The 56,903-nt window shown below is 63.0% G+C and carries 52 protein-coding genes and 1 riboswitch; of the genes, 21 read left to right on the top strand and 31 right to left on the bottom strand.

The window, feature by feature from the left end; genetic code table 11:
* Positions 1–232 precede the first annotated feature (232 nt).
* From purE to H6B31_RS02180, 13 genes are all read left to right on the top strand, one after another.
* Positions 233–721, top strand: coding sequence for a 5-(carboxyamino)imidazole ribonucleotide mutase (gene purE / locus H6B31_RS02240; RefSeq protein ID WP_191345360.1), 489 nt, complete (start codon positions 233–235; stop codon positions 719–721).
* 134 nt (positions 722–855) lie between these two features.
* Positions 856–1,566 carry a phosphoribosylaminoimidazolesuccinocarboxamide synthase gene (gene purC, locus H6B31_RS02235; RefSeq protein WP_204897009.1) on the top strand — a complete coding sequence of 237 codons (711 nt, stop codon included), beginning with the start codon at positions 856–858 and terminating at the stop codon, positions 1,564–1,566.
* 80 nt (positions 1,567–1,646) lie between these two features.
* Complete coding sequence (locus tag H6B31_RS02230; protein ID WP_204897008.1) at positions 1,647–3,071, top strand: amidophosphoribosyltransferase; 1,425 nt, start codon at positions 1,647–1,649, stop codon at positions 3,069–3,071.
* A gap of 218 nt (positions 3,072–3,289) precedes the next feature.
* Positions 3,290–4,333: a phosphoribosylformylglycinamidine cyclo-ligase gene (gene purM, locus H6B31_RS02225; RefSeq protein ID WP_204897007.1), complete on the top strand. Its 1,044-nt coding sequence runs from the start codon at positions 3,290–3,292 to the stop codon at positions 4,331–4,333.
* A 97-nt stretch (positions 4,334–4,430) separates the two neighbouring features.
* Complete coding sequence (gene purN, locus H6B31_RS02220; protein WP_204897006.1) at positions 4,431–5,087, top strand: phosphoribosylglycinamide formyltransferase; 657 nt, start codon at positions 4,431–4,433, stop codon at positions 5,085–5,087.
* A 32-nt stretch (positions 5,088–5,119) separates the two neighbouring features.
* A riboswitch (ZMP/ZTP riboswitch) is annotated at positions 5,120–5,199 on the top strand.
* Positions 5,200–5,257: 58 nt separating this feature from the next.
* A complete protein-coding gene (locus tag H6B31_RS02215; protein WP_204897005.1) occupies positions 5,258–5,482 on the top strand; it encodes a hypothetical protein in 225 nt (74 codons plus the stop codon).
* 4 nt (positions 5,483–5,486) lie between these two features.
* A complete protein-coding gene (locus tag H6B31_RS02210; protein WP_204897004.1) occupies positions 5,487–6,197 on the top strand; it encodes an IMP cyclohydrolase in 711 nt (236 codons plus the stop codon).
* Positions 6,198–6,245: 48 nt separating this feature from the next.
* Entirely contained in the window at positions 6,246–7,340 is a 1,095-nt protein-coding gene (locus tag H6B31_RS02205) for an immunity protein Imm33 domain-containing protein (RefSeq protein WP_204897003.1), read from the top strand.
* A gap of 125 nt (positions 7,341–7,465) precedes the next feature.
* The gene (locus H6B31_RS02200) at positions 7,466–8,638 is read left to right on the top strand and encodes a phosphoribosylaminoimidazolecarboxamide formyltransferase (protein ID WP_204897002.1); all 1,173 of its coding nucleotides are present in this window, start codon (positions 7,466–7,468) and stop codon (positions 8,636–8,638) included.
* A 190-nt stretch (positions 8,639–8,828) separates the two neighbouring features.
* Positions 8,829–10,085 (top strand): phosphoribosylamine--glycine ligase, encoded by a 1,257-nt coding sequence (gene purD / locus H6B31_RS02195; protein ID WP_204897001.1) that lies wholly within the window; start codon positions 8,829–8,831, stop codon positions 10,083–10,085.
* Positions 10,082–10,753 (top strand): HAD family hydrolase, encoded by a 672-nt coding sequence (locus H6B31_RS02190; RefSeq protein ID WP_204897000.1) that lies wholly within the window; start codon positions 10,082–10,084, stop codon positions 10,751–10,753. The genes purD and H6B31_RS02190 overlap by 4 nt, the downstream gene beginning before the upstream one ends.
* 354 nt (positions 10,754–11,107) lie before the next feature.
* A complete protein-coding gene (locus tag H6B31_RS02185) occupies positions 11,108–13,732 on the top strand; it encodes a cation-translocating P-type ATPase (protein ID WP_204896999.1) in 2,625 nt (874 codons plus the stop codon).
* A 179-nt stretch (positions 13,733–13,911) separates the two neighbouring features.
* On the top strand, positions 13,912–14,679 hold the full coding sequence (locus H6B31_RS02180; RefSeq protein ID WP_204896998.1) for a helix-turn-helix domain-containing protein: 768 nt from the start codon (positions 13,912–13,914) through the stop codon (positions 14,677–14,679).
* Between the two features lie 183 nt (positions 14,680–14,862).
* Here H6B31_RS02180 and H6B31_RS02175 read toward each other — a convergent pair whose 3' ends face one another.
* The 7 genes from H6B31_RS02175 to argC all read right to left on the bottom strand — a co-directional run bounded on the left by H6B31_RS02175 (position 14,863) and on the right by argC (position 22,893).
* Positions 14,863–15,366 (bottom strand): GreA/GreB family elongation factor, encoded by a 504-nt coding sequence (locus H6B31_RS02175; protein ID WP_087291671.1) that lies wholly within the window; start codon positions 15,364–15,366, stop codon positions 14,863–14,865.
* Positions 15,367–15,423: 57 nt separating this feature from the next.
* Complete coding sequence (locus tag H6B31_RS02170; RefSeq protein ID WP_204896997.1) at positions 15,424–16,527, bottom strand: alanine racemase; 1,104 nt, start codon at positions 16,525–16,527, stop codon at positions 15,424–15,426.
* 27 nt (positions 16,528–16,554) lie between these two features.
* Positions 16,555–18,009, bottom strand: a complete 1,455-nt coding sequence (gene nhaC / locus H6B31_RS02165) for a Na+/H+ antiporter NhaC (protein ID WP_243418803.1) — start codon at positions 18,007–18,009, stop codon at positions 16,555–16,557.
* A 342-nt stretch (positions 18,010–18,351) separates the two neighbouring features.
* On the bottom strand, positions 18,352–19,575 hold the full coding sequence (locus H6B31_RS02160) for an aspartate aminotransferase family protein (protein ID WP_087291666.1): 1,224 nt from the start codon (positions 19,573–19,575) through the stop codon (positions 18,352–18,354).
* 90 nt (positions 19,576–19,665) lie between these two features.
* On the bottom strand, positions 19,666–20,544 hold the full coding sequence (gene argB / locus H6B31_RS02155; protein ID WP_346014024.1) for an acetylglutamate kinase: 879 nt from the start codon (positions 20,542–20,544) through the stop codon (positions 19,666–19,668).
* Between the two features lie 15 nt (positions 20,545–20,559).
* The gene (argJ, locus tag H6B31_RS02150) at positions 20,560–21,783 is read right to left on the bottom strand and encodes a bifunctional glutamate N-acetyltransferase/amino-acid acetyltransferase ArgJ (protein ID WP_087291662.1); all 1,224 of its coding nucleotides are present in this window, start codon (positions 21,781–21,783) and stop codon (positions 20,560–20,562) included.
* Positions 21,784–21,819: 36 nt separating this feature from the next.
* A complete protein-coding gene (gene argC, locus H6B31_RS02145) occupies positions 21,820–22,893 on the bottom strand; it encodes an N-acetyl-gamma-glutamyl-phosphate reductase (protein ID WP_204896995.1) in 1,074 nt (357 codons plus the stop codon).
* A gap of 239 nt (positions 22,894–23,132) precedes the next feature.
* Here argC and H6B31_RS02140 point away from each other — a divergent pair, with 239 nt between their 5' ends.
* A complete protein-coding gene (locus H6B31_RS02140) occupies positions 23,133–24,023 on the top strand; it encodes a LysR family transcriptional regulator (RefSeq protein WP_204896994.1) in 891 nt (296 codons plus the stop codon).
* Between the two features lie 372 nt (positions 24,024–24,395).
* Here the strand turns inward: H6B31_RS02140 and H6B31_RS02135 are convergent, their stop codons facing one another.
* The 7 genes from H6B31_RS02135 to H6B31_RS02105 all read right to left on the bottom strand — a co-directional run bounded on the left by H6B31_RS02135 (position 24,396) and on the right by H6B31_RS02105 (position 29,105).
* Positions 24,396–24,743, bottom strand: coding sequence for an arsenate reductase family protein (locus H6B31_RS02135; protein ID WP_204896993.1), 348 nt, complete (start codon positions 24,741–24,743; stop codon positions 24,396–24,398).
* 91 nt (positions 24,744–24,834) lie between these two features.
* Positions 24,835–25,869 (bottom strand): rod shape-determining protein, encoded by a 1,035-nt coding sequence (locus H6B31_RS02130; protein ID WP_087291655.1) that lies wholly within the window; start codon positions 25,867–25,869, stop codon positions 24,835–24,837.
* A gap of 152 nt (positions 25,870–26,021) precedes the next feature.
* A complete protein-coding gene (locus tag H6B31_RS02125; protein ID WP_204896992.1) occupies positions 26,022–26,678 on the bottom strand; it encodes a ComF family protein in 657 nt (218 codons plus the stop codon).
* Complete coding sequence (locus H6B31_RS02120) at positions 26,675–26,860, bottom strand: type II toxin-antitoxin system antitoxin (protein ID WP_204896991.1); 186 nt, start codon at positions 26,858–26,860, stop codon at positions 26,675–26,677. Before H6B31_RS02120 ends, H6B31_RS02125 begins: the two co-directional genes overlap by 4 nt.
* A gap of 480 nt (positions 26,861–27,340) precedes the next feature.
* Complete coding sequence (locus H6B31_RS02115) at positions 27,341–27,661, bottom strand: hypothetical protein (RefSeq protein ID WP_204896990.1); 321 nt, start codon at positions 27,659–27,661, stop codon at positions 27,341–27,343.
* Positions 27,658–28,836 carry a polysaccharide deacetylase family protein gene (locus tag H6B31_RS02110; RefSeq protein ID WP_204896989.1) on the bottom strand — a complete coding sequence of 393 codons (1,179 nt, stop codon included), beginning with the start codon at positions 28,834–28,836 and terminating at the stop codon, positions 27,658–27,660. The genes H6B31_RS02115 and H6B31_RS02110 overlap by 4 nt, the downstream gene beginning before the upstream one ends.
* A gap of 38 nt (positions 28,837–28,874) precedes the next feature.
* Complete coding sequence (locus tag H6B31_RS02105) at positions 28,875–29,105, bottom strand: helix-turn-helix domain-containing protein (protein WP_204896988.1); 231 nt, start codon at positions 29,103–29,105, stop codon at positions 28,875–28,877.
* Positions 29,106–29,193: 88 nt separating this feature from the next.
* Between H6B31_RS02105 and H6B31_RS02100 the strand changes: the two genes are divergently transcribed.
* Positions 29,194–29,460: a hypothetical protein gene (locus H6B31_RS02100; protein ID WP_204896987.1), complete on the top strand. Its 267-nt coding sequence runs from the start codon at positions 29,194–29,196 to the stop codon at positions 29,458–29,460.
* A gap of 888 nt (positions 29,461–30,348) precedes the next feature.
* On the opposite strand, the gene H6B31_RS02095 is transcribed toward H6B31_RS02100, so the two are convergent.
* The 4 genes from H6B31_RS02095 to H6B31_RS02080 all read right to left on the bottom strand — a co-directional run bounded on the left by H6B31_RS02095 (position 30,349) and on the right by H6B31_RS02080 (position 35,135).
* A complete protein-coding gene (locus tag H6B31_RS02095) occupies positions 30,349–31,323 on the bottom strand; it encodes a PhoH family protein (protein WP_204896986.1) in 975 nt (324 codons plus the stop codon).
* A gap of 14 nt (positions 31,324–31,337) precedes the next feature.
* On the bottom strand, positions 31,338–32,567 hold the full coding sequence (locus tag H6B31_RS02090) for a sporulation protein YqfD (protein WP_204896985.1): 1,230 nt from the start codon (positions 32,565–32,567) through the stop codon (positions 31,338–31,340).
* A gap of 10 nt (positions 32,568–32,577) precedes the next feature.
* Positions 32,578–32,859, bottom strand: coding sequence for a YabP/YqfC family sporulation protein (locus tag H6B31_RS02085; RefSeq protein WP_204896984.1), 282 nt, complete (start codon positions 32,857–32,859; stop codon positions 32,578–32,580).
* 98 nt (positions 32,860–32,957) lie between these two features.
* On the bottom strand, positions 32,958–35,135 hold the full coding sequence (locus H6B31_RS02080; protein ID WP_243418802.1) for a DUF4261 domain-containing protein: 2,178 nt from the start codon (positions 35,133–35,135) through the stop codon (positions 32,958–32,960).
* A 212-nt stretch (positions 35,136–35,347) separates the two neighbouring features.
* Here H6B31_RS02080 and H6B31_RS02070 point away from each other — a divergent pair, with 212 nt between their 5' ends.
* Both H6B31_RS02070 and H6B31_RS02065 read left to right on the top strand, forming a co-directional pair.
* On the top strand, positions 35,348–36,499 hold the full coding sequence (locus H6B31_RS02070) for an alanyl-tRNA editing protein (RefSeq protein ID WP_204896983.1): 1,152 nt from the start codon (positions 35,348–35,350) through the stop codon (positions 36,497–36,499).
* A gap of 73 nt (positions 36,500–36,572) precedes the next feature.
* Positions 36,573–37,892: a putative ABC transporter permease gene (locus H6B31_RS02065; RefSeq protein ID WP_204896982.1), complete on the top strand. Its 1,320-nt coding sequence runs from the start codon at positions 36,573–36,575 to the stop codon at positions 37,890–37,892.
* 125 nt (positions 37,893–38,017) lie between these two features.
* On the opposite strand, the gene H6B31_RS02060 is transcribed toward H6B31_RS02065, so the two are convergent.
* Positions 38,018–38,449 (bottom strand): hypothetical protein, encoded by a 432-nt coding sequence (locus H6B31_RS02060; RefSeq protein WP_204896981.1) that lies wholly within the window; start codon positions 38,447–38,449, stop codon positions 38,018–38,020.
* 203 nt (positions 38,450–38,652) lie between these two features.
* Between H6B31_RS02060 and purF the strand changes: the two genes are divergently transcribed.
* A complete protein-coding gene (gene purF, locus H6B31_RS02055) occupies positions 38,653–40,029 on the top strand; it encodes an amidophosphoribosyltransferase (protein ID WP_204896980.1) in 1,377 nt (458 codons plus the stop codon).
* 304 nt (positions 40,030–40,333) lie between these two features.
* Here purF and H6B31_RS02050 read toward each other — a convergent pair whose 3' ends face one another.
* The gene (locus H6B31_RS02050) at positions 40,334–40,588 is read right to left on the bottom strand and encodes an AbrB/MazE/SpoVT family DNA-binding domain-containing protein (RefSeq protein WP_204896979.1); all 255 of its coding nucleotides are present in this window, start codon (positions 40,586–40,588) and stop codon (positions 40,334–40,336) included.
* A 268-nt stretch (positions 40,589–40,856) separates the two neighbouring features.
* On the opposite strand from H6B31_RS02050, the gene H6B31_RS02045 reads away from it, so the two are divergent.
* The gene (locus tag H6B31_RS02045) at positions 40,857–41,435 is read left to right on the top strand and encodes a nucleoside recognition domain-containing protein (RefSeq protein WP_204896978.1); all 579 of its coding nucleotides are present in this window, start codon (positions 40,857–40,859) and stop codon (positions 41,433–41,435) included.
* 2 nt (positions 41,436–41,437) lie between these two features.
* Positions 41,438–41,965 carry a spore maturation protein gene (locus H6B31_RS02040; protein ID WP_243418801.1) on the top strand — a complete coding sequence of 176 codons (528 nt, stop codon included), beginning with the start codon at positions 41,438–41,440 and terminating at the stop codon, positions 41,963–41,965.
* A 375-nt stretch (positions 41,966–42,340) separates the two neighbouring features.
* Here the strand turns inward: H6B31_RS02040 and H6B31_RS02035 are convergent, their stop codons facing one another.
* The 11 genes from H6B31_RS02035 to H6B31_RS01985 form a co-directional block, all read right to left on the bottom strand.
* Positions 42,341–42,961 (bottom strand): hypothetical protein, encoded by a 621-nt coding sequence (locus H6B31_RS02035; RefSeq protein WP_204896977.1) that lies wholly within the window; start codon positions 42,959–42,961, stop codon positions 42,341–42,343.
* A gap of 227 nt (positions 42,962–43,188) precedes the next feature.
* Positions 43,189–44,124: a transketolase family protein gene (locus tag H6B31_RS02030; RefSeq protein WP_204896976.1), complete on the bottom strand. Its 936-nt coding sequence runs from the start codon at positions 44,122–44,124 to the stop codon at positions 43,189–43,191.
* A gap of 1 nt (position 44,125) precedes the next feature.
* On the bottom strand, positions 44,126–44,971 hold the full coding sequence (locus H6B31_RS02025) for a transketolase (protein ID WP_204896975.1): 846 nt from the start codon (positions 44,969–44,971) through the stop codon (positions 44,126–44,128).
* 23 nt (positions 44,972–44,994) lie between these two features.
* Positions 44,995–46,041, bottom strand: coding sequence for an aldose epimerase family protein (locus H6B31_RS02020; RefSeq protein WP_204896974.1), 1,047 nt, complete (start codon positions 46,039–46,041; stop codon positions 44,995–44,997).
* An 18-nt stretch (positions 46,042–46,059) separates the two neighbouring features.
* Complete coding sequence (araD, locus tag H6B31_RS02015; RefSeq protein ID WP_275959831.1) at positions 46,060–46,758, bottom strand: L-ribulose-5-phosphate 4-epimerase; 699 nt, start codon at positions 46,756–46,758, stop codon at positions 46,060–46,062.
* 81 nt (positions 46,759–46,839) lie between these two features.
* Positions 46,840–48,321: an L-arabinose isomerase gene (araA, locus tag H6B31_RS02010; protein WP_204896973.1), complete on the bottom strand. Its 1,482-nt coding sequence runs from the start codon at positions 48,319–48,321 to the stop codon at positions 46,840–46,842.
* A 341-nt stretch (positions 48,322–48,662) separates the two neighbouring features.
* Complete coding sequence (locus tag H6B31_RS02005) at positions 48,663–50,252, bottom strand: xylulokinase (RefSeq protein ID WP_204896972.1); 1,590 nt, start codon at positions 50,250–50,252, stop codon at positions 48,663–48,665.
* A 14-nt stretch (positions 50,253–50,266) separates the two neighbouring features.
* Positions 50,267–51,313: an ABC transporter permease subunit gene (locus tag H6B31_RS02000; protein ID WP_204896971.1), complete on the bottom strand. Its 1,047-nt coding sequence runs from the start codon at positions 51,311–51,313 to the stop codon at positions 50,267–50,269.
* Complete coding sequence (locus H6B31_RS01995) at positions 51,310–52,392, bottom strand: ABC transporter permease (RefSeq protein WP_430691858.1); 1,083 nt, start codon at positions 52,390–52,392, stop codon at positions 51,310–51,312. The genes H6B31_RS02000 and H6B31_RS01995 overlap by 4 nt, the downstream gene beginning before the upstream one ends.
* A complete protein-coding gene (locus tag H6B31_RS01990; RefSeq protein ID WP_204896969.1) occupies positions 52,379–53,908 on the bottom strand; it encodes a sugar ABC transporter ATP-binding protein in 1,530 nt (509 codons plus the stop codon). The genes H6B31_RS01995 and H6B31_RS01990 overlap by 14 nt, the downstream gene beginning before the upstream one ends.
* 121 nt (positions 53,909–54,029) lie before the next feature.
* Entirely contained in the window at positions 54,030–55,118 is a 1,089-nt protein-coding gene (locus tag H6B31_RS01985; RefSeq protein WP_204896968.1) for an ABC transporter substrate-binding protein, read from the bottom strand.
* Positions 55,119–55,668: 550 nt separating this feature from the next.
* Between H6B31_RS01985 and H6B31_RS01980 the strand changes: the two genes are divergently transcribed.
* Positions 55,669–56,739, top strand: a complete 1,071-nt coding sequence (locus H6B31_RS01980) for a GntR family transcriptional regulator (protein ID WP_204896967.1) — start codon at positions 55,669–55,671, stop codon at positions 56,737–56,739.
* Positions 56,740–56,903: the final 164 nt, after the last annotated feature.

Here is a 56,903-nt window from a genome sequence, read left to right as displayed (position 1 = left end):
CGTGTTGGGGGGTAATTCCATGGTCCTGGAGGGACTGTGCGGCTTTTCCCGGGCAGGATGGTCTGCCCTGCGCCCCGGCGCGCCCAAATTTGAGAAGTAACCTACCCTCAGGCTGTCTGTACCCGCAGGCAGCCTTGGATTTTTTCCGCCTGGAGCTGTATTTGCGCAGGACGGCCGCAGGCCGCCTTTGAATGCGCTCCGCCGCGGGAAAACAAGAAAGGAGCGTCTTTTTATGAAAAAGGTAGCTGTCATTATGGGCTCCGACTCCGACTGGCCGGTGGTCAAGGGGGCCTGCGCCCAGCTTCAGGAGTTCGGCATCCCCTATGAGGCCCACATCCTGAGCGCCCACCGCACCCCCGCCGCCGCCGCGGAATTTGCCCGTGGGGCCCGTCAGAACGGCTTCGGCGTGCTCATCTGCGCCGCCGGCATGGCCGCCCACCTGGCCGGAGCCTTCGCCGGCAACTCCACTCTGCCCGTCATCGGCATCCCCATGAAGGGGGGCGCCATGGACGGCCTGGACGCCCTGCTGGCTACCGTCCAGATGCCCAGCGGCATCCCCGTGGCCACCGTGGCCATCAACGGGGCCAAGAACGCCGCCGTGCTGGCCGCCCAGATCCTGGCGGTCTCCGACGACGCGCTGGCCGCCAAGCTGGACGAGGCCCGGGAGAAGATGGCCCAGCAGATCGCTGAGAAAGAGGCCAAGCTCCAGGCGGAGCTGTAATTTTGAATCCGTCCGGCGCAGCCGGACACCATCATTGTCAATTGTCAATTGTAAATTGTCAATTCTCCCCCTGAGAAATGACCTTTTACCGTTTGGAAACCAGACAAGAAGGAAGAATGAAAGGAAGGTCTACTATGAACAAGATCGAGCAGCTGTACGAGGGCAAGGCCAAAAAGGTCTACTCCACCGAGGACCCCAACGTGGTCATCGTGTCCTACAAGGACGACGCCACCGCTTTTGACGGCCTGAAGAAGGGCACCATCACCGGCAAGGGGGCCATCAACAACCAGATGACCAACTACCTGATGCAGCAGCTGGAGAAGGCCGGCGTGCCCACCCACTTCGTGGAGGAGCTCAGCGAGCGGGAGACCGCCGTGAAGAAGGTGTCCATCGTCCCCCTGGAGGTCATCATCCGCAACATCTCCGCCGGCTCCTTCGCCAAGCGCTACGGCGTGGAGGAGGGCATCGTGTTCGACGAGCCCACCATCGAGTTCTCCTATAAGAACGACGACCTCCACGATCCCCTCATCAACAGCTATCACGCCGTGGCCCTGAAGCTGGCCACCTGGGACGAGATCGACACCATCAAGAAGTACGCCTTCCAGGTCAACGACTTCCTGAAGAAGACCCTGGCCGAGTGCGGCGTCACCCTGGTGGACTTCAAGCTGGAGTTCGGCAAGACCGCCGACGGCACCATCGTGCTGGCCGACGAGATCAGCCCCGACACCTGCCGGTTCTGGGACTCCAAGACTGGGGAGAAGCTGGACAAGGACCGCTTCCGCCGGGACCTGGGCAACGTGGAGGGCGCCTATCAGGAGATGGCCCGCCGTCTGCTGGGCAAGTAATTCTGCATCTATAAGCGACTGTGCCGCCTGCGGCGGCACAGTCGCCATGGAAAATTTCGAGTAACTACAGGGAGGACATAATGGGCGGCTTTTTTGGCGCAGTAGCACACCAGGACGTGACCCTGGACATTTTCTTCGGAGTGGACTACCACTCCCACCTGGGGACCCGCCGGGGCGGCATGCTGATCCACGATCAGCAGGACGGCTTCCAGCGGCAGATCCACTCCATTGAGAACACTCCGTTCCGAACCAAATTTGAAAAGGACCTGACCGAGTTTCACGGCCAGAGCGGCATCGGCTGCATCAGCGACACCGACCCCCAGCCCCTGCTGGTGCGGTCCCACCTGGGGCTTTACGCCATCACCACCGTGGGCATCATCAACAACGCGGAGCAGCTGATCCAGAAATACTTCTCCGACCACGGCCACCAGTTTATGGCCATGAGCTCCGGCAAGGTCAACTCCACCGAGCTGGCCGCCGCCCTCATCAACCAGAAGGACAATCTGGTGGACGGCATTCTCCACGCGCAGAAGGAAATCCAGGGCTCTCTCACCCTGCTCATCCTCACGGAGAAGGGGGAGATCATCGCCGCCCGGGACCGGGTGGGCCGCCTGCCGGTCCTGATCGGGCAGAAGGAGGGGGCCCACTGCGTCTCCTTCGAGTCCTTCGCCTACCACAAGCTGGGCTACATCGACGCCTATGAGCTGGGGCCCCAGGAGATCGTGCGCATCACCGCCGACGGGTTCGAGACCCTCTCCCCCGCCGGGAAGGAGATGAAGATCTGCGCCTTCCTGTGGACCTACTACGGCTACCCCAACTCCAACTACCAGGGCATCAACGTGGAGGTCATGCGCTACCGCAACGGGGAAATCATGGCCCGGGACGAGATCAGCCGGGGCGCCCTGCCCAAGGTGGACTACGTGGCTGGCGTGCCCGACTCCGGCCTGCCCCACGCCATCGGCTTTGCCAACCGCAGCGGCAAGCCCTTCGCCCGGCCCTTCGTGAAGTACACCCCCACCTGGCCCCGCTCCTTCATGCCGGCCAACCAGGAGGTGCGCAACCAGGTGGCCAAGATGAAGCAGATCCCCGTCCCCGAGCTCATTGAGGGCAAGAAGCTGCTGTTCGTGGACGACTCTATCGTCCGGGGCACCCAGCTGCGGGAGACGGTGGAATTCCTCTACGAGTCCGGGGCGGAGGAGGTCCACATGCGCTCCGCCTGCCCCCCCATCATGTACAGCTGCAAGTACCTGAACTTCTCCCGGGGCAACTCGGACATGGACCTGCTGGCCCGCCGTACCGTCCAGGAGCTGGAGGGGGACGAGGGACAGCAGCACCTGGAGGAGTACGCCGACGGCACCAGCGAGCGCGGTCAGTGCATGCTCAAGACCATCTGCGAGAAATTCGGCTTCACCTCCCTGGGGTACCAGTCCCTGGACGGCCTGCTGGAGGCCATCGGCCTGGACCGGGATAAGGTGTGCACCTACTGCTGGAACGGCAAGGAATAAATGCTTCGCATTTATTCCAAATGCAGAATGCAGAAATGCAGAATGCAGAATGAATGCGGCTGCCTTCGGCAGCCAGCATTTTGGATTTGTGTCGTGCCCCATAATATACAAATGATCGGTATCCCAAGTCAGCCAGATGCGGTGCATTTGCAGAGCGGTCCCGCCATTCTGCATTCTGCACTCTGCATTCTGCATTCCAATCTCTGGAGGTTCTTTACATGAAAAACTCTCACTCTGAGTCTTACGCTGCCGCCGGGGTGGACGTGACCGCCGGCTATGAGGCGGTGGAGCGCATCAAGCCCATGGTGGAGTCCACCTACATCCCCGGGGTGATGGGCACCCTGGGCGGCTTCGGCGGCATGTTCGCCCCCGATATGACCGGCATGAAGAAGCCGGTGCTGGTGTCCGGCACCGACGGCGTGGGCACCAAGCTGAAAATCGCCTTTCTGATGGACAAGCACGACACCGTGGGCATCGACTGCGTGGCCATGTGCGTCAACGACATCGTGTGCGGGGGCGCCGCTCCCATGTTCTTCCTGGACTACATCGCCTGCGGCAAGAACCACCCCGAGCGCATCGCGGACATCGTCTCCGGCATCACCGAGGGCTGCCGCCAGGCGGAGTGCGCCCTGGTGGGCGGCGAGACCGCCGAGATGCCCGGCTTCTACCCCGAGGAGGAGTACGATCTGGCCGGCTTCTCCGTCGGGCTAGTGGACGAGGAGAAGATCATCGACGGCAAGAAGCTGGCCCAGGGGGACGTGCTCATCGGCCTGGCCTCCTCCGGCGTCCACTCCAACGGCTTCTCCCTGGTGCGGAAGATCTTCGACGTGGAGCACGCCGACCTGAAGACCCCCCGGGAGGACCTGGGCGGCAAGAGCCTGGGCGAGGCCCTGCTGGCCCCCACCCGCATCTATGTGAAGGCGGTGAAGGCCCTGCTCAAGGGGGGCGTCGACGTCCACGCGGTGAGCCACATCACCGGCGGCGGCTTCTATGAGAACGTGCCCCGGATGATGACCGACGGCCTCACCGCCCAGATCCACCTGGACTCCTTCCCCCGCCTGCCCATCTTCGACCTGATCCAGAAGACCGGGAACATTCCGGAGCGGGACATGTACAACACCTTCAACATGGGCATTGGCATGGTGCTGGCCCTGCCCGCGGGCCAGGCCGCTCAGGCCCTGGAGATCCTGTCCGCCGCCGGTGAGACCGCCTATCAGATCGGCGAGGTGATCTCCGGAGAGGACGGCGTCGTCCTGGTGTAATTTTGGGTAGGGGCGGATACTATCCGCCCGCTTTCCCGCGGCTGTCCTTTTCCGTGGGCGGCTGATAGCCGCCCCTACATCCGAGGAGGTTTTCTTCATGTCCAAACGCATTGCCGTGCTGGTCTCCGGCGGGGGGACCAATTTGCAGGCCCTCATTGACGCCCAGGCCCGGGGGGAGATCGTCAATGGAGAGATCGTCCTGGTGATCTCCTCCACCCCCAGCGCCTACGCTCTGGAGCGGGCCGCCAAGGCGGGCATTTCCAGCTGTGTGGTGGCCCGGAAGGAGTACCCCTCCAACCAGGCCATGACCGTGGCCCTGGTGGACAAGCTGAAGGAGGCGCGCATCGACCTGGTGGTGCTGGCCGGCTTCATGGTCATCCTCACCGGGGAGATGGTGCAGGCCTACCCCAACGCCATCCTGAACGTCCACCCCGCCCTCATCCCCTCCTTCGCCGGCCCCGGCTGCTACGGCCTCCACGTCCACGAGAAGGCCCTGGAGTACGGGGTGAAGCTCACCGGCGCCACCGTCCACTTCGTCAGCGAGGAGTGCGACGGGGGGCCCATCGTCTCCCAGAAGGCGGTGGAGGTTCTGCCCGACGACACCCCGGAGGTCTTGCAGCGCCGGGTCATGGAGCAGTGCGAGTGGCAGCTCCTGCCCCAGGCGGTGTCCCTGTTCTGCCAGGACCGGCTGAACGTGGAGGGGCGGACGGTGCGGATTTTGAATGCAGAATGCAGAATGCAGAATGCAGAATGATCTTTCGTTCTGCGGTATCTTTTTTACAACCAAGCACGCGGTGTAACTGACGGAAGTGGAATCGACCACGGGGAGCATCGCCTCTGAATTGCCGACCGTCTGGGCGCACCCGTTTAAACAAACGCGGTGCGCCCTTTTTGCTGGTGTAACCGTAGAGAAAGGAAGATTTTATGTCTGTGCAGACCGTCTTGGCCGCCGGGTTTCTGCTTCTGGGCGGCGCATTGCTCTTACTTGTCAGCAGCCTGGGTTTCCTCAGCGAGTGGTTTTTCCCCTTCGGCTTACTTTTTATCCTGGTTGGGGCAGTTCCCCTGATGATCCACCTGACCAAATGCTGGTTCGCCTGGTATTGTAAATTGCCCATTTTCCCCACAGACAACCCCAAAAAGGAGGACTAACCAAATGAAAACACTGGATTTGAACGAGATTTTGAACACCCACCCCTACCCCGGCCGGGGCATCGTCCTGGGCCGCTCCGCCGACGACAAGAAGGCGGTCATCGCCTACTTCATCATGGGCCGCAGCGAGAACAGCCGCAACCGCATCTTCGAGGCCACCGAGGACGGCATCCGCACCAAGGCCTTTGACGAGAGCAAGATGACCGACCCCTCCCTCATCATCTACCACCCGGTGCGCGCCCTGGAGGACGGCACGGTCATCGTCACCAACGGGGACCAGACCGACACCATCCGGGACCACATCCTGGACGGCCACTGCTACCGCCACGCCCTGAACACCCGGGAGTTTGAGCCCGACGGCCCCAACTACACCCCCCGCATCTCCGGCGTGCTCAAGCCCGACTACACCTACAATCTGTCCATCCTCAAGAGCCTGGACGGGGACCCCTCCTGCTGCTGCCGGTACTACTACGAGTATGACAACCCCAAGGCCGGGGTGGGCCACTTCATCCACACCTACCAGGAGAACGCCGAGCCCCTGCCCTCCTTTGAGGGGGAGCCCCGCCGGGTGGCCATCACCGCCCCCAGCGCCCAGGCCCTGGCCCAGGAGGTGTGGGCCAATCTGAATGAGGACAACAAGGTCTCCCTGTTTGTCCAGTACATCGACCTGGCCTCCGGCGGGAAGGATACCGTGATCCTCAACAAGCATCAGTAACCGGCATCTGCCGCCCGCAGGCGGCGAAAGACAAAAAGGAGGCCCTTCATGTCTCTCACCGATCCCATTTTACAATTTCAGCAGACCCGCGCCCAGGTCCCCTTTCAGCCCCCCACGGTGTGCACGGCGGAGACCTTCCCCATTCTCCTGGCGGGGGTGCCCGCCCTGCGCAAGGTCCCCGGCCTGGCCACCCTGGAGGACGCGGGGGAGGCCTACTTCACCTCCATCCCCTACTGCCTGAGCGGGGAGGACCGGCAGAAGACCCGGGAACACCTGGAACAGGTCTACGGCATCACCGACCGGGACAGCATGGCCGCCTTCTGCCAAAATGAGCTGTGGGTCCACCCGGAGTACCTGGACTTTGAGTCCTTCTGGGAGGGCCGGCCCGCCTTCTCCCTGGACGAGCTGAACCCCGGTGCCCGGGCTACCTTCCAGCGGCTGTCCGACTTCGCCCGCCAGTTCCAGCCCTTTGTGGGCCGCCGGGGCTTCCTGGCCTGGGACATCAGCGAGACGCTGGGACACCTGCGCATAGCCTGTGCCTGTGATCTGATCTCCCCTGAGGAATATAGAGAGCTCTCCCAGCACTGGGTGGAGCAGGCCGCCGCCTTCCACAGCTGGGACGAGTACGCCGCGGGCCTGGTGTGCGGAGCCGCCTACTGGGCCTTCCGCATGGGCGGGGACCAGGGGGCAGAGGACGCCGCCGCCTATCTGGACCTGAACCTGCGGCTGGTGGAGCAGCTGCTGGGCAGCAAGCAGGCCTGGGCGGGCCGCATGTGGCGCCGCCCCCAGGGGAAGGCCTACAAGCTCTCCCCGCCCGAGATGCGGGCGCTGCTCCAGAACTGGGAGGGGCCGGACGGCTGTCTGGCCACCGACCACATCACCGTCCTGGGCAAAAAGGTGGGCTACTGCTACCGGGAGAAGCCCGACAGCCAGTACCCGGACAGCGGCTGGCGGTTCTTCTCCGGGGAGGAGACCGACGAGTACGCCAACGATGTCAACAATGTGGGGGTCTACTCCCTGAACACCATCTGCAACTATGACCCGGACATCCTCCCCCTCCTCACCGCCCCCTACGGCACCGCCTACGCCCGGGGAGAGGACGGGAAGTTCTACGCCGAACCCTTTGAGGCGCCGGAGCCCTGATCCTGTAGGGGCGGCGATCAGCCGCCCGCCCCCCGTTTTCTTTCATACACCACGGGCGGATAATATCCGCCCCTACACATGTTCCGCCACAACCACAACCTCAGATACAGAAAGGATGACCTGCCATGACCGAACTGGAACTGAAATACGGCTGCAACCCCAACCAGAAGCCCGCCCGCATCTTCATGGAGAACGGGGAGCTGCCCCTAAAGGTGCTCAACGGCAAGCCGGGGTACATCAACTTCATGGACGCCCTCAACTCCTGGCAGCTGGTGAAGGCCCTGAAGAAGGCCACCGGCCTGCCCGCCGCCGCCTCCTTCAAGCACGTCTCCCCCGCCGGGGCCGCCCTGGGCCTGCCCCTCACCGACGTGGAGCGGCACATCTACTTCGCCCCCGAGGGGGAGCTCTCCCCCATCGCCTGCGCCTACATCCGGGCCCGTGGAGCCGACCGGCTGTGCTCCTTCGGGGACTGGGCCGCCCTCAGCGACGTGTGCGACGCTGACACCGCCCGCTTCCTGGCCCTGGAGGTATCCGACGGCGTCATCGCCCCCGGCTACACCGACGAGGCCCTGGAGATTTTAAAGACCAAGCGCAAGGGCGGCTACAACGTGGTGGAGATCGACCCCAGCTATGAGCCCGCCCCCATTGAGCGCCGGAACATCTACGGCATCACCTTCGAGCAGGGCTACAACAGCCTGGACATCAACGAGGAGATGCTCCAGAACATCGTCACCGAGAACAAGGAGCTGCCCCAGCAGGCCAAGCACGACATGCTCCTGTCCCTCATCACCCTGAAGTACACCCAGTCCAACTCCGTGTGCTATGTGAAGAACGGCATGACCATCGGCGTGGGGGCCGGCCAGCAGAGCCGCATCCACTGCACCCGCCTGGCGGGCAACAAGGCGGACATCTGGTGGCTGCGTCAGCATCCGAAGGTCCTGGGCCTCCAGTTTGTGGACCACATCCGCCGCCCCGACCGGGACAACGCCATCGACCTGTACATCTCCGACGAGTACGAGGACGTGCTGGCCGAGGGGGTGTGGCAGAACACCTTCAAGGTGAAGCCCGAGGTGCTCACCGCCGAGGAGAAAGCCGCCTGGATCGCCCAGATGTCCGGGGTCACCGTGGGCTCCGACGCCTTCTTCCCCTTCGGGGACAACGTGGAGCGGGCGAGAAAGTCCGGCGTGCAGTACATTGCCCAGCCCGGCGGCTCCATCCGGGACCAGCAGGTCATCGACACCGCCAACAAGTACGACATGGTGATGGCGTTTACCGGAATTCGGCTGTTCCATCATTAAACAAACACAACAGGCAGGCCGTTTTCTGTCTGTAGGGGCCGATGTCCTCATCGGCCCGCGGGCGGGTGAGGACACCCGCCCCTACAGAGCCCGTGGGATAACGCGATATGTTTCGTGGTCACACCCCGCAGCATATCTGAATCTATTTTGTAGGGGCGGCCTCTGGCCGCCCGCTCGAGAGGAGCGTATTATGAAAGTTTTAGTGGTTGGAGGCGGCGGGCGTGAGCACGCCATCTGCTGGAAGCTCGCCCAGAGCCCCAAAGTAACGGAATTGTACTGCGCCCCCGGCAACGGGGGCATCGCCCAGGTGGCCCAGTGTGTGCCCATCAAGGCCACCGACGTGGAGGGCATGGTGCAGTGGGCCAAGGACAACGCCATGGACTTTGTCATGGTGGCCCCCGACGACCCCCTGGCCCTGGGGATGGTGGACGCCCTGGAGGCGGCGGGCATCCCCGCCTTCGGCCCCCGGGCCAACGCGGCCATCATCGAGGCCAGCAAGGCCTTCTCCAAGGAGCTGATGCGCAAGTACCACATCCCCACCGCCAAGTACGAGACCTTCACCGATATGGACGCCGCCCTGGCCTATGTGCGCGCTGAGGGGGCCCCCATCGTGGTGAAGGCGGACGGTTTGGCTCTGGGCAAGGGCGTGGTGGTGGCCTCCACCGTGGAGGAGGCCGAGACCGCCGTGCGGGAGATGATGGAGGGCCACAAGTTCGGCGACTCCGGCAATACTGTGGTCATCGAGGAGTGCATGGTGGGCCCCGAGGTCACCGTGCTGGCCTTCTGCGACGGGGAGCACCTGGTCCCCATGCTGTCCTCCCAGGACCACAAGCGGGCCTATGACGGCAACCAGGGCCCCAACACCGGCGGCATGGGCGCCTTCTGCCCCTCCCCCAAGTACACCCCCGAGATCGCCCGGCGGTGCATGGAGGAGATCTTCCTGCCCACCGTGGCCGCCATGCAGGCGGAGGGCCGGCCCTTCAAGGGGGTCATCTACTTCGGCCTGATGCTCACTCAGGACGGCCCCAAGGTGGTGGAGTACAACGCCCGCTTCGGCGACCCGGAGACCCAGCCCCTCCTGTCCATGCTGGACACCGACCTGATGGACATTTTCCAGGCCTGCGTGGACGGCACCCTGGACCAGCTGGAAATCAAGTGGAAGGAGGGCGCGGCCTGCTGCATCGTGCTGGCCTCCGGCGGCTACCCGGTAAAGTACCAGAGCGGCTACCACATCTCCGGCCTGGAGGAGGCGGGCAAGCTGGCCACCGTGTTCCACGCGGGCACCAAGATCGGAGAGGACGGCGCGGTCCTCACCGCCGGCGGCCGTGTCCTGGGGGTCACCGCCACCGGAAAGAATCTGGAGGACGCCATTGCCAAGGCCTACGCCGCCTGCAAGCCCATCTCCTTCCAGGATATGCACTTCCGCACCGACATCGGGAAGGTATGACGCAGTTGGAGATCCAAGGCATCGTATTTGACGTGGACGGGGTGCTGTTCGACACCGAGCGGCTCACCCATCAGACCTGGAAGACCGTCAGCCGGGAGATGGGCTGGCCCCAGGTGGGGGAGGCCTACCTGGAGTTTGTGGGCCAGAACCGGACGGACATCTTCCGCAAAATGGTGGAGCTGTTTGGGGAGGAGTTCCCCAAGGAGACCTTTATGAAGGTGTGCTCCGCCTACTCCCAGGCCCGCATGGAGCGGGAGGGCGTCCCCATGAAGCCGGGCGTCCGGGAGATTCTGGCGTTTCTCAAGGAGCGGGGCGTCCCCACCGCTCTGGCCACCTCCACCGGACGGCCCCGGACGGAGCGGCGGATGGAGATGACCGGTCTGGGCCCCTACTTCTCCGCCATCATCACCGGGGACCAGGTGGAGCACAGCAAGCCGGACCCGGAGATCTACCTCCTGGCCTGTCAGGCCCTGGGCACCGACCCGGAGCACACCATCGCCGTGGAGGACTCCCGCAACGGCATCCTCTCCGCCTCCCGGGCGGGGATGCAGGTCATCATGGTGCCCGACATGATCCCTCCCACTCCCGAGCTGGAGGACCTTCTGTTTCGCCGCTGTACCGACCTGCTGGAGGTACGGGAGCTGTTGTCCCAAATTCTGTCCCAGTGAGAGACAGCGCCAAAGCCATGGCTTTGGCGCTGTCTTTTTTCGGCACGCTTTTGCAAGGATCTCCGAAGTTCCTTGCGGCTCATGGGGGTTTTTGCAGGAAATGTTTCAAAAAGTTTCTGATTTTTTCTCTTCTTTGCAATTCCTTAACATTCTTTTTGTCGGAATCATCTTGCTTTTTTCCGCCATAGGTAATATACTAGGATGGCAGCTTTTCTAGGTAGGACCACCTGTCAGGTTCTCCTTGGATTGGCTGTTCTTTTGCGGGGGGAGAAGAACGACAACAGTATTTGCGCACAGCCCGGAGCGGCGGGCCGACCCCTTTTCCTCCACACGAACCGGAAAGGACGCGACGCCATGAACTACTACCAGGAATCCCCAGAAAAGGTCCTGGAGGAGCTGCGGACCACAGAGTCCGGACTCTCCCACCAGGAAGCCGGTGACCGGCTGGCCAAGTACGGCCCCAACAAGCTGGCGGAGGGGAAAAAGGTCACCCTGCTCCAGCGCTTTATTCAACAGCTGTGCGACCCCATGATCATCATTCTGTTGGTGGCTGCCGCCGTGTCGGGCGTCACCGCAGCTTACTCCGGCGAGAGCTTCACGGATGTATTTATTATCCTGATCGTGGTGCTCATCAACGCGGTCCTGGGCGTGTACCAGGAGAGCAAGGCGGAAAAGGCCATTGAGGCCCTCCAGGAGATGACCGCCGCCACCAGTAAGGTGCTCCGGGACGGCAAGATGTCCCTGCTGCGCAGCGACGTGCTGGTCCCCGGCGATATTGTGATCCTGGAGGCGGGCGACGCGGTCCCCGCCGACTGCCGCATTCTGGAGAGCGCCAGCATCAAGGCCGAGGAGGCCGCCCTCACCGGCGAGAGCGTCCCGGTGGAGAAGGATGTAAACGCCATTGTCACCGACGACGAGGTCCCCCTGGGCGACCGGCACTGCATGCTGTACATGGGCTCCACTGTGGTCTACGGCCGCGGCCGGGCGGTGGTCTGCTCCACCGGCATGGACACCGAGATGGGCAAGATCGCCGACGCCCTGGCCCAGGCTGAGGAGGGCGAGACCCCCCTGCAGCGGAAGCTGGGACAGCTGAGCAAGATCCTCAGCGTGCTGGTGCTGGGCATCTGTGTATTTATTTTCCTGTTCAGCCTGCTCCGGGCGGGCGACTTCCACCTGGACACCATCATCAGCACCTTCATGGTGGCCGTCTCTCTGGCGGTGGCCGCCATCCCCGAGGGTCTGGCCGCCGTGGTCACCATCGTGCTGTCCATCGGCGTCACCAATATGTCCAAGCGCAACGCGGTCATCCGGCGGCTCACCGCCGTGGAAACCCTGGGCTGCGCCCAGGTCATCTGCTCGGATAAGACGGGCACCCTGACTCAGAACAAGATGACCGTGGTGGACCACTTCGGCAACACCCTGAAGACCGCCCGGGCCATGTCCCTGTGCTCCGACGCCGCCCCCGATGAGACGGGCAATGCGGTGGGCGAGCCCACTGAGTGCGCTCTGGTGAACTGGGCCACTAAGGAGGGCCTGGGCAAGTCCGCCATGGAGCGGGAGACCCCCCGTGTGGGCGAGGCCCCCTTCGACTCCAGCCGGAAGATGATGTCCACCATCCACAAGCTGGAGAAGGGCTATGTGCAGTACACCAAGGGCGCTCCCGACGAGCTTTTGAAGCGCTGCACCCACTATGAGAAGGACGGCCAGATCCTCCCCCTGGACGAGAAGGCCAAGGCGGAGATTCTGGCCCAGAACAAGGCCATGGCGGATCAGGCCCTCCGTGTGCTGGCCGCCGCGGAGCGCCGCTATGACGAGATGCCCCAGGATCAGTCCCCTGCGGCCCTGGAGCACGACCTGACCTTCCTGGGGCTGGCGGGCATGATCGACCCCATCCGCCCCGAGGTGAAGGCCGCCATCGCCGAGTGCAAGACCGCCGGCATCCGCGCCGTGATGATCACCGGCGACCACCGTGACACCGCCGTGGCCATCGCCAAGCAGCTGGGCATCCTGGAGCACGACGACCAGGCCATCACCGGCGCTCAGCTCAACCAGATCAGCGACGAGGAGCTGGATAAGACCATCGACCACTACAGCGTCTACGCCCGGGTGCAGCCCGAGCACAAGGTGCGCATCGTCAACGCCTGGAAGAAGCGGGGCTGCATCACCGCCATGACCGGCGACGGCGTCAACGACGCCCCCTCCATCAAGTCCGCCGACATCGGCGTGGGCATGGGCATCACCGGCACCGACGTGACCAAGAACGTGGCCGACATGGTGCTGGCCGACGACAACTTCGCCACCATCGTGGGCGCCGTCCAGGAGGGCCGCCGGATCTACGACAACATCCGCAAGGCCATCCAGTTCCTGCTGGGCTCCAACATGAGCGAGGTGCTCAGCGTCTTTATCGCCACCCTGCTGGGCTTCGTCATTCTGGAGCCCGTCCACCTGCTGTGGATCAACCTGATTACCGACTGCTTCCCCGCTCTGGCCCTGGGCATGGAGAAGGGGGAGCCCGACCTGATGCGGCGTCCCCCCCGGAAGGCCAGCGACGGCATTTTCTCCAACGGTCTGGGCTTCGACGTGGCCTACCAGGGCGCCATGGTCACCGTCCTGGTGCTGGCGGCTTACTTCATCGGCCACTTCATGGAGTCCGGCGTGTGGGAGATCACCCAGAGCGCCGACGGCATGACCATGGCCTTCCTGACCATGGGCATGGCCGAGATCTTCCACAGCTTCAACATGCGCTCCCAGCGGGGCAGCGTGTTCAAGCTCCACAGCCACAACAAGGTCCTCTGGGGCGCCATGCTCCTGAGCCTGGTGCTCACCACCGCGGTGATTTACCTGCCCGGCATCTCCGACGCCTTCGGCTTCACCCACATCGACCCTGTGGAGTACGCCGTGGCCCTGATCCTGGCGGTCCTGGTCATCCCCATTGTGGAGTGTGTCAAAGCCATCCAGCGGTCTATGCACAAGCGCTGATCTCCACACAGCAGAAATGGACGGAAGATCATCTTCCGTCCATTTTTTGTGGAAAAACGGCCGCTGCAACCGCCGGTTGTCAAATTGTATCCCACTTTTGGTTGCAAAAACGCCAACTCTTTGCTATCCTGAACAGCGTCAAAGGTCCTTTGCAACCACTTGTTTTGGAGGTCACACCCATGGAATTTCAACAGCGTCTCTATGACCTGCGCAAAAAGGCGGGGCTGAGCCAGGAGGGTCTGGCCGACCTGCTGGGGGTCACCCGGCAGGCGGTCCAGAAGTGGGAGGCGGGCACCTCCCGCCCCGACATGGACAACCTGGCCGCCCTGGCCCGCTATTTCAATGTCACCCTGGACTACCTGGTCACCGGGGAGGAGCCCCCCGCCCCGGCGGCCCAGACCACCATCGTCAACAACTACTACCAGCGGTGGCGCTATGAGTACAAGAGCCAGCGCACCCTGTTCGGCCTGCCCCTGGTCCACATCCGGCTGGGGGACCGGGGCACCGGCGTCGCCAAAGGCGTTCTGGCCATCGGGAACTACGCAGTGGGCATCTTCACCATCGGCGGCTTCTCCCTGGGCCTGGTGAGCATCGGCGGGCTGTCTGTGGGCCTGCTGTTCTCCCTGGCAGGTTGGGCCATTGGCGGAATCGCCGTAGGCGGCTTTTCCGTGGGCCTGCTGGCCATCGGCGGGGCGGCGGCGGGCCTGTTCGCCATGGGAGGCGGGGCCTTCGGCGTCTACGCCGCGGGTGGAGGGGCCTTCGCCTCGGAAATCGCCATCGGCGGCTCCGCCCACGCTCCTCTGGCCATCGGCCGGATCGCCGAGGGGGCTCTCACCTTTGCTCCCGGCTCCGACCCGGCCCAGATCGCAGAGGCCATCCGCCAGGCCGCCTCCGGCGCGCCCCGCTTCCTTCAAAATCTCCTGATCTTCTTGGCACAAAACTGGTAAGCGGTGCACCGAATCCTTGCGTCCCCAGAGCAAACAGAAAACTAGAAGGCGGCGGGGGCAAGCCCCCGCCCTACGGCATCCTTCTAACCATATTTGCTCCTTCGGCCGCCCCTCATCCGTCTGGCCTTCGGCCAGCCACCTTCCCCCCAGGGGGAAGGCTGGGGAAGCGCGTGCGGCCCTGTCTTAGTACCGGTTCAGAGGAATCTCCCCGGTGTCCTCCCCCTTTTCAATGGAGCGGATCACCGCGTCATAGCCGTAGTTCTCGTTCACCTGGATGTGAACCCGGTCCCCCACCCGCTTTCCCAGCAGGGAGCGTCCCACCGGGGACTCCTTGCTGATGAGCCCCTTGAGCACATCCTGGCGCATGGTGGTGACGATCTGGTACACCTCGGTCTCGTCGTCGTCCTCCATGTACACGGTGACCTTGTCGTACAGGCCCACCTGGTCCGCCCCGGAGGTGTCGTCAAACACCTTGGCGGTTTTGATCATGTTCTCCAGAAAGCGGATGCGGCTCTCGTTCCGGTTCTTCTCCTGCTTGGCGGCCTTGTACTCGAAGTTCTCGCTCAGGTCCCCGAAGGCCCTGGCCTCCTTCACCGCCTCCAGCAGCTTGGGACGCAGGGTGATCCGCCGGTAGTCCAGCTCCTCCCGCATCATTTTCAGATCCTGTCGGGTCAGTTCGTTGTGCATAGCAGTTCCCTCCCAAAATCAAAAACGGACGGCGCCGCCAGGCGCCGTCCACAGAGCTTATTCAGATGTTGTCTCCTCTCGGAAGACCAGGTGGACGCTCTCGCTGTGGGTCAAGTATACCATCGTGGCGTAGCACAAGTCAAACTCCAAAATATCGCCCACCTGAATATCCCGGACCGTGTTCTGCACATCCACCAGGGTGTGGTCGGAGGAGGCCCCCAGCATGATGAGTCCCGGCTCCCGGGAGACCAGGTCCTCACACTCCCCGTAGTCCACCCGGCCCATGGCCAGGAGAGCCCGGCGGCGGTGGCCCCGGTCCACATAGGTGCGGGTCCGCCCGAAGGCGTCCACCGACAGCTCGCCCACCGGGTGGGAGGGTTTTATTTTGACCTCGATCACCTCGGCCCGGAGGGTGAACACGTCCTTGTGGAGCTCCGGCATGTCGCAGCCCCACACCCGGCCCAGCAGGAGCAGCTCCCCCACCCGCAGGTGGTTGATGCGGCTGGGCATGGTGCCGTCCAGCACCATGTGCACCGAGGAGGAGGCCCCACCGGAGATGACCTCCAGCCGGCGGCCGATGGCCGCCTCCACCGCCTCGGCGGCGGCGATGAGCTCCTCCATCTTCTCGGGGGTGGCCTGGACGGAGCCGTAGCAGCCCAGGTTGGTGCCCACCCCCAGCAGGTCCAGGTTCTCCAGCTTCTGCTCCACCTCCAGGGCGGCGGAGATGAGCTCCTCCCGGTCCCAGAAGCCCTCCCGCAGATCCCCCAGGTCCACCATAAGGATCACCTTGTGGCGCACCCCCGCCCGAGCGGCGGCCTCGTTGGTGGCCCGGAGCACCGAGATCTCACTTTGCAGGCTGATATCCGCCCACTTCACCAGCTCGTCCACCTCGGAGAGCATGGGGATGCGGATCATCATCAGCGGCGTACGGATGCCCGCCTGCCGCAGGGTGCGCAGCTGCTCCAGGCGGGAGGAGCCGATGCTGTCCAGCCCCGCCCGGTCATAGACCTTTGCCGCCTCCGGCAGGGCGCAGAAGCCCTTTACGATCCCGGAGAGCTTGATACCAGAAACCTGGCAGCGCTCACGGAGCGCTGCCAGGTTTTCCTGTAACTTTCCGAGATCGACTTCCAGCTGTGGATACTGTTCTTGTCTCTCTCTCATAACATTCGATTCTGTGTTTCCTCTGGATCAGACAGCAGCCTTGCGCTTCTTATAGGGCTTGTTGTCCATGTCCTTCAGGGTCCAGCCGAACCAGGCACAGGCGGCGTTGATCACGGGCATCAGCCAGTTGAACATGGCGAAGGGAGCGTACTCAGGAACGGTGATGCTCAGGGTGTCTCTGATGTACACGCCGCAGGTGTTCCAGGGAACCAGAGCGGAGGTGACGGTGCCGGCGCCCTCAAGAGCAGAGGACAGGACGGAGGGGTGCAGGCCCATCTTGCGGTACTCCTCGGCGTACATACGGCCGGGAACCACGATGGAGATGTACTGCTCGGGCATGGTCATGTTGGACAGCACGCAGGTGATCTCGGTGAGGGTGACCAGGGCAGCGGGGCCCTTGGCCAGCTTCTTGAGCTGGTTGACCACGACCTCCAGCTGGTGGGTGCCCTCCATAATGCCGCCGAACATCATGGCGATGATGGTCATGGCCACGGAGTTCATCATGCCCAGGATACCGCCGCTCTCCAGCAGGGTGGTCATGGTCTCATAGGTCTCGGCGCTCAGAGAGCTCTGGAGCAGAGCGTGCATGTCGTCGGAGAAGGAGAAGCCGTTCATGCCGAAGGAGAACAGGGTACCGGGGTCGCAGTTGCCGGGCTGGAAAATCAGGCCCACAATGGCGCCGGCAAAGATGCCCAGGGTGATGCCGGGGATGGCGGGCATCTTCATGGCCACCGCCACAATGACGATCACGGGGGGCAGCAGCAGGATGGGATTGATGTGGAACACGCCGCCGTGGGCAATGTTCAGGGCGTTGGCGAACTCGGTCACACGGCTCATATCCGCGTCGCCGCCGTGGTACTGGGTGACGCCCAGCACACCGAAGAAGATAATACAAATGACATAGGTAATGGCCGTGGGCAGCATCATGGCCTTCACGTGGCTCATTACATCGGTACCAGCCATGGCGGGAGCCAGGTTGGTGGTGTCAGACAGGGGGGACATCTTGTCGCCGAAGTAGGCGCCAGAGAGGATCGCGCCGGCGGTCATGCCGGGGTTCATGCCCAGGCCAAAGCCGATGCCCATCAGGGCCACGCCCATGGTGCCCATGGTACCCCAGGAGGTACCGGTGGCCAGGGAGGTGATGGAGCAGATCAGCAGGGTGGCGATGAAGAAGATGGTGGGATGCATCAGCTGCAGGCCGTAGTAGATCATGGTGGGCACCACGCCCGCGTTGACCCACACGCCGATCAGGATACCGACGATGATCAGGATACAGATGGACTGGAGGGCCTTGTAAATGCCGTCCATCATCATCTTCTCAATGTCTTCCCACTTGTGGCCCAGATACAGGGCCATAATGGCGGCCACACACACGCCCACAAACATGGGCACATGTACGTCAGCACCGTAGATGACAATACCAACCGCCAGAATGGCGACCAGTGCCACCAGGGTGATCAGGGCCTCCCATACCTTTGGCATTCGGGGCTCTCTGGATTTCTTTGCCTCACTCATGGATCATTACCAACCTTTCTTTCAATACTTTGCATAGCTTTGCATGACTTTGCATTGGCTTTGCATTTCTGCATTTTTTGATTCAGCGTTGGAACTCCTGGATTTGGGCTATCCCCTGTTTGATACCTCCTCTCCTCCTGTTTTACAACCCACACAGCTGGTGCAAGTCCGGGCCCTCGGGGCGTATCTCAACGGTCCGGACCCCCGGACCGCTGAGATACGCCCCGGGGCGCGCTTTGGGGCGCGCCCCGAGGCCCAGGATCTCACCCGGCATCAAAAATCGTCAGATGGACAATGCGGGATGCGATCTCAATAGCCCAGCTCGGTCATGGCCTCGTCAATGGCCTTGACTACGATGTCAACTTCCTCCTCGGTGACGATCAGAGGCGGAATGAAGCGCAGCACGTTGCCGGCGGTGCAGTTGATGAGCACCTTCTTCTCAAAGCACTTGTTCACGATCTGGGGACCGACCTCGTTGTTGGCCAGCTCGGCGCCGTTGATCATGCCCATGCCCCGGACCTCGGTGATGCAGGTGGGGTGCTTCTCCTGGAGCTTGCGCAGCTCGGCGCGGAAGTACTCGCCCACCTTGGCCGCGTGATCCATCACGCCGCCGTTGATCATGGTGTCCAGGGTGGCTTCCGCCAGGCCGCAGGCCAGAGGGCCGCCGGCGAAGGTGGAGCCGTGGGTGCCGGGGGTCAGGGTGTAGGCCGCGTCGCCCCGGGCGCACACCGCGCCCACAGGCACGCCGGAGCCCAGCTCCTTGGCCATGGAGCAGGTGTCGGGCTCCACGCCGTAGTTCTGATGGGCGAACAGCTTGCCGGTACGGCCGGAGCCAACCTGCACCTCGTCGAACATCAGCAGGATGCCCTTCTCATCGCACAGGTCCCGCAGGCCCTGGAGGAACTCCTTGGTGGCGGGACGGACGCCGCCCTCGCCCTGAACGGGCTCGGTGAGGATGGCGCAAACGTCGTCGCCCATCTGCTCCTTCACGGACTCCAGATTGTTGAACTCAGCATAGCGGAAGCCCTCGGGCAGGGGGGAGAACCACTTGGGATTGTGGACGATCTCCTGGCCGGTGGCGGTGGCGGTGGCCAGCGTGCGGCCGTGGAAGGACTTCAGCATGGAGATGACCACATAGCGCTCGGGGTGGCCGTGGTCCACGGCGTACTTACGGGCCAGCTTGATCTGACCTTCGTTGGCCTCGGCGCCGGAGTTGGCGAAGAACACCTTCTCGAAGCAGCTGTTCTCGCAGATCAGCTTACAGACCTGGATGGCGGGCTCGTTGTAGTAGTAGTTGGAGCAGTGCATCAGGCCCTTGGCCCGGTCCAGCGCCTTCACAATGGCGGGGTGGTTGTGGCCCAGGCCGTTGACGGCGATGCCGCCCACAAAGTCCAGGAACTTGTTTCCGTCCAGGTCCCAGACCCAGGCGCCCTCGCCGTGATCCATCACGATGGGCATACGGGCATGGTTTCCGTACAGATACTTGTCAGCGACGGCGATGGCTTCGGCGTTGCTCTTGAACTTCTCAATCATGGGAATCGTCCTCCTTTATAATCATGATACGTCTATTCCTGCCCGGGGCGGGAGCCCCGCCCCGGGACCTCTCCCAATGGCGCTGGGGGATTATTTCCACTTGATGCCCACGCTGGGCGCATCCTTGCCCACGGTGGTGCCGATGCCCTCGTCGGTGAAGGCCTCGTACAGGATGCTGTGGGGTTTTCTTCCGTCAATGATGTGGACGTTGGTGACGCCCTCCTCAATGGCCTGGACACAGCAGTCCACCTTGGGGATCATGCCGCCGGCGATGGTGCCCTGATCCTTCAGGCCCTGCACGTCGGCGATGTTCAGATAGCTGATTACATCCCGGAGCTTGATGTCGTTGCACAGCCCCTCGATGTCGGTGAGGAGCATGAGCTTCTCGGCGCCCAGGGCGCTGGCCAGCTTGCCGGCGGCGGTGTCGCCGTTGATGTTGAAGCTCTGTCCCTTTCCGTCGGTGCCCACGGGGGCCACCACGGGGATGTAGCCCGCGTCCAGCAGGGCCTGCACCGGGGCGGCGTTGACCTCCACGATGTCGCCCACGAAGCCCAGCTCCTCGCTGCGCTGGACGCACTTATAGATGTTGGCGCTGATGCCGGACAGGCCCACGGCCTCGCCGCCGATGGCGTTGATCCGGCCCACCAGCTCGCTGTTCACCTGGCCGATGAGCACCGCCTCCACCACATGGATGATGTCCGCGGAGGTGTAGCGCAGGCCGTTGATGAACTGCACGGGGATGTTCAGCTGCTCCAGCATCTTGTTGATGCCGGGGCCGCCCCCGTGGCTGAGGACGGGCTTCATGCCCAGGAGCTTGAGCATCACCACGTCCTGGAGGACGGCGGCCTTCAGCTCCTCATTGATCATGGCGTTTCCGCCGTACTTGATGACGATGACTTTGCCGGCATACTTCTTCAGATAGGGCATGGCCTCCATTAAGGTGGCAACCTTGCTCGCTACGTCGTTCACAGCACGCCCTCCTTCTTAAGACCGGTAGTCGCCGTTGATCTTCACATAGTCATAGGTCAGGTCGCAGCCGAAGGCGGTGGCCTGTCCGTCGCCGCTGTGGAAGTTCACGATGACGGTGATGTCGTGCTCGGTGAGCACCTTCTTGGCCAGCTCCTCGCTGAAGTCGGTGCCGAAGCCGTTCTCCATGACCACCACCTCGCCGGCGGCGCTCTTCAGGATGCAGTCGGCCTTGGTGGGGTCCACGTCCGCCCCGGAGTAGCCGGCGGCGGCCATGATGCGGCCCCAGTTGGCGTCCTTGCCGAACAGGGCGGCCTTGAACAGGGTGGAGCCGGCGATGGACCGGGCCACCAGCTTGGCGTCCTTCTCGGTGGGCAGGCCATAGGCCTCCACGATCATCAGATGGGTGGCGCCCTCGCCGTCGGAGGCGATGCGGCGGGCCATATCCATGCAGATCATGTCCAGGATCTCGGCGAAGGCGGCCTTGTCCGCCTCAGTCTCCACGGCCACACCGGAGGCGCCGTTGGCCAGCAGGAACAGGGAGTCGTTGGTGCTGGTGTCGCCGTCCACGGTCATCATGTTGAAGCTCTTATCGGTGCTGGCCTTCAGCATGGGCTGCACCACGGCGGCGTCGATCTTGGCGTCGGTGGTGATGTAGGCCAGCATGGTGGCCATGTTGGGGTGGATCATGCCGGAGCCCTTGGCGCAGGCGCCGATGCGGATGGTGCCGCCGGACAGCTCCAGCTCATAGGCCACTTCCTTCTTCACCAGGTCGGTGGTCATGATGGCCCAGGCTGCGTCGGTGCCCTTCTCCACGCTCATGTCGGGGACGATGCGGCGCACGCCCTCCAGCACCTTCTCCACGGGGAGCTTCTGGCCGATGACGCCGGTGGAGCACACGAACACCTCGTCCTCCCCCAGGCCCAGCAGCTTCTCCGCCTCGGTCTCCACGGTCTTGGCGTCCTTGATGCCCTGCTCGCCGGTGGCGGCGTTGGCGTTGCCGCTGTTGATAACCACGGCGCGGGCCTTGCCCTTCTTCAGGATCTCCCGGTCCAGGATGACGGGAGCGGCGCAGAACTTGTTGGTGGTGAACATGGCCGCGCAGGAGGCGGGCTGTTCGGAGTAGATAATGGCCACGTCGGGCTTCTCGCTCTTGCGGCTCTTCACGCCCACATAGCAGGCGCCTGCCAGGAATCCCTTGGGGGTGGTAACGCCGCCGCCCTCGATCAGTTTATAAGCCATACTGCATACTTCCTTTCCGCTGTTTGGATGGATGAATCAGGGATACATGGGGGCGATCTTCAGGCCGGTGGTCTCGTCCAGGCCGAAGATGATATTCATGTTCTGGATGGCCTGGCCGGCGGCGCCCTTGCCGATGTTGTCGATGACGGAGCTCACCAGCAGGCGCTTGGTGCGGGCGTCATAGGTGGGGGTGATGCAGCACAGGTTGGTGCCGGCGGTCCACTTGGTCTGAACGGGCTTGCTGGCGGGGTACACATGGACGAAATACTCATCCTTGTAGTACTTCTGATACAGCTCATACAGCTCGTCGTTGCTGATATCCTTGTTCAGAGTGGCATAGATGGTGACCTCGATGCCGCGGATCTGGGGGGTCAGGTGGGGCTGGAAGTTGATGAACTGCCAGGTCTCGGGCTTCATCAGGTCCTTGCCGGTGATGTAGGCGATGTTCTGCTCGATCTCGGGGGTGTGGCGGTGGGTGCCGCCCAGGGCGTAGGCGCAGAAGCTGTTGCTGGCCTCAGCCAGGAGCTTGTTGGGGGCGGGACGGCGGCCGGCGCCGGTGTAGCCGCTCTTGGCGTCCACGATGATGGTGTTGTCCACCACCATGCCCTCCTTCAGGACGGGGTACAGGCCCAGAGTGGTGGCGGTGGGGTAGCAGCCGGGGTTGGAGATGAGGCTCTTGCCCTTGGCCAGATCCCGCTGGATCTCGGGGATGCAGTACACGGCCTCCTTGGTCATCTCATAGTTGGGGTGGTCCAGATGGTACCACTTCTCCCAAACCTTCGCGTCACGGAACCGGATGTCGGCGCCGAAGTCGATGAACTTCTTGCCGCCCGCCAGCACCTTCTCGGCAATGCCGCACACGGTGCCCGCGTCCACTGCGGTAAACACGACGTCGCTGTCCTTGACGATCATATCCACGGTCTCGTCGTTCAAGGGCAGGATCTCCTGGTCATAGAAACCAGCCAGAGCGGGGTGCTCGTCCTGGATCTTTCGGCCGGCGGCGAAGCTATCGGCCAGGTGGGCCACCTGAGTTTCAGGGTGGTTCACCATAAGACGGAGCAGCTCACCACAGGCATAGCTGGCGGCACCACAGATGGAAAAACGGATCATGACACGATTCCTCCTTTTAATTTTTCGGCTTGCGCCGTTCTTCTAGGATTCCGTTTCAGCAGTCAATTCCAAATATTCAAAACTTTCCCGAATATTCGGTATAGATTCTGTTGAATTTTCCTGTCTCCTATTATATAATTACTGGGCAGTATACACAAGAAATTCTTTTTTCTGCTGTTCATTCCAAAGGGGAATGCTTTTGGGAATCCTATCCATACTGCTAAGGAGTTATTTGATTTATGAGTATCCGTAAGTACATCGCCTATTTAAAAACCATCGAGACGGGGAGCATCACCCACGCCGCCGCCCAGCTGGGCTACACCCAGTCGGCCATCAGCCGGATGATCGCCGACCTGGAGGACTCCTGGGGCGTCAAGCTGCTCACCCGCAACCGCTCCGGCATTGAGATCAGTTCGGAGGGCCTCACCCTCCTGCCCAAGCTCCAGGCCATCTGCAAGGACTATGAAGATCTGAACTATGCCATCTCCGAGCTCCACGGGCTCAGCTCCGGCTCCATCCGCCTGGGGGCCTTCTCCAGCATCTCCAGCGGGCGGCTGCCCCAGATCATCAAGTCCTTCCACGAGCTCTATCCCCACATCGACTTTCAGCTGGTCAACGGGGAGTACAATCAAATCGCCACCTGGCTGCGGAAGGGGCTGGTGGACTGCGGCTTTGTGAGCCTGCCCGCCCCCAATGATCTGGAGGCCTCCTTCCTGCTCCAGGACAACCTGGTGGTCATTCTGCCGGAAAACCATCCCCTGGCCGACGCCCCGGTCTATCCGGTGGAGCGCCTGTCCAGCGAGGATTTCATCAACCTGAAGGAGGAGCAGGACTACGAGATCACCAAATTCCTGGACCATCTGCAGCAAAAGCCCAACATCCGCTATGAGGTGAGCGACGATTACGCCATCCTCTCCATGGTGGAGTGCGGACTGGGCATCAGCGTGGTCCATGAGCTTATGCTCCACCCCAACCGCTACCGCGTGCGGCCCAAACACTTCGACATCCCCCAGGTGCGGGACATCGGCATCGCAGTCAAGAAGGACGTGCCTCCCTCCACCATCACCCGGCTGTTTGTGGCCCACGCCAAGCAGTGGGCTCAGGAACATCTCCCCGCAGAAATCACCTGACGGGGACTTCTGTAACTTTCGTACAGAATTCTTTCCTTTCGCTTCCATCGTTTGGTACAATCATACCACAACCCTGCACAAAAAGAAAGGGAAAATTTCAAAAATTTTTCCTGCATGTATAGTCCCATTTTATGCATCATTATTCAATCTCTCCTGGATTCTCAAGGAGCTGCCGGAAGTTCTTTTCCTTCTTTCTTTCTATTTTGAGCAAAATTTTCTTCATTTTCCCGCATTTATATCTGATTTGTTTTTAATTTCCTGTTTCTCAGGTGGATTTTTCCGCTTCCGCGCCAAAATATCTCCTGGAAATGCAGCGAGCACGGACCAAACATTTTGCATGGTCCGTGCTCGCCTTTTGCATAAGCTTCCAGCTTATCCGATTTCTTCCCACTCTTTTTCCCGGAACCCCACTTTGACAAACTGCTCCCCCACCAGGATGGGCCGCTTCACCAGCATTCCGTCGGCGGCCAGCAGGGCCAGCTGCTCCTCCTCGCTCATGGCGGGCAGCTTGTTCTTCAGGTCCATGGCCTTGTAGAGCTGTCCGGAGGTGTTGAAGAACCGTTTCAAGGGCAGGCCGCTCTCCTGCCACCAGGTCCGCAGCTCCTCCTGGGTGGGGTTCTCCGTCTTGATGTCCCGGAGGGTGTAGGAGATTCCCTTCTCGTCCAGCCACTTCTTGGCCTTCTGACAGGTGGTGCACTTGGGATAACAGACAAACAGCATTGAAATTCCTCCTTTGTTGTTGAACACAGGCGGCTGTGAAAACCGCTCCTGCAAAAACAGCCCCGGCTTCCGCCGGGGCTGTTGTTAAGATTTAATAATTCATCTGCTTGCGGCGGGACAGGTTCATGGTGCCGTCCTGCATCTGGTCCAGGCTGTCCAGGCTCTTGCCGGTGCCTTCGGCCACGCAGGAGATGGCGTCCTCGGCCACGTGGGTCTCGATGCCGGTGTGGGCCTCGATGAGCTTGTCAAAGCCCCACAACAGGGAGCCGCCGCCGGTCATCACGATGCCGTTGGTGGAGATGTCGGCCACCAGCTCGGGGGGCGTGCGCTCCAGAACGCCGTGGATGGCCTCCAGGATGCGGCTGGAGACCTCCTCGAAGGCCTCGATCATCTCGCTGGAGGAGACGGAGAACACCCGGGGCAGGCCGGTCATCAGGCAGCGGCCCTTGATCTCCATGGTGACCTCCTCGGGCCGGGGGAATACGCAGCCGATGGACATCTTCAGCTCCTCGGCGGTGCGGTCGCCGATGAGCACGTTGTGCTTCTTGCGGATATACTTGACCACCGCCTCGTCGAACTTGTCGCCGGCGATCTTGATGGAGGCGGATTCCACCACGCCGCCCAGAGAGATGACGGCAATGTCGGCGGTGCCGCCGCCGATGTCCACCACCATGTGGCCGTCGGGCTTGGTGATGTCGATGCCCGCGCCGATGGCGGCGGCCACCGGCTCCTCGATGAGGTAGGCCCGGCGGGCGCCCGCCTGGATGCCGGCGTCCACCACGGCGCGCTCCTCGACCTCGGTGATGCCGGAGGGCACGCAGATGAGCAGACGGGGCTTGAACAGGGAGAAGGTGGTCACCTTCTTGATGAACTCCTTGAGCATCCGCTCGGTCATGTCGTAGTCGGAGATGACGCCCTCCCGCAGGGGACGCATGGCCACGATGTTGCCGGGGGTGCGGCCCAGCATGGCCTGGGCGTCGGTGCCCACCTTCAACAGCTTGCCGGTATTCTTATCCATGGCCACCACGGAGGGCTCCCGCAGGACCACGCCCTTCCCCTTGATATATACCAGAACGGACGCGGTGCCCAGGTCAATGCCAATGTCCTTGCTGAATAAATTAAACATATCGCTCCACCTTATTGATGATCATTTCCGGCGTTAGTATACCCGCGCCGGTTTGTGGTTATATCCAAACTAGTTTTCATTATAGCGGGTCCCACGCCGGTTTTCAACTATTATTTCGCCATTTTTCCATGGTTTTCCGGCCCCTGTGTGATTCATTTTTTCCGGGCCTGGGCCAGGGTCAGCCCCCAGACCTCCGCCGCGCCCCCTTCCAGGAGCAGACGGGCGCACTCCCCCATGGTGGAGCCGGTGGTCACCACGTCGTCCACCAGCAGGACGCGCAGGCCGGACAGGTCCTCCCCGGTCAGCCGGTACACCCCCTGGACGTTGGCCCGCCGGGCCTCCTCGTCCTCCAGGTGGGACTGGGGGCCGTTGTCCTTTTCCTTCTCCAGCAGCTTCCGGGCCGGGAGGCCCAGCTCCCCGGCCGCCGTCCGGGCCAGCAGCTCCGCCTGGTCAAAGCCACGCTTTCTCTTCCGCTTTCGGCTCAGCGGGGTCCAGGTCACCACATCCACCGCTCCGGTCAGGCTGTCCTGGGCGCACTGAGCCATGAGAAGCCCAAAGGGCTTCCCATAGCTGGGATTTCCCGGGAATTTATACCGGCGCACCGCCTCGGGCACCCCGTCCCGGTAGGCCAGGGGCGAGAGACACCCCGCCGTCCTCTCCACCGCCCGCAGGGCGTCCTCCCCCAGAAGCCACGGGAGCTTTCCCTGGCACTCCGGGCACACCGGGACCCTGGGATCGTCCAGAATTTTCTGGCAGAAGGGGCATTTTGGCGGGAACAGCAGGTCCAGAAAAGATTCCCACAGGTTCATTGTGGGGAGTCCTCTTTCTCAACCGGGATCGGGCCATTTTCTTTTTCAAAGTCGCTGACACACTTCCGGATCAAATATAAAATCTGCCGGCTCATGGAACGGCCCTCAAATTCTGAAACAGACTTGAATTTATCGTGCAGTTCCGCATCCATTCGTATGCTGAGATGGGTTCGTTTCTTCATAGCAAACCGCCCTTTTTTCGGAATATTCTCAGCATACACAGAGCCGTTATTTTTATTTAAAAGTTAGTGCATTTTTACGGCTTAAAATTTTGCCATATAGAGTGTTCTTAAGCCTTCCCCCTGGGGGGAAGGTGCCCCAGTGCGCACACTGGGGCGGATGAGGGGGCGATGATAGAACGCTTTTTTGTGTAGGGCGCGACGACCTCGGCGCGCCGCGTATGCGGGCCGGCCAGTGTCCGGCCCCTACGAAATATAAAACGCCGTAGGGGCGGGTGCCCTCACCCGCCCGCTCCGGGGGGCCCTTTTGTAGGGCACGGCCTCCCGGACGCGCCGTTCCACTTTCCAGAAAAATACCGTAGGGGCGACCCTTGCGGTCGCCCGCTGTGGGGAAGCCGTTTCATCCGTAGGGGCGGCCCCATGCGGCCGCCCGCAAGCCTTCCCCCTGCATATAAAATGCGCCGGGCGGCCGCCCGGCGCATCTCAGCCTAAAATGTCAAACAGGCAGCCCCACACATAGTCCAGGTCTTCAAACCGGACCTGGGGGGTCAGCCGGAACAGGGCCAGCTCCCCCTCCTGGACGGCCCGGACGCCGCACTGCTCCTCCAGGCGCCGGAGCACCTGGGCGGTGTCGCGGCCGGGGAATCGGGCGGTCACGGCGCCCGCTTCCTCGTCGGCGGAGACCACCTGGGGGCCGCCGGGGCCGAAGTCCTCCAGCCGGGCCTTTAGATGCCGGGTGAGCCGGGCAACGCGGGCCGGGTCCCGGCTGTCCCCGGCGGCCTTAGTCAGATCAACCTGTCTCATAGTCTCGTCTCCAGTGGGACGCTCACCGCGTAGGACCGGGCCTCCAGCCGCGTGAGCAGCGTGGGGAGCACCCGGGCCGACTCGGTCCCGGCGTCCAGCGTGATATAAGCCCGCTGGCTGCTGGATGGGATGGCGCGGATGACCGCGTTGGCGTGGGAGCTGGCTCCCGTCCCCGCCTCAGGGATGGCGGACACCGTCTCGTCCCAGCAGACCCAGCCCTCCGCCTCCAGGGCGGACCGCTGGCTCTCAGGCACCAGGGCCAGGGTGGTGCGGGTGTAGCCCACCCGCTCCAGCGTCCGTCCGCCCTCCTCCAGCAACTGGCGGGTGGCGGCCAGGGTGCTCCCCTCCGCCAGCAGGCCCACGCTGTGGCCGCTGCCCAGAATGCGGTAGAGCAGGTCGTCCTGCCGCTCCAGACCCTCCACAGGGAAGAAGAACACCGCGGCCCGGTTATTCTCATCCAGGGCGTCCAGAATATCGCTGAGCCCCTGGTCGTCGTCGCACCGGAAGGCCAGATAGACCGGGACGCTGTCGGCGGTGTCCGGCTCCTCCTCGATGGGAGGGTCGGTGGTCTCCGTCTCCCCGCTGCTGCCGGTGGGAGGACGGACGCCGGGCGCTGCCGTGCTCTGGTTGGCCTGGTTATAGGCCCGCAGCTCACGGGAGATGGAGAGGGTGGCCGCCTCCACAAACTTCGCGTCGCTGAGCACCACGGAGCTGCCCTTGATCCGGACGATATACCCCTCGTCAATGGAGATTACCGAGTAGCTCAGGCCGAAAAAGCTGCACACCAGCGCCACCGGCACAAAGACCTGGCCGCTGCGGAGAATGGCCCGGCCGTTGAGATACTCCCCGGTGACCGCGTTGTAGCAGGTGTTGTTGTTCAGGTTGAAGGTGAGAAACTGCCGGGTGTTGAACAGAGTGGCCATGCCCGAGCTGCGGTTGTAGCTGAACGAGATGTCAAAGCCGATGCGGGCAGTGTTGCTGCCGTCAAAGGCGGAGTAGGGGACGTAGAGCACGCCCCCCGACCAGGTGGGCATGGTGCTGTCGCTGAGGCTCACCACACTGTCGTTGATGACGGTGAAATAGATGTCCCCGGCGGCGGAGGCCGGCCCGGACAGGCTCAGGGCCAGCGCCAGGGCGCACACCAGCGCCAGCAGCCGGCGCAGTCGGCGTTTCATGGAAGTAAGTCCCTCCTCTCCTTGGGGTGCAGGCACGTTCAGGGCTGCCCGCGGTTGATCTCCCGCACGTCGGTCCGGCCCATCAGATAGTCCAGGCTCACGCCGAAGTAGTCGGCGATGGCCACCAGGCCGGGGACCTCGGGATAGGACTGGTTATATTCATAGTCCTGGTAGCTGCGTAATTTCAGCCCGCAGATCTCCGCCATCTCCCGCTGTTTTAAGCCGCGTTCCCGGCGGAGTTCTTTTAGTCGTTCAGAAAATTTTGCCATAATAACTCCTAATCCCTTGACACGCGGTTAAACCGTGATATAATAATTGCACGGTTATACCACGTAAATTCAGGAGGTGTGTTTTAAAATGAAAGAATCCATTGACAGCCTGTTTTGCAATAACCCGGACTTGTCCCACCAGATCTATACATACTGCAAAACCAATCCGGAATTTATGGAGGCCGAGTCGGAGTACGACGCCCTGCTCCAGTCCCTGGAGCAGACCCTGGGCTACGCCCGGATGCAGGAGATCGAGGACTGCTTCCTGCGCTACTCCGCCCGGCTGGTACAAGCCTATTATCTCTTCGGCCTGGGCCTGCGTCAAGAGGTTCTTTGGGCACTGGGGCGGGAATGATTGGATGGGGGGTTACAGCAGGGTTCCTCCGGAGCGGGCGGGTGAGGGCACCCGCCCCTACGGCGCTTTATATTTCGTAGGGGCCGGACACTGGCCGGCCCGCATACGCGGCGCGCCGAGGTCGTCGCGCCCTACACAAAAAAGCGTTCTATCATTGCCCCCTCATCCGCCCCAGTGTGCGCACTGGGGCACCTTCCCCCCAGGGGGAAGGCTTGCAGGCGGCTGATAGCCGCCCCTACAGCGGATATAGAAGCCGCTCCCTTTTCGCGTAGGGGCCGGTCCCAGACCGGCCCGACAGCATACCTACCGGGAGCGTTGGTTCGGGAAACCCAGGCGCAGGTGTGGAACCGCACCAGCGGCAATTTTTGCAAACCCAGGGCCAGGTGGCCCGGCGGGAATTGAGGCCAGCCACTCAGATTTTGCGCGCCGGAAATTTTGTGCAGCCTTACAGGTACGCGTCCTCCGTAATGGGGGACCGGGGGTAAGGCGAATATGGACACGAAGTGTCCATCCTGAGCCGTCCCCCGGCGGCGTTTTGGTTCCTTTGCCGCCGTGGGCAAAGGAACTCGCCGCCCGCAGGCGGCGAAATTCCCCGCAGAAAAACACCGAAGCGGCCCGATGAGGGCATCGGGCCCTACAAATGCAAAGGACAAAGAAACATAACCGACAGGGCGGGTCCTGCAAAACGGCGCGCCGAGTTGTCGCGCCCTACGCCCGGAAAAAGGTTATTCCTCCATTGCCCCCTCATCCGTCACGCTTCGCGTGACACCTTCCCCCCGAGGGGGAAGGCTTTAGGAATACGCTTTTACAGCCTTCCCCTTTAGGGGAAGGTGGCTGGCCGAAGGCCAGACGGATGAGGTGTCCCTTCGGCAGCGAACCGCCAAAAATTCAGGGCTTCTTTTTATTTCTCCGCTCCTCATCCACCTCATAGGCCTTGATGATCCGCTGCACCAGGGCGTGGCGGACCACGTCGGACTCGGTGAGGCGCATGATGGCGATATCCTCCACGCCCTTGAGCACCCGCATGGCCTCCTTCAGGCCGGAGACCTTGTCCGCCGGCAGGTCGATCTGGGTGATATCGCCGGTGATGACGATTTTCGACCCGAAGCCCAGACGGGTGAGGAACATTTTCATCTGCTCCCGGGAGGTGTTCTGGGCCTCGTCCAAAATGATGAAGGAGTCGTCCAGGGTGCGGCCGCGCATATAGGCCAGGGGGGCCACCTCGATGTTGCCCCGCTCCAGGTACTTCTGATAGGTCTCCGGGCCCAGCATGTCAAACAGGGCGTCGTACAGGGGCCGCAGGTAGGGGTCCACCTTGGACTGCAGGTCGCCGGGCAGGAAGCCCAGCCGCTCTCCCGCCTCCACCGCCGGGCGGGTGAGGATGATGCGGTTGACCTCCTTGGAGCGGAAGGCGGCCACGGCGGCGGCCACCGCCAGATAGGTCTTGCCGGTGCCGGCGGGGCCCACCCCCAGGGTGACCACATTCTTTTTGATGGCGTCAATATACTTCTTCTGGCCCAGGGTCTTGGCCTTGATGGGTTTCCCCTTGGCGGTGATGCACAGCACGTCGGCGGCCAGGTGCTGGACCTGCTCCTCCTGCCCGGTCCGGACCAGCTGGAGCACATAGCGCACGTTTTGCTCCTGGATGGGCTCCCCCCGGGCGGCCAGGGCCATCAGGTTCTCAATGGCCTTTACGGCGTACATCACCTGCTCCGGGTCCTCCCCGGACACCTTCAGCTGGGAGTCCCGGCTCACCACCGAGACCCCCAGCTCATGTTCGATCAGACGGATATTTTCGTCAAAGGAGCCGAAGACGCTGATGGCGTCCTCCAGGCGCTCCAGGTTGATGCTTAATTCTGTCATTGGTATTTGTTCTCCTACTCCGCCGGGGTCTCCCCCGGGATCTCGCGGGTACTGGGGATCTCCACGCCGATCTCCTCCCGGCACTCCGCGGTCAGCGTCACATGCAGCTGCCCCTCCGACACCCGGGCGGTATAGCTGGTGTCGATCACCTGGCCGTCCTCCCCGATCTGTTCCAGCAGATAGGAGAACAGCCGGTCCTCCAGCAGGGCCTGGGCGGCCTCCGGGTCCACCGAGACGGTTTCGGTTTCATAGGCGCGGTATTGCTCCGCCGTAAGCATCATAGGCAGGCTCCGGCCCCCCGGCAGGGTCAGCTGGTGTACCGTGGTTATTTTATCATATCCATCCCCGGGAATGCTACTGTTTTTATAAAAATCCACCCCAAAGTCCAGACAGCGCAGGGACCAGAGGGTGCGCTCCTCCCCGGTGTACCGCTTCACCCGGGCCTCCAGGGGGATGGCCGCCTCAAAGGTCCGCCAGGTGCGGGCGTACACCCGCCCCCGGGCGTGGACCGGGTAGTACCGCACCGGCTGGTCGCTGTACTGGGGCGGCTGGATGGAGATGAGGCCGGAGATGAGCACCTCCCCCCTGGCCACCGTGTCCCCCTCCTGGACGGCGGCTTCCCCCACCATGGGCTCCACCTGGGTGATGATGCCGTCCGCCTCGGAGATCACGTCGTAGAACCCCTCGTCGTCCACGATCTCCGGGGACTCCACCGCCTCCCGCACCACCACCTCCAGCCGGGTGCCGTACAGGTTGATGGACATCCAGGACAGCTCCTCCAGCTCCCGCAGGGCCCGCTGGGCGACGGCCTTCCGGTCCAGGCCGGGGCCGTACACCCCGGGGCGCACCCCCTCCAGCCGCAGCTGGGAGAGGATGCGGGCGGTGGGCACCGTCTCATTGCCGGTCACGTCGATGGTGAGCACAAACTTGGACAGGACGCACACCGCCAGCAGGGAGAGGGCCAGCCCGATGAGAAAGGCGTACCGGCGGCGGAACCGCCCCAGGAAATCCGGCAGCCCCCGCCGGCCCTCCACGGCGATCTCGCACCCCGCCCGCTGGGCCAGCTTTTTCACCAGGGGCAGCTTGTGCCGGAATGTGGTCAGGCGTAAGGTGTGGTCGTCCGTCCACTCCACCCCCCAGCAGGGCACCCCCTCCTGGGCGCACAGGTTCAAAAGCCGCTCGGGGAACAGGCCCCGGGCCGTCAGGGTCACCGTCCCCCGCACATAGTTCATGGCCCGCTTCATCGCCGCACCCCTAAGTCAGCTCGATGCCGGCGATGCGCCCGGTGATGAGCAGCTCCATGCCGGTCATGGCCCGCAGCTCCAGCCCCTCACCGGTCACCTTCACCACATAGGACCCGCCGCTGATGTGGATCTCCCTGTCCCCATAGGCCAGGATGCCCTTGTGGCGCTCCATGCGCAGCTCCCCCGTCCCCACCAGCTCCAGCCGGGGCACCCCGGCCACCACGTCCGCCGGCAGGTCAAAGAACTGGGCGGTGCGCTCCAACAGTCCCTCGCGCCTCCCTTTGGTCCCCATACCATCACCCTTTCCCGCTATGTCTATGCGGAAACGGGCGCAAACATGCGGGAGTATGGACGGGTTTTCCGGAGGAAGGTCTCCTCCCCTCTGCCTTCTCAGTCCTCCGGCATGGGGGCGTACTGGATTTTCAGCGTCATGCCCTGGTGCCACACCCCGGCGCTGCGGGTGATGGACAGGCGCTGGTCCTCGCCGAAGCCGATGGTCTCCCCGTCCTGGAGGGCCACGCCGTTTTCCAGCACATAGTCGGCGATATCCAACAGGAAGCCCCGCAGGTCCCCGGGCTCCGCGTCGGCGTCCAGCACCTCCATCTCGTCCCTGCCGAAGGCCCGCATGCCATCGGTGTAGGCGCACAGGCCCCCCTCCCGGCGGTAGAGGCCGGGCCAGACCAGGTTCAGCAGGGGCAGGCTCCCGTCCTCCATCATCCCCGCCGCATCATCATAGAACTCCGGCTGATAGACCGTGCCGTTGGCGTAGACCCCCAGCACCCCCGCCTGCCGGCAGGCGGCGCACACCAGCTTCACCTGGAGCCGGGCGGCCTCCAGGGGGTCCTCCTCCCCGGCCAGGACGGAGACCAGGATCTGCCCCCGGTGACGGCGGGCCGTCTCCTGGGCCTCGGGCCACAGGTAGTTGTGGGCGGCGTTCTCCTCCGCCTCCCCGTGGGGCACCGGGAAGGGGTAGAGGTGGACGGCCGCCGTCATGCCGTCTGCCTCAAACACCAGGGCGCCCTCCCCATCTTCGCCGCCGGTCTCCTGGGTGAAGCAGGGGATGCCCCACAGATCCCGCAGGTCCCGCTTGAACTGCTCCCCGTCCCACTCCGGCTGCTCCAGCAGGACGAAGGCCAGGAAGGTGCCCCCCTCCGGCTGCTCCAGGGCCATCTGGTCCTCGCTCAGGGAGAAATCGGGCTCGAAGCGGACCACCTGGCTCTCCTCCCGCTGGTAGATCAGGCCGATCTTCCGGTCCAGCCCCACGGTGAACCGGTCCAGCTCCAGCCCCTCGGTGCCCAGACCCGCCCGGGCGGACAGGAAGGTCCTCCCCCGGCGCTCCAGCTCGGGCAGGCGGCGGACCAGAGCCTGGAACCAGAGGGCGGGCAGCTTGGACAGGGCGGCCTCGTTGCCGAAGAAGCGGCCGGTGACGGTCCGCTCCCCATAGGGGATGGTGAAGGTGCAATAGGGAGAATCCGCCTCCCACTCGGTGGGGGCCAGGGCCGCCCGGATAGCCGCCAGATTTTCCCGGTCACAGAGGATGTGGGAGATGGCCCGGCGCTTGTCCGCCTCCCCCTCGTCCAGCCCCTCCTGGAGCCGCCGGTCGCACTCGGGGTCGATCCAGTGGAACTCCATCTCCTCCAGGCTCCGGCCCTCCAGAATCTCCCGGCGGAGGGTGGTGAACTCATAGTCCCCGGGCTCCAGCTCCAGCCCCCGGTCCACCGCCGCCAGGGCCTCCTGCTGTTTTCCGAAGTGGCTGAGCAGCTTGGCGTACTGGAGGTAGCCCCACACGTAGCCCGGGTCCAGCTCCACACCCTTCCGGGCGTAGACCAGGGCCTCCTCCAGCCGGGAACAGTAGGTCAGGGCGCAGGCGTACCGGTAGTACCAGATGCCGCTCCCGGCTGCCTCCGCCGCCTGTTCCGAATCGGACATCCAGTCCGCCGCCCGGTAGTAGTACTCGTACTCGTCCACATTGTTGCAGGCGTAGGAGTACCACAGGGCAACCTCCAGGTCGGCCCTGGCTTGGGCCACGGAGAAGCGGCCCTCCCGCACCCCGGCCCGGATGGTCTCCTCCAGGTAGGACAGCATTTTATAGAAGTAGCCGGACGGCCCCTCGCACATCCCCTCCAGCTCCTCCACGTCCTCCGGGGTCAGCACGATCCCCTCCCCGCTTTGTACGGCGATCCAGCGGCGGCAGTCGTCGATGAAAAATCGAATTTCCTCCTCCGTGTTGTACTGCGGGTCGTCCCCCGGGTGGAGCGCCAGAGCTTTTTGGAAATAGCCCAGGGCCTGCTCCTCCCGGTCCAGGTAGTAGAGGGCGTAGCCCATGCGGAAGTTCCAGCTGTAGTCCTCCCCCAGGACCGCCCGGTGGGGCTCCATCAGCTCGATGGCCCGCTGAAACAGCGCCCGGCCCTCCGGCGTGCCGGGGTCCCCCTGGTTGTTGTAGGCCCGGGCCAGCTCCAGGTCCTGCTCCGGGGTGCGCTCCCCCTCCGGGATGGCCTCCAGGGCGTCGATGATCTTCTGATACTCGTCGTTCTCATGCCAGATCCGGCACTGCTCCAGCAGCTCCATAGGGGCGTCCTCCTCGAATCATCTCTTTTTTCCATCCGCACGCCCGGGACCGTCCCGCCGCCGGGCGCGCCGTGTCACCTCCAGTATAATACAGCGCCCCGCCCTTGACAAATATATTTTCCGGCCCGGTCTCCGGCCTTTGCCTTTTCCCCCTTGTTGTGCTATAATGCTCTCCGCCACCGTGAAAGATTTGAAAACATGAGGTTTCTGCCATGGAAAAGCTATATGAGGAAAACCCGTTTCTCGCCCGCTTCACTGCCCGGGTGCGCTCCTGCGCCCAGGGCAGGAAGGGGTGGGACGTGATTCTGGACCAGACCGCCTTCTACCCCGAGGGGGGCGGCCAGCCCTATGACCTGGGCACTCTGGGCGGGGCCCAGGTGCTGGAGGTCCACGAGCGGGAGGGCCATGTGGTCCACACCTGCTCCGCCCCTCTGGAGGAGGGGAGCACCGTGGAGGGGGAGATCGACTGGGCCCGCCGCTTCGACCTGATGCAGCACCACTCCGGGGAACACATCGTCTCCGGCCTGGCCCACACCATGTACGGCTGCGACAACGTGGGCTTCCACATGGGGGCCGACGTGATCACCATTGACCTCAACGTAGAGCTCACCCAGGACCAGGTCCGGGCGCTGGAGGAGGCGGCCAACCGGTACATCTGGGAGGACCACCCGGTTCAGATCACCTACCCCTCCCCGGAGGAGCTGGCCCATCTGGAGTACCGGAGTAAAAAAGCCATCCAGGGACAGGTGCGCATCGTCTCCTTCCCCGGGGCGGACACCTGCGCCTGCTGCGGCACCCACGTGTCCTCCTCCGGCCAGGTTGGGCTGGTGAAGCTGCTCTCCTGCCAAAAATTCCGCTCCGGCGTGCGCATCGAGCTGGTGTGCGGCGGCCGGGCCTTCACCCATCTGTCCCAGGTGTGGGAGCAGAACCACCAGATCTCCAACCTCACCTCCGCCAAGCTGCTGGAGACCGCCCCGGCGGTGGAGCGGCTGCTGGGGGAGAACCAGGCCCTCAAGTCCCGCATCCTCACCATGGAGGACGCCCATTTTGCCGCCCTGGCCCAACAGTACCAGGGAGCGGGGGACGTGGTCCTCTTTGAGGAGGATCTGAAGCCGGACGGCCTGCGCCGTCTCACCGCCGCCGTCCAGGCGGCCTGCGGCGGCCGGTGCGCCTGCTTCTCCGGCCGGGACGGCCAGGGGTACCAGTACGCCATCGGCCAGCCGGGGGGCGAGCTGCGCCCCCTGGTCAAGGAGCTGAATCAGGCCCTCCAGGGCCGGGGCGGCGGCAAGCCCGACTTTGTTCAGGGGTCCGTGGCCGCCGGCCGCTCGGAGATCGAGCATTTCTTTCAGACGCACACCCTATAAGGATACCAGCCGCATATCTGGGGGCGCGCTGCGCGCCTCTCCCGAACTACGTCACAATACATAAGGAGCCTCTATGGAATACACACTCTACCAACTGCTCTGGTTCTTTCTGGTCTACTCCTTCCTGGGCTGGCTGATGGAGACCGCCGCCGCGGCGGCGAAAAAGGGCAAGCTGCTCAACCGCGGCTTTCTGAACGCCCCCTTCTCCCCCGTTTACGGCGAGGCCGCCGTGCTGTTCGCCGTGTTCCTCCCGGAGCTGAAAAGCGCCCCCTTCTTCCTGTTTGTAGGCGGCATGCTGCTGGCCACCGCCCTGGAGCTGGTCACCGGCGCCCTGCTGGAGCGCATTTTTGGGCAGAAGTGGTGGGACTACTCCCAGGAGCCCTGGAACTTCAACGGCCACATCTGTCTGAAATACTCCCTGGTGTGGGGCCTTCTGGCCTTGTTCTGCCTGTTTTTGGGCAACCCCCTGCTGGTAACCCTCACCAACTGGATTCCCCAGTCGGTGGGACAGATCATCGCCATCGCGGTGCTGGTCCTGCTGGCGGCGGACTTTGCCGGGTCGGGCGCCGCACTGCTCCAGCTCAACGGCAGCCTGAAGGAGCCCAGCGAGGTCTCCCGGCGGTGGCGGGCGGTGTCCAACGCCCTGGACAACGCGGTCACCCGGTACATCCAGCGGCGTATGGCCCGGGCCTACCCCAGCCTGGATAAGGACCGCCTGAAGCAGGAGCGGCGGAAGGAGAAGGTCCGCGCCCAGGTGTTTGCCCAGGGCTGCGGCTTCTACAAGCTGACCTGGATCTTTGTGATCGCCGCCCTGCTGGGCGACCTCTTCGAGACCGTCTTCTGCCGCTTCTCCATGGGGGAGTGGCAGAGCCGCAGCAGCCTGCTCTACGGCCCCTTCTCCATCGTGTGGGGCTTCGGCGCGGTGATCCTCACCGTTCTGCTCTACCGCTACCGGGACCGCCGGGACGGATTTCTGTTCCTGTTCGGCACCGTGCTGGGAGGCGCCTATGAGTACGGCTGTTCCGTCCTCTCCGAGCTGATGTTCGGCACGGTCTTCTGGGATTACAGCCACATTCCCTTCAACCTGGGCGGCCGGATCAACCTGCTCTACTGCTTCTTCTGGGGCATCGCCACGGTGGTGTGGATCAAGGTGCTCTACCCCCGCATGTCCAACCTGATTGAGCGCCTGCCCATGAAGCCGGGAAAAATTCTCACCTGGCTGCTGGTGGTCTTTATGGTGGGCAACATGGCCGTCTCCGCCCTGGCCTTCGGCCGCTATGTGGAGCGCAGCATGGACGTCCCCGCCCAGAACAGCGTCGCCCGGTTCCTGGACGACCACTACCCGGATGAGCGCATTGAGCGGGTCTACCCCAGCGCAAAATTCGTGGACTGAGTTCCGGGAACAGATTTTCTTCCCCCTCGAGCTCCCCCGCCAATACTCGGGCGGATTCGTCTAAACAGAGGTTTTTCGACAAGCTGGAGCGGGCGGCCCGGTAAGGGCCGCCCGCTTTTTTCCTACTATAAAAACCGCTTCATCTCCTGGATGGTCCGCTCCTGGGCCGCCAGCAGGCGGCGGCCCAGTTCCACCAGTGCCGGGTCCGTGTCCCGGGTGCACTGGTGGAGCCGCCGGGCCGTCTCCACCGCGCCCCCGGTGCTCTCCCGGATGAGCCGCTCCGCCAGTGTGGAGGTGGAGGGGTCCAGCACCGCCCGCGTCCGGAGGGCGGCCCCCGCCAGGGCCAGGGCGGCGCTCCCCGGCCCCCTCAGCCGCTCCCCCTGGGCTCTGGCATAGGCCTGGGCCCGGGCGGCGATGGTGCGGCACTCCCGCAGCTGGTCCTGGAGGACCGGCACCATGGCCCGGCTCTGGGGCAGGCCCATGGCCTGGGGCAGCGTCCCCACCCCCATGGCCGCGGTCTTGTGGATAAAAGCCAAAAATGTCCGTTCATCGTTCACAGCACGCCCCTCCTCTCCGGGCTAGATTGCGTCAAAATAGACATATCATACGAGAAAGTTCCGGAATTTAAGGAAGATATAGGCGGAGCAGCCAATCCTCTCTCCCTTGCATCGGACGGCTGTGCAGGAGTATAATAAGTTTGTGAACGACGGCGCTCATGGAGAGCGCCGCCTTGTCTTTTTCAGGAAGGAAGTGCGCGGGGATGGAACCCATACTGAGCGGCCTGCACGAGGAGTGCGGGGTATTCGGCGTCTACGATCCAAAGGGCGGGTGCGCCCAAACCACCTATTACGGGCTGTACGCCCTCCAGCACCGGGGGCAGGAGGCCTGCGGCATCGCGGCCATCAACGGCCGGGAGCAGTCCTTTTACAAGGACGTGGGCCTGGTGAGCGAGGTCTTTGACAAGGAGACCCTGGACAGGCTCAACGGCACCATGGCGGTGGGCCATGTGCGCTACGCCACCACCGGGGCCGGCGAGCGGGAGAACGCCCAGCCCCTGACCATCAAATACGTGAAGGGCACCCTGGCGGTGGTCCACAACGGCAATCTGGTGGGGGTGGACCAGCTCCGCCGGGACTTTGAGTACAAGGGGGCCATTTTCCACACCACCAGCGACTCCGAGCTCATCGCCTATGCCATCGCCCAGGCCCGGCTTCACTGCCGCAGCGTGGAGGACGCGGTGTGCTACGCCGCCAGGAATTTGAAGGGGGCCTTCTCCCTGCTGGTCATGTCCCCCCGGAAGCTCATCGCCTGCCGGGACCCCTGGGGCTTCCGCCCCCTGTGCATGGGCCGGAAGGGGGACGCCGTCCTGTTCGCCTCCGAGTCCTGCGCCATCGCCAGCGTGGGGGGCGAGCTGGAGCGGGAGCTGGAGCCCGGAGAGATCGTGGTGGTGGAGGACGGCCAGGTGCGCTCCATCCGGGACAACTGCCGGGAGCTGTCCCACATGTGTATCTTTGAGTATATCTACTTCGCCCGCCCCGACTCAGTGATCGCCGGGCAGTCGGTCCACCAGGCCCGGGTGAACGCGGGAAAGCTCCTGGCTCAGGAGCACCCGGTGGAGGCCGACCTGGTCATCGGGGTGCCTGACTCCGGCCTGGACGCCGCCCAGGGCTACGCCCAGGAGAGCGGCATCCCCTACGGGGTGGGCTTTGTGAAAAACCGCTATGTGGGCCGCACCTTCATCACCCCCGACCAGGCCAGCCGGGAGCAGGCGGTGCGCATCAAGCTCGCCGCCCTGAGCAGCGAGGTGGAGGGCAAGCGGGTGGTCATGGTGGACGACTCCATCGTCCGGGGGACCACCAGCCGACAGATCATCACCCTGCTGCGGGAGGCGGGAGCCAAAGAGGTCCATATGCGCATCTCCGCGCCCCCCTTCGTCTCCCCCTGCTACTTCGGCACCGACATTCCCAACAAGGACCGGCTCATCGCATGCAGCCACACGGTGGAGGAGATCCGGGAGCTCACCGGGGCGGACAGCCTGGGCTACCTCTCCCTGGAGCACCTCCACCAGCTGGCCCCCGATGCCCGGTGCGGCTTCTGCGACGGGTGCTTTACCGAGCGCTATCCCATCCCGGTCTGACGGGCCGGCATGCAAGAATGCCGCTGCTTTCCCGCCGCGCAGCGGCGGAAAAGTCCTCGCGGAACGCCTTGCCGTGCAGGGCATTCAGGGCATCCGACCCCACTCGAGGCGGGCTGCCGCCCTCTTGCGCTCCCCCGCCAAAATTCGGACAGACTCGTCTTGGCAGAGTTTTTTGACAAACTGAAAAACCGCCTGCATCTCGCATGCAGGCGGTTTTTTACAAAAGGAGACTCCGCCCCTCGTGGAACGGAGTATCATACCGTGAGCTAATTTGTATGTAATCTTTGTGATCTTGTCCGACGGCTCACTCGCCGGCCAGCGCCTCCTGAAGGGCCTTGATGCACTTGGGGCAGATATTTTTCCCGTGGTAGACGATCACGTCCTTGGCGTCGTCACAGAAGATACAGGCGGGCTGATACTTCTTCAACACGATGGCAGGACCATCCATGTAAATTTCCAGGGAATCCTTCTCCGCAATGTCCAGGGTGCGGCGCAGCTCAATCGGGAGTACGATACGGCCTAATTCGTCCACTTTTCGCACAATACCGGTAGATTTCAAGTTAAACCATCCTTTCCTTGTCGCCAGTCGTCAATGAGAGAACCATCGAGACGGCACGGAATCTGTAAAAGAATACCGAAAACGGCAAATCTAATTATACTACAAAGATTGATTCTGTCAACCACATATGTGAAAATATTGCAAAAACCGACAAATTATTTCTTATGCCCTCCTTAAAACAAAAAATAGCCACAAATTTTGTCGAACAGAATTGGGTATTATTTCCGAAATCACCTCCGTATAAATGGGACGAGAGGGGGCTGGCCGAATGACGATGGCGTGGATCTGGACGGGAATGGCAGTCCTGTCCATTTTGTGCGGCCTGGCCACGGGCCGGGGGGATCTGGTGGCCGCCGCCGCGGTGGATGGGGCTCAGGCGGCGGTGGAGCTGTGCGTTTCCATCGCGGGCATGCTGTGCCTGTGGACCGGGGTAATGGAGATCATGCGCCGCTCCGGTCTGGCCGAGGGGCTGTCCCGGCTGCTGCGGCCGGTGCTGTCCGCCCTGTTCCCCCAGGTGTCCAAAGACCGCGGGGTGATGGACAGCATCTCCGCCAACGTGTCCGCCAATCTGCTGGGGCTGGGCAACGCGGCCACCCCCCTGGGCATTGAGGCGGTGCGGCGGATGGAGCGAAAGAGCCCCGGGACGGCGTCGGACGCCATGTGCATGCTGGTGGTATGCAACACCGCCTCCATCCAGCTGATCCCCACCACCGTGGCCTCGGTGCGGGCGGCGGCGGGGAGTTCGTCCCCCTTCGACATCCTCCCCGCCGTGTGGCTGGCCTCCGCCCTGTCGGTGGGGGTGGGGATTTCCGCCTGCAAGCTCTTCGCCCGGATCTGGAGGGATTGAACTTGGAACTGCTCTTTACCATGATCGCCCCCCTGATCATCGCCGGCGTGGCCCTGTATGGCGTGGGGCGGGGCGTGGACGTGTACGACGCGCTGATCCACGGGGGTGGGGATGGGCTGGAGGTCCTCCTGCGCATCGTCCCCTCCCTCATCGCCCTGATGACGGCAGTGTATATGCTCCGGGCCTCCGGAGCCCTGGAGCTGGCCGCCCAGGTCCTGGCCCCCCTGCTGGACCGGGCGGGCGTCCCCGCTCAGCTCCTGCCCCTGATGCTGGTGCGGCCCATCAGCGGCTCCGCCGCCCTGGGGGTGGGGGCGGAGCTCATCCAGTCCTACGGCCCGGACTCCTATCTGGGCCGGGTGGCGGCTGTGATGCTGGGCTCCACCGAGACCACCTTCTACACCATCGCCGTCTACTTCGGGTCGGTGGGCATCTCCCGCACCCGGTACGCCATCCCGGCCGCCCTGTGCGCCGACCTCACCGGCTTTCTGGCCGCCGCCTGGGCGGTGCGGCTGTGCTTCGCCGGGGGCTGAGCAATTCTCCCTCCAACCATGGGAGAAACTGGGGCCAGAGTTGTACGTTTCCGTGCAAATAGGGCTGCGTTACAGTAACAGTAACAGTTACAGTCACTGTTACTGTAATAGTCAGAGTAAATGTTATTGTCACTGTTATAGTTACAGTGCCGCCTCCGGCGCGGCGCCCGCGGGGACGCGGGGAGAGAGAAGGAGTGTTTTTTGAGGGGCGCGGAAGGACAGCGGCCTCGGGACAAGTCAGCGCAGGAATAATGCACAGGGCGGGAGCATCGTTTAGCGATGATCCCGCCCTGTCTTATTTACTGATTTGGAAATCCCTGTCTTTCCGGCAATCCCGCCGAAAATAAATGCGCACGCCAGCTGAGTGTCGCGTTCTCACGCCGCAGTTTCATCGAACATCACCGCGTCAGCCAGGTCGCCATTGGCATTTGATATCTCTGGGTCTGCCATCGACACTGGAGCATTGCGCTTTACGATTTCTTCCCCTGTGAAATCCCATCCGCCGGCAGCATTTATTTCGTTTGTATTCACCATGACTTCCATATCACGATACTGGAAGCTTAACCAACCGTCTGCCGCCGTGCCTTCCACAAGGTACTCATAGTCGTCGACGCCAATCTGAGAGAAGAAATCTTCAAAGGACATTTCATCTTCCATATCTGGAAAAAGTACGCCGGCGGTTGTGAGAAAACCAGCGCATTTCAGCTGGTCTTCACATTCGTTCATGGCCTTTTCCGCATCGCCGCTCTGTGCTCCAAAAAAGTAATAAACAAATTCTGCCTCCGGCTCCCCAAAGCATACCGCGGCAGAATCCGGGAATCCGCCCGGCCTTACGATCAATTCCCCCTCAGGATGCTCGGTTTTCAATTCGCTGAGTGTTTTTCCGATGTCATCAAAAAATTCAGGTGTTTGGCCGCTGGGGGCTGCGGGCGCACAGGCGGCACAAACGAATGACGCCAGCAAAACCATGCCTGCGGCGGCTGCACTTCGTCTCATTTTAACCCTCCATTCTGCAATATCACACTGCTATTTCCTTTCGGAATGTACTATTTGCGAAGTTTTTGGAAGAAATACACAGATAGAACGATGCATGGTTGAGTGAATGATAGCATGCATCACAGCAAAAAGCAAGGATTGGGAACCGCGTTCCCGATTCCCAGAATGTCAAAAAGGCAGGACCGTACCCGGTCCTGCCTTTCCTTCTATTTGTCAGATGGAGCTCCTTAAAAACTCTTGGCCACCTCAACGATGTGCTCGGCGGACAGGCCGAACTGCTTGAGCAGGGCTCCGGCGGGGCCGGAGTGGCCGAACTCGTCGTTGACGCCGATGCGGCGCACGGGGGTGGGCAGCTTCTCGCTCAGCACGCCGCACACGGCCTCGCCCAGACCGCCCAGGATGTTGTGCTCCTCGCAGGTGATGATCTTGCCGCACTCCTGGGCCGCCTTCAGCACCAGCTCCTCGTCTAGGGGCTTGATGGTGGCCATGTTGATGACCCGGGCGGAGATGCCCTCCTCCTTCAGGGTCTTGGCGGCCTCCAGGGCCTCGGCCACCAGCAGGCCGTTGGCGATGATGGCCACGTCAGTTCCCTCGGTGAGCACCTCACCCTTGCCGATCTGGAACTGGAAGTTCTCCCCGTCGTGGAACACGGGCACGCCAGCCCGGCCGAAGCGCATGTAGACGGGGCCCACATGCTCATAGGCGGCCTTCACCATGGCCTTGGCCTCCACGTCGTCGGCGGGGGACATGACCACCATGCCGGGGATGGAGCGCATCAGGGCGAAGTCCTCGCAGCACTGGTGGGAGGCCCCGTCCTCGCCCACGGAGATGCCGCCGTGGGTGGCGCCGATCTTCACGTTCAGGTGGGGGTAGCCGATGGAGTTGCGCACCTGCTCAAAGGCGCGGCCGGCGGCAAACATGGCGAAGCTGGAGGCAAAGGGCACCAGCCCCATGGCCGCCGCGCCGGCGGCCACCGCCATCATATTGCCCTCGGCGATGCCGCAGTCAAAGTGGCGCTCCGGGAAGGCCTTCTGGAAGGTGCCGGTCTTGGTGGCCCCGGCCAGGTCCGCGTCAAACACAATCAGATCGTCATGCTCCGCGCCCAACTCCTTCAGGGCGTTGCCGTAGCTGTCCCGGGTCGCGATCTTCTTCACATCCGCCATCTTACATCGCCTCCACTTCCGCCAGCTGAGCGGTGAGCTCATCCATGGCGATCTTGTATTCCTCGTCGTTGGGGGCCTTGCCGTGCCAGCCCGCCTGGTTCTCCATGTAGCTGACGCCCTTGCCCTTGGTGGTCTTCATCACGATGGCAAAGGGCACGCCCTTGGTCTCTCTCGCCTGGGCGAAGGCGGCCTCGATCTGGTCAAAGTCGTGGCCGTCGATCTCCTTCACCGCAAAGCCGAAGGCCTTCAGCTTGTCGGGGATGGGGTAGGGGCTCATCACCTTGTCCACAGGGCCGTCGATCTGCAGGCCGTTGTTGTCGATGATGACGCACAGGTTGTCCAGCTTGTAGTGGTGGGCGAACATAAAGGCCTCCCACACCTGGCCCTCCTGGATCTCGCCGTCGCCCAGAAGGGTGTACACCCGGCAGCTCTTGCCCTGGTACTTGGCGGCCAGAGCCATGCCGGCGGCGGCGGAGACGCCCTGGCCCAGAGAGCCGGTGGACATGTCTACGCCGGGGGTCAGGTTCATGTTGGGGTGGCCCTGGAGGTGGCTGCCGATCTGGCGCAGGGTGAGCAGGTCCTCCTCCGGGAAGAAGCCCCGCTGGGCCAGCGCGGCGTACAGGCCGGGGGCGGTGTGGCCCTTGGACAGGACAAAGCGGTCCCGGTCCTCCCACTTGGGGTTCTTGGGGTCCACATTCAGCTCCTTGCAGTACAGGTAGGTGAACAGGTCGGCGGCGGACAGGCTGCCGCCGGGGTGGCCCGCCTTGGCGGCGTGGGTCCCCTTGATGACCCCCATCCGGACCTTACAGGCGGTGGCCATCAGCTGCTTTTTTTCTTCTTTGGTCATGTTTTGTATTCCTCCTCTCCGAATCACTCCGCGGCGAAGCGGTACTCGGTGGTCTGCCGGTACTCCGCTCCCGCCGGGAGCACGGTGCTTGGGAAATTGGGGTGGTGGGGCGAATCGGGGTAGTGCTGGGTCTCCAGGCAGAAGCCCCACCGCTTGGCGTAGGGCGCCCCGCCCTTGCCGGCGGGACAGCCGTCCAGATAGTTGCCCGAGTAGAACTGCACCCCGGGCTGGGTGGTCCAGGTCTCCATGACGACGCCCGTCTCTTTGCTCCAGGCCCGGGCCGCCAGACGGAGAGAGCCGTCCGAACCGTCGATGCACCAGTTGTGGTCATAGCCCCCGGCCATGGTGAGCTGAGGGAAGTCCTCGTCCACCCGCTGTCCGATGGGCAGGCCCTGGCGTAAATCCATGGGGGTGCCCTCTACCGGGGCGAGCTCCCCGGTGGGGATAGAGCCGGGGACCGTGGGGGTGTAGCGCGAGGCCGCCAGCTGGATGTACTGTCCCGTCACCGGGCCGCTCTGGTGGCCCGACAGATTGAAGTAGGTGTGATTGGTCAGGTTGCACAGGGTGTCCCGGTCGCACTTGGCCCGGTAGCCGATGGTCAGCCCGGCCTCCGTCAGAGTGTAGGTCACCTGGACGGACAGGTTGCCGGGGTAGCCCTCCTGGCCGTCGGGGCTCTGGAGGGACAGGGTGAGGCGGTCCTCCGCCTGCTCCTCCACCGTCCACACCTGCTTGTCAAAGCCCCCGGGGCCGCCGTGGAGGTGATTCTCTCCGTCGTTGGCCGCCAGGGGATACTCCGTCCCGTTCAGGGAGAAGGAGGCCCCGCCGATGCGGTTGCCGTACCGGCCGATGAGGGCGCCGATGTACTTGTCCTGCTTCCGGTAGTCCTCCAGGGTGTCAAAGCCCAGCACCACGTCCACCGGATTTCCGTCCCGGCCGGGGACAACCAGGGACTGGACCGCCCCGCCGTAGGTGAGGATGCGGCAGGAGAGCTTCCCCTTTTCCAGGGTGACGGCCTCCACCGCCGTCCCGTCCGGCATGGTCCCGAAGAGGACCCGCTTCTGCTGTTCCATGTTCCGCGCTCCTTCCAATCAGCCCTGGCCGTAGTAGGCCCCGGGGCCGTGCTTGCGCAGGTAGTGCTTATCCAGCAGCTCCTGCTGCATGGGGGGCAGGCCGGGGGTGAGGGCCATGGCGTGGAAGGCCATGAACGCTACTTCCTCCAGCACCACCGCGTTGTGCACCGCGTTGTGGGGGTCGGTGCCCCAGGCGAAGGGGCCGTGGCTGTGCACCAGCACCGCGGGCACCTGGGCCGGGTCGATCTTCCGGGACTGGAAGGTCTCGATGATCACGTTGCCGGTCTCCAGCTCGTACTTGCCGGCGATCTCCTCCGGGGTCATCTTCCGGGTGCAGGGGATCTCCCCATAGAAGTAGTCCCCCTGGGTGGTGCCGAAGGCGGGAATCCCCTTGCCCGCCTGGGCGAAGGAGGTGGCCCAGCGGCTGTGGGTGTGGACGACCCCGCCCAGCTCCGGGAAGGTCTTGTACAAAATCAGGTGGGTGTCGGTGTCGCTGGAGGGCTTATACTTGCCCTCCACCCGCTCGCCGGTCTCCAGGCTGACCACCACCATGTCCTCGGGCTTCATATCGTCGTACTCCACGCCGGAGGGCTTAATGACCATCAGGCCCTTCTCCCGGTCCACGCCGGACACGTTGCCCCAGGTAAAGGTCACCATCCCGTACTTGGGAAGCAGCAGGTTCGCTTCGCAGACCTCTCGTTTCAGTTCTTCCAACATGATCCGCAATCACTCCTTATCCAATGCTCCAAGGCAAAGCCGCCGGGGAGGGGCTGCCCTCCCCGGCGGCCTCTCTCCATTTTACAGGTTTTTCAGCTTCCAGGCAATATCATTATAGAACAATTCTTTCTTAAAGTCCGCCAGCTTGGTGTCCTTGGTGATATGGACGCACTCGATCTGCATCATCTCGCACCAGTCCTCCATCATCTCGGCGGTGAGGGCGGTGGACAGCACCGTGTGGTGGGCGCCGCCGGCCTCGATCCAGCACTTGACGCCGGTGAGCAGGTCGGGGGCGGGCTTCCACATCACCCGGGCCACGGGCAGGTTGGGCATCTCCAGGATGGGCTTGATGACCTCAATGTCCTGGATGATCATGCGCAGGCGGCCGCCCATGTCGATGAGGGAGACCACGATGCCGGGGCCCTCCTTGCCCTCGAACACCAGACGGGCGGGGGGCTGGCGGTCGCCGATGCCCAGGGGGTGGACCTCGATGCGGGGCTTTTCCGCCGCGATGGAGGGGCACACCTCCAGCATGTGGGCCCCCAGAGAGACCTCCTGGCCGGGCTCCAGATCATAGGTGTAGTCCTCCATGAACAGGGTGCCGCCCTCCAGGCCCTGGGCCATCTGCTTCATGATGGCGGTCATGCCGGCCACCTTCCAGTCGCCCTCGCCGCCGTAGCCGATGCCGTCGGCCATCATGTTCTGGCTGGCCAGGCCGGGGAGCTGCTCCATGCCGTACAGGTCCTGGAAGTTGTTGATGAAGGCCTGAGCCCCCTCCCGCTCCAGGATCTTCCGCATGGCCACCTCTTCCTTGGCCTGATAGCGTACGGTGTCCAGATCGTCGGTGGCGAAGTCATAGCGGTCCTTGTACTGCGCCATCTGCGCGTCGATCTCCGCCTCGGTAACGGCGTCCATGGTCTCCACCAGATGGCCCACCGGCCAGTAGTCCACCTGCCAGCCCAGCTTGATCTGGGTCTCCACCTTGTCGCCCTCGGTGACGGCCACGTCCCGCATGTTGTCGCCGAAGCGGACGATCCGCAGTTTATGGGAGAAGGCATAGCCCACCGCCGCCCGCATCCAGGCGGCCAGCTCGTCCTGCACCGGCTTGTCCTGCCAGTAGCCGGCGATGACCTTCCGGGGCAGACGCATCCGGGCCCCGATGAAGCCGTGCTCCCGGTCGCCGTGGGCGGCCTGGTTCAGGTTCATGAAGTCCATGTCGATCTCCTCGTTGGGGATCTTCCGGTTGTACTGGGTGGCCAAATGGCAGTAGGGCTTTTGCAGCAGGCCGAAGCCGTGAATCCACATCTTGCTGGGGGAGAAGGTGTGGCACCAGGTGATGACGCCGTAGCAGTTCTCGTCGTAGTTGGCGTCCTTCATCACCTGGGTGATCTCCGCGTCGGTCTTGACGGTGGCCTTGTACACCACCTTGCAGGGCAGGTTTCCGCTCTTGTTCAGAGTGTCCGCCATCTCGGCGGCCCGCTGGGCCACGGTCTCCAGCACCTCGGGGCCGTACAGGAACTGGCTGCCTACCACAAACCAGAATTCGCAATTTTTCATATCCATGGGAAATGACCTCCAAATTTTGTTGATTCGAAAAAGTGGCAAAGCCACTTTTTCGAATGGAGCTGCACGAAATTTTGGCCTCGATTTCTTGCGAAATTGTCGGCCAAAATTTCGCGAGAGGTATCATTTCCGAGGCGCAGAAGGTGAATTGGCCGAAGGCCAAGAGAAGCCACCCTGGGGTGTGTCCTCGGAAATGATGAAATTTCATTTTATTCCGCCGTCTGCCTGCGCCCGCAGGCGCGTTTCGGAGCGCAACCGCCGCATTGCGGCGGCTCTTAGCGCGGAGATGACGGCGGAACTCCTTGCAGGAGGGCTTTTAAATACGCCCCGTTCCGGGGGTGTTATCCCAAGTTGTCCACGGCGGAGCGCTCGATGGCCAGCCCCTTGCGGTAGCGGGCCATGAAGGCCTCGAAGCCGTCCGCGTCGGCCTGCTCCGGGGCCAGGGTGGACACCTGGGCGCCGGCGAACACCTTGTTCGCCAGGTAGTCCTCCAGGGACTCGCCCTCCCCGCGGTTCACCCGGTAGGCGGCCAGCAGGGCCATGCCCCAGGGGCCGCCCTCGCCGGCGGTCTCCATGACGGACACCGGGGCCCCCGCCGCCGCGGCCAGGATGCTCTGGCCCACCTTGGGGGTCTTGAAGAAGCCGCCGTGGCCCAGCAGCCGGTCCACCGCCACCTGCTCCCCCGCCAGGATGTCCAGGCCGATCTTCAGGGTGGCCAGGGCGGACAGGAGCTGGGCGCGCATCAGGTTGGGGAAGCTGAGCTCCCCCTCCGGGGCGCGGCACAGGAGGGGACGTCCCTCCTCCATGCCGGTGATGGGCTCGCCGGACAGGTAGTTGTACAGCAGCAGGCCGCCGCCGTCCGCCGCCCCCTTGGCGGCGGATTCAAACATGGCGGTGAACACCGCGTTCATATCGGGCTTCTGGCCCAGGGCCTCCAGGAAGCCCTTGAAAACCTTGGCCCAGGCGTTGATCTCGTTGGTGCAGTTGTTGCAGTGGACCATAGCCACCGGCTTGCCGGTGGGGGTGGTCACCATGTCGATCTCCGGATAGACCTTGCTGAGGGCCTTCTCCAGCACGATCATGGCAAACACAGAGGTGCCGGCGGACACGTTGCCGGTGCGGGGGGCCACCGCGTTGGTGGCCGCCATGCCGGTGCCCGCGTCCCCCTCGGGAGGGGCCACCGGGCAGCCGGGCTCCAGGGCCCCAGCGGGGTCCAGGAGCTTGGCCCCCTCGGGGGTGAGGGAGCCCGCGTCCGCCCCGGCGGGGAGCACCTTGGGCAGGATGTCCCGCAGCTTCCAGGGATAACCCCTGTCCGCCACCAGGGCGTCAAAGGAGTCCACCATGGCCTGGTCGTAGTCGCAGGAGTCGCTGTCAATGGGGAACATGCCGCTGGCCTCCCCCACGCCCAGAGCCTTCACGCCGGTGAGCTTGTAGTGGACGTAGCCCGCCAGGGTGGTGAGGTAGACGATGTCCTTCACGTGCTCCTCCCCGTTGAGGATGGCCTGGTACAGGTGGGCGATGGACCACCGCTGGGGGATGTTGAAGCCGAAGCGGCCGGTCAGCTCCTCCGCCGCCTGGGCGGTCATGGTGTTGCGCCAGGTGCGGAAGGGGGCGAGCAGCTCCCCGTTTCCGTCCAGGGGCAGGTAGCCGTGCATCATGGCGGAGAAGCCCATGGCGGCCACCTTGGTCAGTTTGACTCCGTACTTCTCCGCCACGTCGGCACACAGGCTGGCATAGGCGTCCTGGAGACCCGCCCACACGTCGTCCATGTGGTAGGTCCACACGCCGTTCTCATACCGGTTCTCCCAGCCGTGGTCGCCCGAGGCGATGGGGGCGTGGTCCGGCCCGATGAGGACCGCCTTGATCCGGGTGGAGCCCAGCTCGATGCCCAGGACGGCCTGGCCGGAGGTGATAATTTCCTTGCGTTCCATAAAAATCTGTCTCCTTACTTATTCCGTTCCTTGATCTTGGCAAAGATGCTCTGGAGGACGATAAAGAAGCACAGCAGAGCGGCGGTGAGCACGTTGGGCCAGGACGAGGCCAGCTTGCCGTTGAACTGCACAATGGAGGCGATGGTGCCGTTGATGAGCACGCCGAACAGGGTGCCGATCACGTTGCCCACGCCGCCGGTGAGCAGGGTGCCGCCGATGACCGAGGAGGCGATGGCGTCCATCTCCAGGCCGGTGGCCTGATTCACGCTGGCGGACATGGTGTTCATGCAGTAGCAGATGCCGCCGATGGAGCACAGGAAGGAGGAGAGCACATAGGCCTTCATCTTGGTGGCCTTCACGTTCAGGCCCATCATGGCCGCCGACTGCTCGCTGCCGCCCACGGCGTACAGGGCCCGGCCGAACTTGGTGTAGCGGAGCATCAGGAAGATGACCACCAGCACCGCCAGGGCGATGACCACGCCGATGCCCACATAGGGCATGATCAGCTTGCCGGCCCGGTTGATGGTGCCGCCGAAGGGCAGGTAGATGCGGAAGTTGGCCATGTCATAGAAGGTCTGGTCCGCCTCGGCGGTGATGGACAGCTGCTCGGTGGAGATGACCGCCGTCATGCCTCGGGCAAAGAACATGCCCGCCATGCTGACGATAAAGGGCTGGATCTCCAGATAGCCCACGCAAAAGCCCTGCACCAGGCCAAAGACGATGCCGATGGCCAGCACCAGCAGGATGATGGTGGGGGCGCTGGCCCAGCCCCAGTTGTTCAGGCCGTAGGCAATGATCATACAGTCCATAGCGATGAGGGAGCCCACGGAGATGTCGATGCCGCCGGTGAGCATGACGCAGGTCATGCCGCAGGCCACGCAGATCAGGCCCGCGTTGCTGCGCAGCACGTTCAAAAAGGTCTGGACCGTGGTAAAGCCCTTGCCGGCGTAGGCCACGCAGCCCGCCGCATACAGAACGAAAAACAGTACGATGGTGATGACCAGCAGAGTGGTGTTGCTGTTCATCTGCTTGCGCTCTTTCAGCGCGTTTGCCGGTTTCATACGCCCACCGCCCCCTTTACTTCTTTCTCCGCCTGCCGCTTGGCGGACAGCTTTTTAAAGAACGCCTTCACCGGAGGCGCCTGGACCGCCACGATGACAATGACGATGACCGCCTTGAACACCGGGTTGACGGCGCTGGACACGCCCAGGTTGTACATGGTGGTGGTGATGGCCTGGATGGTGTAGGCGCCGATGATGGAGCCCGCCAGGTTGAACTTGCCGCCGGCCAGGCTGTTGCCGCCCAGGGCCACCGCCAGGATGGCGTCCAGCTCGAAGTTCAGGCCGATGTTGTTGGTGTCGGCGCTGGTGATGCGGGAGGAGGCCACCACGCCGGCGATGCCGGCGCACAGGCCGCACAGCACATAGCACAGGAAGATGATCTTCTGGGAGTTCAGGCCGGCGATGCGGCTGGCCTTCTTATTGATGCCCACGGACTGGATGTACAGGCCCAGGGCGCTCTTTTTCAGCACGATGGTGACCACGGCAATGCACACCGCCGCGATGATCAGGGGGGTGGGCACGGGGCCGATGTAGCCGCCGAACATGGCAAAGGCGTCGTTGCGCACATAGACGATCAGGTTGTTGCACACCAGCAGGCCGATGGCACGGGCGGCCGTCCACAGAATCAGGGTGGCAACCATGGGCTGGATGTTCAGATAGGCCACCAGGGCGCCGTTGAAGGCGCCGCAGACGCAGCCCACCACCAGGGCGGCCAGCACGCCCACGATCAGGGGGACGGCCAGCTCGGTGGCCTGGGGGGCCGCCGCGCCCGCCAGCAGGGTGCAGCACACGCCGGCGCTCAGGGCCATGACGGAGCCCACGGAGATGTCGGTACCGGCGGAGGAGGAGACCACCAGGGTCATGCCGATGGCCAGGATGGCCACCTCGCTGCCGCGGTTCAGGATGTTCACCAGACGGCCGCTGAGCAGCTCGTTCTGGATTCCGATTTTGAAGAACTCATAAAAATCCCGGCCCTGGGACACGTCGTAGATCATGTTGACACACAGCACCAGGATCATGCAGAAAATGGGCAGGAACAGCTGCTGCTGGGTGAGTTTCTTTAGCTTACTCATGTTCATGTTCACTCGCACCTCCCGCAATGGCGGCCATGACCCGCTCCTGGGTCAGCTCGCCGTCCAGCTCGCCCACCTTGGCGCCGTCCCGGAGGACCGCCATCCGGTTGCAGGTCCGGAGCATCTCCTCAATCTCGGAGGAGATGAACATGATGCTCTTTCCCTCGCCGGCCAGCTGGATAATCAGCTTTTGAATTTCGGTCTTGGTCCCGATGTCGATGCCCCGGGTGGGCTCGTCCAGGATCAGGAAGTTGGGGTCGGTGGCCAGCCACCGGGCCAGGATGGCCTTCTGCTGGTTGCCGCCGGAGAGCTGCTTGATGGGGGTCTCCCGGCTGGCGGTCTTGATCTGGAGCAGGTCGATGTACCGGTCGGCGATCTCCTCCTGCTTGGCACGGGACAGCTGGTTGAAGGTGCCCCGCTTGGCCTGGAGGGCCAGGATGATGTTCTCCCGCACGGACAGGTCGCCGATGATGCCCTCCGCCTTCCGGTCGTCGGGCAGCAGGCCCATGCCCAGATTCATGGCGTCGATGGGCTGGTTGATCTTGACCTCCTTGCCCTTCACCTTCAGGGTGCCGGTCTGGGCCTTGTCGGCGCCGTAGATGGACCGGGCCAGCTCGCTGCGGCCGGAGCCCAGCAGGCCGGTGAGGCCGATGACCTCGCCCTTGTGGATGTCCAGGTCGAAGGGTTTTATCGTGCCCTTGTGGCTCAGGCCCCGGGCGGAGATCTCCAGGGGGGCCTCCTTGTCGTAGGTGAAGCCCTCGGGCTTGATGGAGGCCAGGTCGTCGAAGTCCTTGCCCATCATGGCGGCCACCAGCTTCACCCGGGGCAGCTCGGCCACCGGGTACTCGCCCACCAGGGTGCCGTTGCGCAGCACGGTGATCCGGTCGCACACGGCGTACACCTGCTCCAGGAAGTGGGTGACGAACACGATGCCCACCCCCTGCTCCTTCAGCTGGAGCATCATCTTAAAGAGCTTCTCCACCTCGCTGTCGTCCAGGGAGGAGGTGGGCTCGTCCAGAATCAGGGCCTTACAATCCATGTCCACCGCCCGGGCGATGGCGATCATCTGCTGAAGGGCCAGGGAGTAGTTCTCCAGGTTCTGGGTCACGTCCACCTTGATGTCCAGCCGCTTGCACAGCTCGTCCGCCTTCTTGTTCATGGTCCGGCGGTCGATGGTGTGGAAGGGGGTCATGGGCTCCCGGCCGATGTACAGGTTTTCCGCCACGCTCAGGTTGGGGCACAGGTTGACCTCCTGATACACGGTGGAGATGCCCACCTTCTGGGCATCCAGGGTGGAGTGGTTCTTGACGGCCCCCTCCACACCGGCCACCCGGATCTCGCCGGCCTCAAAGTCGTTGATGCCGGTGAGGCACTTGATCAGGGTGGATTTTCCGGCGCCGTTCTCCCCCATGAGGGCGTGAATCTCCCCCTTGCGCAGGGTGAAGTCCACATTGTCCAGCGCCTTGACGCCGGGGAAGGTCATGCAGATTCCCCGCATCGTCAATACAATGTTGTCTTCCATCTCGCGTCACCTCTGTTAAAATTCGGAAATTCAGAATGAAATAGGGAGGACCCCACGTTGAATTGTATGGGGTCCTCCCTCTGGGGTCCTATAAAGGCCTCCTCACAGCAACTGGGAGGAATTAGTAGGGACGGGCGTCCAGGACCTCCTGGGTCACATGGATGATGGGCATCTCAGTGCCGTCCACCGTGATGCTGGACACGTTGTCCTCAGCGGCGAACCAGGACTCGTCCATGTAGATCTCCTTCTCAGGAGTCTCGCCGGCCTCCAGCTGCTGGATGACTTCCTCCACGAAGGGAGCGGCCATGGGGTTGCACTCGAAGGTGGCGTTCATGTTGCCCTCCAGAACGTGCTGCACAGCGGGCTTGTTGGAGTCGAAGGAGACGATGATCACGTCGCCGTCCACGCCGTAGCTCACGCCGGCGGCGTCCATGGCGGTCATAGCGCCGTAGGCCTCGTTATCGTTCTGGCAGATGACCACGTTGAACTGGCCCTCATAGCTCTGGCAGTAGGACTCCATGACTTCCTGGCCGCCGGCCTCGGTGAAGTCGCCGTTCTGGCTGTCCAGGATGGTCCAGCCCTCACGGTCCGCGACCTCCTTGAAGCCCTCGGTACGGCCGATGGTGGCGGAGGCGCCGGTGGAGCCCTCGATGACCAGGGCGTTGATCTCGGTGATGCCCTTGGCCTCGGCGTAGGCCTTCAGCCACTCGCCGCAGGCGAGACCCTCGGTCTTAAAGTCGGAGCCCACCCAGGTCACATACTTGTCGGAGTCGTCGATGGTACGGTCGATGACGATGACGGGGATGCCGGCGTCCTCACACTCGGTCAGCACGGCGTCCCAGCCGGTGGAGACGATAGGGTCGATGATGATGTAGTCCACGCCCTGCTGAATGAAGCCGCGGACGGCCTCCAGCTGGGTGGCGGAGTCGTTGTCACAGTCGATGAAGCTCAGCTGATAGCCGTTCTCCTCGCTGAACACGTCCTGAGCGGACTGGGTGGAGGCGGTGCGCCAGTCGGACTCGTGGCCCACCTGAGCGAAGCCCACGGTGATCAGGTCGCCGCTGGAACCGGAGCCGGAGGTGGAGGCGTCCGCACCGGAGCCGGAGGCGGCGCCGGAGCCGGAAGTGGAAGAACCGGTGTTGCCGCCGCAGGCAGCCAGGGAGAGAGCCATCGTCAGGCCCAGGGTCAGGGCAAGAACTTTCTTTTTCATTCTGAATCGCTCCTTTTTCGATTTTCCAGGATTAAGCCCGAACCGGATTCGCTCGCATGTTGTATTGCAGGTTGTCCGGACTTCTTGACCGAAGTATACTCCCAGAACCCCCCCGCTGTCAACAATTTGTTCGTATAATTTGTGTTTTCATCCGAACAAACAATACAAATCGTGTCAAAACCGCCGTCAAAAAACAGTACAATTTTGTAAATTCTCTTTTTTCGTTCTATTTTTCCATTGAAAGTACGATTTTTGTTTACTTTTTCCCCGCATTTTTCTTGCAATTTTAGTTAATAGTTTGTTAAAAACTCTTTGTAAAAATGGACAAGTTCGAAATTCCGACGGATTATTCTCCGGCACATTTGACAAATAGCACAAAAAATTAGAAGAAAATGTGAGGGCCTCCTGGGTAATCCTCTCACCGCCCAGGGGCCTCTCTCTCCGGGGCCGGAGATTTCTCTCCAGACAAATCTGAAAATTGTATTGAAAAGAGCAGGCAAATATGCTATGCTGGGTTTAATTGAAAGCCACGACTGGAGGGACTTGTCCCATGGCACCCAAATATCAGATGGTGGCGGACTCGCTCCGGACCGATATTCTGGACGGAGTCTACCAAAAGCGTATGCTTCTGCCCACCGAACAGCTCCTGTGCCAGCAGTTTCAGGTCAGCCGCCAGACCGTGCGGCAGGCCCTGGCCCTGCTGGTCTCGGAGGGGCTGATTGAGCGCCGGCAGGGCAGCGGCTCCCACATCCGGGACCGGTCCAAGCCGGCCCCCATGCCCCACCGCTCGATCGCGGTCATCACCACCTACATCAGCGACTACATCTTCCCCAGCATTTTGCGAGAGGTGGAAAACGTCCTCTCCGACCACAACAGCGCCCCCCTGCTCTTTGCCACCCAGAACCAGGTGTCCAACGAGCGGAAGGTGCTCAATACCCTTCTGGACCTGACCTCCCTGGACGGGGTGCTGGTGGAGGGGACCAAGACCGGCCTGCCCAACCCCAACCTGGACCTGTACCGCCGGCTCATCGACCGTGGGGTCCCCCTTGTCTTTATGAACGGCAACTACCCCGAGCTCACCGACAGCCTCTCGGTGCTGGACGACAACGCCACAGGCGGCCGGATGCTGGTGGACTATCTCCACCAGAAGGGCCACCAGCGCATCGCGGGCATCTTCAAAAACGACGACATCCAGGGCCACCAGCGCTACGCCGGCTATGCCGACGCCCTGCGCACCCTGGGCCTCCCCTTCGAGGACCAGCAGGTCTTCTGGTACAGCACGGAGGCCAAGGAGTCCCTGTTTTTGGACGGAACGGGGGTCAAGTACCTGGAGCAGATCCTCCCCGGCTATACGGCGGTGGTGTGCTACAACGACGAGATCGCCAGCCGTCTGGTGGCCCAGCTGGTGAAGCGGGGAATCTCCATCCCGGAGGATATGGCCGTGGTCAGCTTTGACAACAGCCAGTACAGCGAGATGACCACCCCCCGCATCACCTCCCTGTCCCACGGCACCCACAACGTGGGCCGGATGGCGGCCGAGCTTCTGATGCACCTGTTTGAAGGGGTCCCCTGCCAGTCCCAGGTGGCCCCCTGGACGCTGGTCCAGAAGGAGAGCAGCTGAACATGGCAGATGACAAACCGGGAGGCGGCTAAAAGCCGCCTCCCGGAGACTGTCGAAAAAGTGGCAGAGCCACTTTTTCGAGTGGAGCTGCACGAAATTTTGGCCTCGATTTCTTGCGAAATTGTCGGCCAAAATTTCGCGAGAGGTATCATTTCCGAGGCGCA

This window comes from Pseudoflavonifractor capillosus (genome assembly GCF_016899775.1).
Lineage (GTDB): Bacteria > Bacillota > Clostridia > Oscillospirales > Oscillospiraceae > Lawsonibacter.
Note: the sequence above shows the minus strand (reverse complement) of the source record. Positions and strands in the feature narration are given on the sequence as shown.

Excerpts from the sequence above, each read along its gene's own strand:
- purE (WP_191345360.1), top strand. The coding sequence starts at position 233 with ATGAAAAAGGTAGCTGTCATTATGGGCTCCGACTCCGACTGGCCGGTG.
- purC (WP_204897009.1), top strand. The coding sequence starts at position 856 with ATGAACAAGATCGAGCAGCTGTACGAGGGCAAGGCCAAAAAGGTCTAC.
- H6B31_RS02230 (WP_204897008.1), top strand. The coding sequence starts at position 1,647 with ATGGGCGGCTTTTTTGGCGCAGTAGCACACCAGGACGTGACCCTGGAC.
- purM (WP_204897007.1), top strand. The coding sequence starts at position 3,290 with ATGAAAAACTCTCACTCTGAGTCTTACGCTGCCGCCGGGGTGGACGTG.
- purN (WP_204897006.1), top strand. The coding sequence starts at position 4,431 with ATGTCCAAACGCATTGCCGTGCTGGTCTCCGGCGGGGGGACCAATTTG.
- H6B31_RS02215 (WP_204897005.1), top strand. The coding sequence starts at position 5,258 with ATGTCTGTGCAGACCGTCTTGGCCGCCGGGTTTCTGCTTCTGGGCGGC.
- H6B31_RS02210 (WP_204897004.1), top strand. The coding sequence starts at position 5,487 with ATGAAAACACTGGATTTGAACGAGATTTTGAACACCCACCCCTACCCC.
- H6B31_RS02205 (WP_204897003.1), top strand. The coding sequence starts at position 6,246 with ATGTCTCTCACCGATCCCATTTTACAATTTCAGCAGACCCGCGCCCAG.
- H6B31_RS02200 (WP_204897002.1), top strand. The coding sequence starts at position 7,466 with ATGACCGAACTGGAACTGAAATACGGCTGCAACCCCAACCAGAAGCCC.
- purD (WP_204897001.1), top strand. The coding sequence starts at position 8,829 with ATGAAAGTTTTAGTGGTTGGAGGCGGCGGGCGTGAGCACGCCATCTGC.
- H6B31_RS02190 (WP_204897000.1), top strand. The coding sequence starts at position 10,082 with ATGACGCAGTTGGAGATCCAAGGCATCGTATTTGACGTGGACGGGGTG.
- H6B31_RS02185 (WP_204896999.1), top strand. The coding sequence starts at position 11,108 with ATGAACTACTACCAGGAATCCCCAGAAAAGGTCCTGGAGGAGCTGCGG.
- H6B31_RS02180 (WP_204896998.1), top strand. The coding sequence starts at position 13,912 with ATGGAATTTCAACAGCGTCTCTATGACCTGCGCAAAAAGGCGGGGCTG.
- H6B31_RS02175 (WP_087291671.1), bottom strand. The coding sequence starts at position 15,366 with ATGCACAACGAACTGACCCGACAGGATCTGAAAATGATGCGGGAGGAG.
- H6B31_RS02170 (WP_204896997.1), bottom strand. The coding sequence starts at position 16,527 with ATGAGAGAGAGACAAGAACAGTATCCACAGCTGGAAGTCGATCTCGGA.
- nhaC (WP_243418803.1), bottom strand. The coding sequence starts at position 18,009 with ATGCCAAAGGTATGGGAGGCCCTGATCACCCTGGTGGCACTGGTCGCC.
- H6B31_RS02160 (WP_087291666.1), bottom strand. The coding sequence starts at position 19,575 with ATGATTGAGAAGTTCAAGAGCAACGCCGAAGCCATCGCCGTCGCTGAC.
- argJ (WP_087291662.1), bottom strand. The coding sequence starts at position 21,783 with ATGGCTTATAAACTGATCGAGGGCGGCGGCGTTACCACCCCCAAGGGA.
- argC (WP_204896995.1), bottom strand. The coding sequence starts at position 22,893 with ATGATCCGTTTTTCCATCTGTGGTGCCGCCAGCTATGCCTGTGGTGAG.
- H6B31_RS02140 (WP_204896994.1), top strand. The coding sequence starts at position 23,133 with ATGAGTATCCGTAAGTACATCGCCTATTTAAAAACCATCGAGACGGGG.
- H6B31_RS02135 (WP_204896993.1), bottom strand. The coding sequence starts at position 24,743 with ATGCTGTTTGTCTGTTATCCCAAGTGCACCACCTGTCAGAAGGCCAAG.
- H6B31_RS02130 (WP_087291655.1), bottom strand. The coding sequence starts at position 25,869 with ATGTTTAATTTATTCAGCAAGGACATTGGCATTGACCTGGGCACCGCG.
- H6B31_RS02125 (WP_204896992.1), bottom strand. The coding sequence starts at position 26,678 with ATGAACCTGTGGGAATCTTTTCTGGACCTGCTGTTCCCGCCAAAATGC.
- H6B31_RS02120 (WP_204896991.1), bottom strand. The coding sequence starts at position 26,860 with ATGAAGAAACGAACCCATCTCAGCATACGAATGGATGCGGAACTGCAC.
- H6B31_RS02115 (WP_204896990.1), bottom strand. The coding sequence starts at position 27,661 with ATGAGACAGGTTGATCTGACTAAGGCCGCCGGGGACAGCCGGGACCCG.
- H6B31_RS02110 (WP_204896989.1), bottom strand. The coding sequence starts at position 28,836 with ATGAAACGCCGACTGCGCCGGCTGCTGGCGCTGGTGTGCGCCCTGGCG.
- H6B31_RS02105 (WP_204896988.1), bottom strand. The coding sequence starts at position 29,105 with ATGGCAAAATTTTCTGAACGACTAAAAGAACTCCGCCGGGAACGCGGC.
- H6B31_RS02100 (WP_204896987.1), top strand. The coding sequence starts at position 29,194 with ATGAAAGAATCCATTGACAGCCTGTTTTGCAATAACCCGGACTTGTCC.
- H6B31_RS02095 (WP_204896986.1), bottom strand. The coding sequence starts at position 31,323 with ATGACAGAATTAAGCATCAACCTGGAGCGCCTGGAGGACGCCATCAGC.
- H6B31_RS02090 (WP_204896985.1), bottom strand. The coding sequence starts at position 32,567 with ATGAAGCGGGCCATGAACTATGTGCGGGGGACGGTGACCCTGACGGCC.
- H6B31_RS02085 (WP_204896984.1), bottom strand. The coding sequence starts at position 32,859 with ATGGGGACCAAAGGGAGGCGCGAGGGACTGTTGGAGCGCACCGCCCAG.
- H6B31_RS02080 (WP_243418802.1), bottom strand. The coding sequence starts at position 35,135 with ATGGAGCTGCTGGAGCAGTGCCGGATCTGGCATGAGAACGACGAGTAT.
- H6B31_RS02070 (WP_204896983.1), top strand. The coding sequence starts at position 35,348 with ATGGAAAAGCTATATGAGGAAAACCCGTTTCTCGCCCGCTTCACTGCC.
- H6B31_RS02065 (WP_204896982.1), top strand. The coding sequence starts at position 36,573 with ATGGAATACACACTCTACCAACTGCTCTGGTTCTTTCTGGTCTACTCC.
- purF (WP_204896980.1), top strand. The coding sequence starts at position 38,653 with ATGGAACCCATACTGAGCGGCCTGCACGAGGAGTGCGGGGTATTCGGC.
- H6B31_RS02045 (WP_204896978.1), top strand. The coding sequence starts at position 40,857 with ATGACGATGGCGTGGATCTGGACGGGAATGGCAGTCCTGTCCATTTTG.
- H6B31_RS02035 (WP_204896977.1), bottom strand. The coding sequence starts at position 42,961 with ATGAGACGAAGTGCAGCCGCCGCAGGCATGGTTTTGCTGGCGTCATTC.
- H6B31_RS02030 (WP_204896976.1), bottom strand. The coding sequence starts at position 44,124 with ATGGCGGATGTGAAGAAGATCGCGACCCGGGACAGCTACGGCAACGCC.
- H6B31_RS02025 (WP_204896975.1), bottom strand. The coding sequence starts at position 44,971 with ATGACCAAAGAAGAAAAAAAGCAGCTGATGGCCACCGCCTGTAAGGTC.
- H6B31_RS02020 (WP_204896974.1), bottom strand. The coding sequence starts at position 46,041 with ATGGAACAGCAGAAGCGGGTCCTCTTCGGGACCATGCCGGACGGGACG.
- araD (WP_275959831.1), bottom strand. The coding sequence starts at position 46,758 with ATGTTGGAAGAACTGAAACGAGAGGTCTGCGAAGCGAACCTGCTGCTT.
- araA (WP_204896973.1), bottom strand. The coding sequence starts at position 48,321 with ATGGATATGAAAAATTGCGAATTCTGGTTTGTGGTAGGCAGCCAGTTC.
- H6B31_RS02005 (WP_204896972.1), bottom strand. The coding sequence starts at position 50,252 with ATGGAACGCAAGGAAATTATCACCTCCGGCCAGGCCGTCCTGGGCATC.
- H6B31_RS02000 (WP_204896971.1), bottom strand. The coding sequence starts at position 51,313 with ATGAAACCGGCAAACGCGCTGAAAGAGCGCAAGCAGATGAACAGCAAC.
- H6B31_RS01995 (WP_430691858.1), bottom strand. The coding sequence starts at position 52,392 with ATGAACATGAGTAAGCTAAAGAAACTCACCCAGCAGCAGCTGTTCCTG.
- H6B31_RS01990 (WP_204896969.1), bottom strand. The coding sequence starts at position 53,908 with ATGGAAGACAACATTGTATTGACGATGCGGGGAATCTGCATGACCTTC.
- H6B31_RS01985 (WP_204896968.1), bottom strand. The coding sequence starts at position 55,118 with ATGAAAAAGAAAGTTCTTGCCCTGACCCTGGGCCTGACGATGGCTCTC.
- H6B31_RS01980 (WP_204896967.1), top strand. The coding sequence starts at position 55,669 with ATGGCACCCAAATATCAGATGGTGGCGGACTCGCTCCGGACCGATATT.